At 39.5% G+C, this 57671-nt stretch carries 57 protein-coding genes (1 of these 57 only partly in view); 30 read left to right on the forward strand and 27 right to left on the reverse strand.

Features of this window, described 5'->3' with window-relative positions; all coding sequences use genetic code 11:
• The first annotated feature begins 65 nt into the window (after positions 1-65).
• Together ACXZ1K_RS07670 and ACXZ1K_RS07675 are read left to right on the forward strand one after the other, a co-directional pair.
• Positions 66-506: an SRPBCC family protein gene (locus ACXZ1K_RS07670; protein WP_458972791.1), complete on the forward strand. Its 441-nt coding sequence runs from the start codon at positions 66-68 to the stop codon at positions 504-506.
• Positions 493-819, forward strand: a complete 327-nt coding sequence (locus ACXZ1K_RS07675) for an ArsR/SmtB family transcription factor (protein ID WP_458972792.1) — start codon at positions 493-495, stop codon at positions 817-819. Before ACXZ1K_RS07670 ends, ACXZ1K_RS07675 begins: the two co-directional genes overlap by 14 nt.
• A gap of 10 nt (positions 820-829) precedes the next feature.
• Here ACXZ1K_RS07675 and ACXZ1K_RS07680 read toward each other — a convergent pair whose 3' ends face one another.
• The gene (locus ACXZ1K_RS07680) at positions 830-1483 is read right to left on the reverse strand and encodes an MgtC/SapB family protein (protein ID WP_458972793.1); all 654 of its coding nucleotides are present in this window, start codon (positions 1481-1483) and stop codon (positions 830-832) included.
• Between the two features lie 89 nt (positions 1484-1572).
• On the opposite strand from ACXZ1K_RS07680, the gene ACXZ1K_RS07685 reads away from it, so the two are divergent.
• On the forward strand, positions 1573-2436 hold the full coding sequence (locus ACXZ1K_RS07685) for a polyphosphate kinase 2 family protein (protein ID WP_458972794.1): 864 nt from the start codon (positions 1573-1575) through the stop codon (positions 2434-2436).
• Here ACXZ1K_RS07685 and ACXZ1K_RS07690 read toward each other — a convergent pair.
• Positions 2431-4611 carry a TonB-dependent receptor family protein gene (locus ACXZ1K_RS07690; protein ID WP_458972795.1) on the reverse strand — a complete coding sequence of 727 codons (2181 nt, stop codon included), beginning with the start codon at positions 4609-4611 and terminating at the stop codon, positions 2431-2433. The two genes, ACXZ1K_RS07685 and ACXZ1K_RS07690, sit on opposite strands and share 6 nt — an antisense overlap.
• A gap of 241 nt (positions 4612-4852) precedes the next feature.
• On the opposite strand from ACXZ1K_RS07690, the gene ACXZ1K_RS07695 reads away from it, so the two are divergent.
• The 4 genes from ACXZ1K_RS07695 to ACXZ1K_RS07710 all read left to right on the forward strand — a co-directional run bounded on the left by ACXZ1K_RS07695 (position 4853) and on the right by ACXZ1K_RS07710 (position 8293).
• Complete coding sequence (locus ACXZ1K_RS07695) at positions 4853-5491, forward strand: type IV toxin-antitoxin system AbiEi family antitoxin domain-containing protein (protein ID WP_458972796.1); 639 nt, start codon at positions 4853-4855, stop codon at positions 5489-5491.
• Positions 5488-6351, forward strand: coding sequence for a nucleotidyl transferase AbiEii/AbiGii toxin family protein (locus ACXZ1K_RS07700; protein ID WP_458972797.1), 864 nt, complete (start codon positions 5488-5490; stop codon positions 6349-6351). Before ACXZ1K_RS07695 ends, ACXZ1K_RS07700 begins: the two co-directional genes overlap by 4 nt.
• A gap of 145 nt (positions 6352-6496) precedes the next feature.
• Positions 6497-6622, forward strand: a complete 126-nt coding sequence (locus tag ACXZ1K_RS07705) for a hypothetical protein (protein ID WP_458972798.1) — start codon at positions 6497-6499, stop codon at positions 6620-6622.
• A gap of 126 nt (positions 6623-6748) precedes the next feature.
• The gene (locus ACXZ1K_RS07710; protein ID WP_458972799.1) at positions 6749-8293 is read left to right on the forward strand and encodes a cryptochrome/photolyase family protein; all 1545 of its coding nucleotides are present in this window, start codon (positions 6749-6751) and stop codon (positions 8291-8293) included.
• A 14-nt stretch (positions 8294-8307) separates the two neighbouring features.
• Here the strand turns inward: ACXZ1K_RS07710 and ACXZ1K_RS07715 are convergent, their stop codons facing one another.
• The 7 genes from ACXZ1K_RS07715 to ACXZ1K_RS07745 all read right to left on the reverse strand — a co-directional run bounded on the left by ACXZ1K_RS07715 (position 8308) and on the right by ACXZ1K_RS07745 (position 14659).
• Positions 8308-8904, reverse strand: a complete 597-nt coding sequence (locus ACXZ1K_RS07715) for a dihydrofolate reductase family protein (protein WP_458972800.1) — start codon at positions 8902-8904, stop codon at positions 8308-8310.
• 311 nt (positions 8905-9215) lie between these two features.
• Positions 9216-9713: a hypothetical protein gene (locus tag ACXZ1K_RS07720; RefSeq protein ID WP_458972801.1), complete on the reverse strand. Its 498-nt coding sequence runs from the start codon at positions 9711-9713 to the stop codon at positions 9216-9218.
• A 4-nt stretch (positions 9714-9717) separates the two neighbouring features.
• Entirely contained in the window at positions 9718-10098 is a 381-nt protein-coding gene (locus ACXZ1K_RS07725) for a hypothetical protein (protein ID WP_458972802.1), read from the reverse strand.
• A gap of 499 nt (positions 10099-10597) precedes the next feature.
• Positions 10598-11206, reverse strand: coding sequence for a DUF6266 family protein (locus ACXZ1K_RS07730; RefSeq protein ID WP_458972803.1), 609 nt, complete (start codon positions 11204-11206; stop codon positions 10598-10600).
• A 546-nt stretch (positions 11207-11752) separates the two neighbouring features.
• Positions 11753-12334: an RNA polymerase sigma factor gene (locus tag ACXZ1K_RS07735; protein WP_458972804.1), complete on the reverse strand. Its 582-nt coding sequence runs from the start codon at positions 12332-12334 to the stop codon at positions 11753-11755.
• 24 nt (positions 12335-12358) lie between these two features.
• The gene (locus ACXZ1K_RS07740; protein WP_458972805.1) at positions 12359-12907 is read right to left on the reverse strand and encodes a sigma-70 family RNA polymerase sigma factor; all 549 of its coding nucleotides are present in this window, start codon (positions 12905-12907) and stop codon (positions 12359-12361) included.
• A gap of 207 nt (positions 12908-13114) precedes the next feature.
• Entirely contained in the window at positions 13115-14659 is a 1545-nt protein-coding gene (locus tag ACXZ1K_RS07745; RefSeq protein WP_458972806.1) for an FAD-dependent oxidoreductase, read from the reverse strand.
• Between the two features lie 77 nt (positions 14660-14736).
• Between ACXZ1K_RS07745 and ACXZ1K_RS07750 the strand changes: the two genes are divergently transcribed.
• On the forward strand, positions 14737-15693 hold the full coding sequence (locus ACXZ1K_RS07750) for a glycosyl hydrolase (RefSeq protein WP_458972807.1): 957 nt from the start codon (positions 14737-14739) through the stop codon (positions 15691-15693).
• A 23-nt stretch (positions 15694-15716) separates the two neighbouring features.
• On the opposite strand, the gene ACXZ1K_RS07755 is transcribed toward ACXZ1K_RS07750, so the two are convergent.
• Together ACXZ1K_RS07755 and ACXZ1K_RS07760 are read right to left on the reverse strand one after the other, a co-directional pair.
• Positions 15717-16151: a hypothetical protein gene (locus ACXZ1K_RS07755; RefSeq protein WP_458972808.1), complete on the reverse strand. Its 435-nt coding sequence runs from the start codon at positions 16149-16151 to the stop codon at positions 15717-15719.
• Positions 16152-16177: 26 nt separating this feature from the next.
• On the reverse strand, positions 16178-16414 hold the full coding sequence (locus tag ACXZ1K_RS07760) for a hypothetical protein (protein WP_458972809.1): 237 nt from the start codon (positions 16412-16414) through the stop codon (positions 16178-16180).
• Positions 16415-17005: 591 nt separating this feature from the next.
• Between ACXZ1K_RS07760 and ACXZ1K_RS07765 the strand changes: the two genes are divergently transcribed.
• From ACXZ1K_RS07765 to ACXZ1K_RS07775, 3 genes are all read left to right on the forward strand, one after another.
• The gene (locus tag ACXZ1K_RS07765) at positions 17006-17470 is read left to right on the forward strand and encodes a hypothetical protein (RefSeq protein WP_458972810.1); all 465 of its coding nucleotides are present in this window, start codon (positions 17006-17008) and stop codon (positions 17468-17470) included.
• A 38-nt stretch (positions 17471-17508) separates the two neighbouring features.
• Positions 17509-17901 carry a hypothetical protein gene (locus ACXZ1K_RS07770; protein ID WP_458972811.1) on the forward strand — a complete coding sequence of 131 codons (393 nt, stop codon included), beginning with the start codon at positions 17509-17511 and terminating at the stop codon, positions 17899-17901.
• A gap of 362 nt (positions 17902-18263) precedes the next feature.
• The gene (locus tag ACXZ1K_RS07775) at positions 18264-18833 is read left to right on the forward strand and encodes a hypothetical protein (RefSeq protein ID WP_458972812.1); all 570 of its coding nucleotides are present in this window, start codon (positions 18264-18266) and stop codon (positions 18831-18833) included.
• Between the two features lie 61 nt (positions 18834-18894).
• Here the strand turns inward: ACXZ1K_RS07775 and ACXZ1K_RS07780 are convergent, their stop codons facing one another.
• Genes ACXZ1K_RS07780 through ACXZ1K_RS07790 form a run of 3 tightly spaced genes read right to left on the reverse strand, consistent with a single transcriptional unit; the run spans position 18895 to position 20000 of the window.
• Positions 18895-19014 (reverse strand): DUF4184 family protein, encoded by a 120-nt coding sequence (locus ACXZ1K_RS07780; RefSeq protein WP_458972813.1) that lies wholly within the window; start codon positions 19012-19014, stop codon positions 18895-18897.
• 29 nt (positions 19015-19043) lie between these two features.
• Positions 19044-19562, reverse strand: a complete 519-nt coding sequence (locus ACXZ1K_RS07785; protein ID WP_458972814.1) for a DUF2199 domain-containing protein — start codon at positions 19560-19562, stop codon at positions 19044-19046.
• Positions 19563-19601: 39 nt separating this feature from the next.
• Positions 19602-20000: a hypothetical protein gene (locus tag ACXZ1K_RS07790; protein WP_458972815.1), complete on the reverse strand. Its 399-nt coding sequence runs from the start codon at positions 19998-20000 to the stop codon at positions 19602-19604.
• Positions 20001-21139: 1139 nt separating this feature from the next.
• Here ACXZ1K_RS07790 and ACXZ1K_RS07795 point away from each other — a divergent pair.
• The 11 genes from ACXZ1K_RS07795 to ACXZ1K_RS07845 all read left to right on the forward strand — a co-directional run bounded on the left by ACXZ1K_RS07795 (position 21140) and on the right by ACXZ1K_RS07845 (position 35601).
• Entirely contained in the window at positions 21140-21949 is an 810-nt protein-coding gene (locus tag ACXZ1K_RS07795) for a hypothetical protein (protein ID WP_458972816.1), read from the forward strand.
• 218 nt (positions 21950-22167) lie between these two features.
• Positions 22168-23751, forward strand: coding sequence for a type I restriction-modification system subunit M (locus ACXZ1K_RS07800; RefSeq protein WP_458972817.1), 1584 nt, complete (start codon positions 22168-22170; stop codon positions 23749-23751).
• A 1-nt stretch (position 23752) separates the two neighbouring features.
• Positions 23753-24982: a restriction endonuclease subunit S gene (locus ACXZ1K_RS07805; RefSeq protein WP_458972818.1), complete on the forward strand. Its 1230-nt coding sequence runs from the start codon at positions 23753-23755 to the stop codon at positions 24980-24982.
• Positions 24983-25098: 116 nt separating this feature from the next.
• Entirely contained in the window at positions 25099-25635 is a 537-nt protein-coding gene (locus ACXZ1K_RS07810) for a macro domain-containing protein (RefSeq protein WP_458972819.1), read from the forward strand.
• Positions 25632-28508: a type I restriction endonuclease subunit R gene (locus tag ACXZ1K_RS07815; RefSeq protein WP_458972820.1), complete on the forward strand. Its 2877-nt coding sequence runs from the start codon at positions 25632-25634 to the stop codon at positions 28506-28508. Before ACXZ1K_RS07810 ends, ACXZ1K_RS07815 begins: the two co-directional genes overlap by 4 nt.
• 2 nt (positions 28509-28510) lie before the next feature.
• The gene (locus ACXZ1K_RS07820; RefSeq protein WP_458972821.1) at positions 28511-29437 is read left to right on the forward strand and encodes an endonuclease NucS domain-containing protein; all 927 of its coding nucleotides are present in this window, start codon (positions 28511-28513) and stop codon (positions 29435-29437) included.
• Positions 29438-29440: 3 nt separating this feature from the next.
• Complete coding sequence (locus ACXZ1K_RS07825) at positions 29441-29866, forward strand: hypothetical protein (protein ID WP_458972822.1); 426 nt, start codon at positions 29441-29443, stop codon at positions 29864-29866.
• A 239-nt stretch (positions 29867-30105) separates the two neighbouring features.
• Positions 30106-30870, forward strand: coding sequence for a hypothetical protein (locus ACXZ1K_RS07830; RefSeq protein WP_458972823.1), 765 nt, complete (start codon positions 30106-30108; stop codon positions 30868-30870).
• A gap of 78 nt (positions 30871-30948) precedes the next feature.
• On the forward strand, positions 30949-34236 hold the full coding sequence (locus ACXZ1K_RS07835) for an SNF2-related protein (protein ID WP_458972824.1): 3288 nt from the start codon (positions 30949-30951) through the stop codon (positions 34234-34236).
• Positions 34237-34262: 26 nt separating this feature from the next.
• Positions 34263-34736: a hypothetical protein gene (locus ACXZ1K_RS07840; protein WP_458972825.1), complete on the forward strand. Its 474-nt coding sequence runs from the start codon at positions 34263-34265 to the stop codon at positions 34734-34736.
• Between the two features lie 382 nt (positions 34737-35118).
• Entirely contained in the window at positions 35119-35601 is a 483-nt protein-coding gene (locus ACXZ1K_RS07845) for a hypothetical protein (protein WP_458972826.1), read from the forward strand.
• A 19-nt stretch (positions 35602-35620) separates the two neighbouring features.
• Here ACXZ1K_RS07845 and ACXZ1K_RS07850 read toward each other — a convergent pair whose 3' ends face one another.
• Positions 35621-35926, reverse strand: coding sequence for a hypothetical protein (locus ACXZ1K_RS07850; protein ID WP_458972827.1), 306 nt, complete (start codon positions 35924-35926; stop codon positions 35621-35623).
• A gap of 119 nt (positions 35927-36045) precedes the next feature.
• Between ACXZ1K_RS07850 and ACXZ1K_RS07855 the strand changes: the two genes are divergently transcribed.
• Positions 36046-36741 (forward strand): hypothetical protein, encoded by a 696-nt coding sequence (locus tag ACXZ1K_RS07855; protein WP_458972828.1) that lies wholly within the window; start codon positions 36046-36048, stop codon positions 36739-36741.
• Between the two features lie 474 nt (positions 36742-37215).
• Here ACXZ1K_RS07855 and ACXZ1K_RS07860 read toward each other — a convergent pair whose 3' ends face one another.
• Positions 37216-38313, reverse strand: coding sequence for a DUF695 domain-containing protein (locus ACXZ1K_RS07860; protein ID WP_458972829.1), 1098 nt, complete (start codon positions 38311-38313; stop codon positions 37216-37218).
• Positions 38314-38393: 80 nt separating this feature from the next.
• A complete protein-coding gene (locus ACXZ1K_RS07865; RefSeq protein ID WP_458972830.1) occupies positions 38394-38846 on the reverse strand; it encodes an energy transducer TonB in 453 nt (150 codons plus the stop codon).
• A 56-nt stretch (positions 38847-38902) separates the two neighbouring features.
• Here ACXZ1K_RS07865 and ACXZ1K_RS07870 point away from each other — a divergent pair, with 56 nt between their 5' ends.
• Positions 38903-39748, forward strand: a complete 846-nt coding sequence (locus tag ACXZ1K_RS07870) for a tetratricopeptide repeat protein (RefSeq protein ID WP_458972831.1) — start codon at positions 38903-38905, stop codon at positions 39746-39748.
• Positions 39749-39763: 15 nt separating this feature from the next.
• Here ACXZ1K_RS07870 and ACXZ1K_RS07875 read toward each other — a convergent pair whose 3' ends face one another.
• From ACXZ1K_RS07875 to ACXZ1K_RS07885, 3 genes are all read right to left on the reverse strand, one after another.
• Positions 39764-41305, reverse strand: a complete 1542-nt coding sequence (locus ACXZ1K_RS07875) for a serine hydrolase domain-containing protein (protein WP_458972832.1) — start codon at positions 41303-41305, stop codon at positions 39764-39766.
• Positions 41306-41505: 200 nt separating this feature from the next.
• Positions 41506-42249: a LytR/AlgR family response regulator transcription factor gene (locus ACXZ1K_RS07880; protein ID WP_458972833.1), complete on the reverse strand. Its 744-nt coding sequence runs from the start codon at positions 42247-42249 to the stop codon at positions 41506-41508.
• Positions 42246-43322 (reverse strand): sensor histidine kinase, encoded by a 1077-nt coding sequence (locus tag ACXZ1K_RS07885; RefSeq protein ID WP_458972834.1) that lies wholly within the window; start codon positions 43320-43322, stop codon positions 42246-42248. Before ACXZ1K_RS07885 ends, ACXZ1K_RS07880 begins: the two co-directional genes overlap by 4 nt.
• 199 nt (positions 43323-43521) lie before the next feature.
• Between ACXZ1K_RS07885 and ACXZ1K_RS07890 the strand changes: the two genes are divergently transcribed.
• Positions 43522-46278 carry a TonB-dependent receptor gene (locus ACXZ1K_RS07890; protein ID WP_458972835.1) on the forward strand — a complete coding sequence of 919 codons (2757 nt, stop codon included), beginning with the start codon at positions 43522-43524 and terminating at the stop codon, positions 46276-46278.
• Positions 46279-46314: 36 nt separating this feature from the next.
• Positions 46315-47175, forward strand: a complete 861-nt coding sequence (locus ACXZ1K_RS07895) for a VanZ family protein (protein WP_458972836.1) — start codon at positions 46315-46317, stop codon at positions 47173-47175.
• Between the two features lie 391 nt (positions 47176-47566).
• Here ACXZ1K_RS07895 and ACXZ1K_RS07900 read toward each other — a convergent pair whose 3' ends face one another.
• Entirely contained in the window at positions 47567-48025 is a 459-nt protein-coding gene (locus tag ACXZ1K_RS07900) for a hypothetical protein (protein WP_458972837.1), read from the reverse strand.
• Positions 48026-48176: 151 nt separating this feature from the next.
• Entirely contained in the window at positions 48177-48476 is a 300-nt protein-coding gene (locus tag ACXZ1K_RS07905) for a DUF805 domain-containing protein (protein ID WP_458972838.1), read from the reverse strand.
• Between the two features lie 122 nt (positions 48477-48598).
• Between ACXZ1K_RS07905 and ACXZ1K_RS07910 the strand changes: the two genes are divergently transcribed.
• The gene (locus tag ACXZ1K_RS07910; protein WP_458972839.1) at positions 48599-49432 is read left to right on the forward strand and encodes a hypothetical protein; all 834 of its coding nucleotides are present in this window, start codon (positions 48599-48601) and stop codon (positions 49430-49432) included.
• A 5-nt stretch (positions 49433-49437) separates the two neighbouring features.
• On the opposite strand, the gene ACXZ1K_RS07915 is transcribed toward ACXZ1K_RS07910, so the two are convergent.
• Positions 49438-50535 (reverse strand): DUF695 domain-containing protein, encoded by a 1098-nt coding sequence (locus tag ACXZ1K_RS07915; RefSeq protein ID WP_458972840.1) that lies wholly within the window; start codon positions 50533-50535, stop codon positions 49438-49440.
• A gap of 168 nt (positions 50536-50703) precedes the next feature.
• Between ACXZ1K_RS07915 and ACXZ1K_RS07920 the strand changes: the two genes are divergently transcribed.
• Entirely contained in the window at positions 50704-51912 is a 1209-nt protein-coding gene (locus tag ACXZ1K_RS07920; protein WP_458972841.1) for an FAD-dependent monooxygenase, read from the forward strand.
• Here ACXZ1K_RS07920 and ACXZ1K_RS07925 read toward each other — a convergent pair.
• From ACXZ1K_RS07925 to ACXZ1K_RS07935, 3 genes are all read right to left on the reverse strand, one after another.
• Positions 51909-52679, reverse strand: a complete 771-nt coding sequence (locus ACXZ1K_RS07925) for a hypothetical protein (protein ID WP_458972842.1) — start codon at positions 52677-52679, stop codon at positions 51909-51911. The genes ACXZ1K_RS07920 and ACXZ1K_RS07925 overlap by 4 nt on opposite strands.
• Positions 52680-52751: 72 nt before the next feature.
• Entirely contained in the window at positions 52752-53318 is a 567-nt protein-coding gene (locus ACXZ1K_RS07930; RefSeq protein ID WP_458972843.1) for a DinB family protein, read from the reverse strand.
• Between the two features lie 54 nt (positions 53319-53372).
• Entirely contained in the window at positions 53373-53957 is a 585-nt protein-coding gene (locus tag ACXZ1K_RS07935; protein WP_458972844.1) for a Crp/Fnr family transcriptional regulator, read from the reverse strand.
• 150 nt (positions 53958-54107) lie between these two features.
• On the opposite strand from ACXZ1K_RS07935, the gene ACXZ1K_RS07940 reads away from it, so the two are divergent.
• On the forward strand, positions 54108-55091 hold the full coding sequence (locus tag ACXZ1K_RS07940) for an SDR family oxidoreductase (protein ID WP_458972845.1): 984 nt from the start codon (positions 54108-54110) through the stop codon (positions 55089-55091).
• Here the strand turns inward: ACXZ1K_RS07940 and ACXZ1K_RS07945 are convergent.
• Positions 55088-56965, reverse strand: coding sequence for a glycoside hydrolase family 97 protein (locus ACXZ1K_RS07945; RefSeq protein WP_458972846.1), 1878 nt, complete (start codon positions 56963-56965; stop codon positions 55088-55090). The two genes, ACXZ1K_RS07940 and ACXZ1K_RS07945, sit on opposite strands and share 4 nt — an antisense overlap.
• A gap of 88 nt (positions 56966-57053) precedes the next feature.
• Here ACXZ1K_RS07945 and ACXZ1K_RS07950 point away from each other — a divergent pair, with 88 nt between their 5' ends.
• A protein-coding gene (locus ACXZ1K_RS07950; protein ID WP_458972847.1) for a hypothetical protein crosses the window boundary here: on the forward strand, positions 57054-57671 show its 5' portion. Its footprint extends 84 nt past the window's final position; the window shows 618 of its 702 coding nt (coding positions 1-618); it begins with the start codon at positions 57054-57056; its stop codon lies beyond the right edge, outside the window.

The following is a 57671-nucleotide window of genomic DNA, read 5'->3' on the forward strand; positions in this document are numbered from 1 at the left end:
TTTGAATTTAATTATGTAACCTAAAGGTTACTCTTTATATTTGCGTAACTTCAAAATTACGTATTATGGAAAATCAAATTAAGCATACCTGGTTCTTTACGCAACCACCATCAGTAGTTTGGCAGTACCTTACCGATTCAGACCTTCTTGCCCAATGGTTATTGCCAACTGACTTTAAATTGGAGGTAGGCCATAAATTTGTCTTTGGCGCAAAACCAATTCGTCGCTTTAGTTTTGATGGGCGGATTTACTGTCAGCTTTTGGAATTTGAACCTTTAAAAATGTTAAAATATTCTTGGAGAGGCGGAGATGGGGAAGATGTTAAGCTTGATTCTATCGTAACCTGGACTTTGGTATCGAAGGACAATGGCACCGAGTTAACTTTGGTGCATTCTGGCTTTAAAGGATTGAGAAACTACCTCCCTTACCTGGTTATGGGCAAGGGCTGGTTGAAAATTGCAAAAAGACTGTTAAAGAAAATGGACGAAACAAATGTCACAGCCTAACTTAGATACTTTTCAGGTGATTGCCGATGCAAGTCGCCGACAAATCCTTCATTTGCTTAGTCAGGAAAGTTTAACCATCAATACCATAGCTGGAAATTTTGACATGAGCCGGCCAGCTATTTCAAAACATATCAAGATCCTGGAAACTGCAGGTTTTGTGACTATTGAAGATAGAGGGAGAGAAAGATATTGCCTGCTTAATCCTCATGGTTTTGATGAATTACGAGAATGGTTGACATATTATGATAATTTCTGGAAGGAAAAGCTTGGAGCATTAAACATGTTAATGAATAATACTGAGAAACCTGGGTAATCATTTCAGCTTAACTAAAACTCATAATGTTCGGCATCAGCACCAATGTTTCGTTGAGTTTGAGCAGGTGCTGTTTTTTTCCAGAGATTTCCCAAACCACGGTAAGGGTATCGTTTTCCTTGCTTACCCTGAGCCTTTCAAACTTAAGCTCATCACTTTGAAGCTCGTTTTCCAGCGCCACAACCTGACTGAAATCGGCATCTCGGAAGGTTACACTGATTCGCTTTTGCCGCTGCAGTTTACCAATAAAATGCTCTACGCGACTCATCATAAGTAAGATCGTCAGGGTAATTAGTGTAAACAATAAGGCCAATGAATGGTAGCCAATACCGGTAGTCATACCAATGGCGGCCGAAGTCCAGATAACGGCAGCAGTGGTCAGCCCTCTCACAGAGAAATGATCTTTAAAAATTACCCCAGCACCAATAAAACCAATTCCCGTAATGATGTTGGCCGAGATGCGATCGTCCGCTCCCACGCCGTGGCGAGATACAATGGTAAAGATAGTTGAGCCCAAAGTGATTAGTAAGATCGTGCGGAAACCGGCTGATTTGTTTCGGTATTCGCGCTCAAACCCAATGATCCCACCACAAAGCAAGGCCACTAGCATGCTGACCAGGTCGGCACTGCCAATAGAAAAATCCATAAACGGAATTGTTTTCATAGTTATGAAATAGTCGCGCGGCTTATTTTGTTTCATATCAGACCAAACTTTTTGCAGCAGGTCCGTGTTGGGACTTTATAATCCAGCCCATGAAAATAAACGCCAACGAGTTCCTGGCCAAGCCAGGAGATAAAATTAAGCTTTCCAATTACAGCACAACCTACGAAGGTAAAATAGAAAAGGAGCAGGGCATCACCGCGTTAGAAGAACTGAAAAATAAATTAAACGTTAGTCAGCAGAAACTATACGCCGCTTCCGGCAAAGCATTATTGGTCATCTTCCAGGCAATGGATGCTGCAGGTAAAGACAGTGCGATTGAGCATGTATTTTCAGGCATCAATCCACAGGGATGTGAAGTACACAGCTTTAAAACACCATCGTCAACAGAATACGCCCATGATTTTCTGTGGCGTCATTATGCGGCGCTTCCTGCCCGCGGAAAGATCGGGATACACAACCGTTCGCATTATGAAAACGTGCTGGTAAGTAAAGTGCACCCGGAGTACTTGATCAATGAAAATCCAGAGAACGGCACGCACAAACCAGGTAATTCATTTTGGGAAAACCGATATGAAAGTATCCGCGATTTCGAAAAGCACATTTCCAGAAACGGCATTACCGTGCTGAAGATCTTTTTGCATTTGTCTAAGGAAGAGCAAAAAGAACGGTTCCTGGATAGGATTAACGACGAGACAAAAAACTGGAAGTTTGCTGCGGGCGACTTAAAAGAGCGCGCCTGTTGGGATGACTATCAGAAGGCCTATCAGCAAGCGATTACCGCTACAAGTACGAAGGATTGTCCCTGGTACATCGTTCCGGCAGATAAAAAGTGGTATGCGAGACTGGTTATTGCCAATATTGTACAGCAGAGCCTGGATAGCCTGGGGCTTAAATTCCCTTCCACAGGCAAGAAGGAATCCTCAGCCCTGGAAGAGTACAAGAAAATGCTATAAAGTTAGTGATACTGTAGCCGAGAACGTTCTTCCGTCTGACGGCCAGATGCCAGGACCTGGATAAAACTGCGGACGTTTAGTAAAGTAACTCTTGTCAAATACATTGCCTGCGTTCAATCCAATTCGCAGGTAGTTTGTCAGTCCCATACTTGCATTCACATCAAAAAGGTTGTAGGAAGGTACAATACCTACAGTTCCAGTTGCATTTGGTGTTACTGCATTCAAGGCATCCGCAAATGATTTAGCAGTATAACTATGCAAGAGGCTCAGGCTGTTGTGTTTAATTTTCAGCGTGACACCATTTCTGGATGTCCACTCCGGTACACTTTCCACCTTATTGCCGTCAATAGAAATAGTGGTTTTTGCATTAGCATCCCTGATACTGGCGTTCTCATAACGTGCGTCCATATATGCGGTAGCGGTAAATAAGGAGAAGCTGGACGTTTTTCCCAGCGGAAATTCCGCTTGGCTAAACAACTCGATACCCCGGGTTTTAGCGTTGCCAATATTGGTGCGGTAGATGATCTCCTGGTTACTGGAATTGGTTTGTGAAACTGTTCCCAATCGGTTATTGTATTGCAACTGGAAATAACTTACATCCCAATTTAGAAACCTCCAGTTTCCCCTAAAGCCCCCTTCAAGGTTATAGCCTTTGGCGTCTTTGAGATTTTTATCTGCCAGTTCAAAAGTGGATCCAGGGATGATGTCTTTGAAGATTACCGGGCGGTACGCCTGCGACCAGCCTGCATACAAGTTCATCTTATTATTGATGTCATACTGCGCGCTTGCGCCAAACAAAGGAAATTCATGTTTGATGGTGTTAGGGATATCATTAGCCGGATAGTTAACGATGGTCCCGCTCATATCAGTCTTACCCAGTTCCACCCTAATCCCGGTATTTACAGACAGTTTTGGCAGCAATACCCACCTGTTTTCTGCAAAGAAAGCCACATTGCTGGTTTTTAAGTGCATGTCCCTTCCAAAACCAGGGGTAACTAAGGAAAGGTCAAAATCAGTCCCGGTAGTACCTTTGCCCAATTGCTGACGGTGAAGATCGTTATTCATGTATTGAAGGCCGGCGGCGAGGTTGCTGGTCTGTCCCAAAAAAGAGTAGGACTGTAACACCCGTAGCTCATTGGTAAAACTTTTAAAATGGTCAATATCAACTTGCCTGTTAGCATATTGCAGGCTGACCGGGTCTGTGGCATCAACTACATTGGCCAGCTTATCAAATAGCACACTATTTCGTGTACCTAATACCGCGGAAGAAGTAAATTTGACCTCCGTATTTTCACCTGCTTTCCAGTTCAGGCTTAGCGATGGCACATTGATGTCGGGGTTATAATAATTACGTGATCGCGTGGAAGAACGCGGATCAGTTTTGAACATTTCATCGGTCAGCTGGCCAGATAGGTGGATCAAATAGTTAGATCGCGTCCATTCTGCCTTAAGTTCCAAATTTGGATTAAACTCATAAAATAAGGAGATGTTTTGCGCATCAAATTTAGAATCTCCATTTTTTCGGTAACCACCATTTGCTTTTTTGTTGAACCACGCGTAGTACTTAAATTTTCCCTTGGTGCCGCTTAGGGAATTGAACGTGCTCACCAGGCCATAGGAGCCTACGGTACTGATGCTCTGAAAAGCCAAAGCAGACGAATCCGGTTTCTTGCTTACGTAATTGAGCATTCCACCAAACTGGCCCCCATACTGCAGGGAACCTGTACCTCGTACCAGTTCGATTCGCTCAACAGCTTCCAGTGGGATGTTATAGTGACTGGCCGGATAACCGTACATGTCAGAATTCGTGATTACGCCATCTTTACGGATATTGAATTCCCAGCCCCGGTGCGGATCCAGGCCTCGTGTAGATATATTAGTCTGGTTTCCGGTTCCGTCCATATCATACACAAAAATTCCTGGTATCTTGGAAAAGATTTGCCGGGCATATTTTTCCGTTAGCGGTGCATCTTTTTTTGTCAGCTCGATAACCTCATTCTTTTTTCCGAAAAATATATAGGTTCCCGCAATGGAATCCAGCCTTTTTATGTCGCGCTGCTTACTTAGGCTGTTAATTTTAACTTCGTTCAGTTTCCTGGCCTCTTCTGGGGTGTTTTGCGCCAACACGGGAGTCGTGAGGACTATTGCAATTGCGAGCGTATATATTCGTTTCACTAAGTTTATTTTGGTTGGGTCTAATATAAAAAATTACTTACTATTATGTAGAATCATTCTAGTTTAGAGAATCATTCTTTTTTTACACTTGAGGATGGTCGAACTTCGGTTTGTTTAAATTGCATAAGATAAACGAATATTTACCGTTTATCTTATTGATATTTTGCATTTTAACAGATTTATTGTAATTTTGATTGAAGATAAACGAATATTGACCGTTTATCTTGTTGATATTTTACATATGGATATTCGAGAAGAACTAAGAATCTTATCAAATCAGCCGCTTACACATCAGCTCCTGGCTGGCCTTTTAAAAGACTACAAGCGACCAAATGATAAAATATTATCATTAAAGGCGGATGGCCTAATTGACCCGATCAAAAAGGGACTTTATGTAGCAGGAAGATCTCTGGGTGGAGAACGGCCTGAAAATGCACTGCTTGCCAACCACATCCTAGGGCCAAGCTACCTTTCAATGGAGAGTGCACTCAGCCATTACGGACTAATTCCAGAGAAAGTTTTTGCGGTCACCTCAATGACTATAAAGGCTCCTAGAAATTTTAAGACCAGCATTGGTTTATTTACCTACGCAAAGCTTACATTACCTTATTATGCATTCGGTCTTACTACCATAAGCTTATCTAAAGATCAGCATGCCATTATGGCCATCCCAGAAAAGGCACTGTGCGACAAAATTGTTGCAACAGCGGGCATAAACTTACGAAGCCTATCTTCAGCACGGGATTATGTTTTTGGAAACCTGAGAATGGAAGAAGACGATCTCGCTAAGTTTGATCTAACTGTGATGTCGAGCTGGCTGGAAAATGCACCCAAAAGAGAAAGTCTGGAAATGTTAATCAAAATGATCGGAAAAATATGATTAAGGAATGGCTTGAAAGTTATCATCCCGCAAGCAGGGAGGAAGCTAAAGATGCATTGAGAGAAATCATGCAGGAAATTGCCTTGGCAGGACTTAATCGCGCTGGTTTTTTTGAAAAGGCGGCCTTTTATGGCGGAACTGCGCTCAGGATATTCTACGGGCTTGACCGCTTTTCAGAGGACCTGGATTTTTCTCTGCTCGCAATTGACCCGGAATTTTCACTGGAGAGATACCAGGAAGCCATCATAAACGAGTTCGCTGCTCTTGGTATGCAGGTATCTATTTCAGAAAAACAGAAAACAGCGAAAAGCAACATCAACTCTGCCTTTCTAAAATCGGAAACTATTTGGAAGGAGCTTGTCCTGGAAGGCGTTATTCCACAGAACGGACTAAAGGAAGTGGCCAGCATTAAAATCAAAATAGAGGTGGATAAAAAGCCTCCATTGGGATTTTCTACCGAGGAAAAGCTATTGCTCAAACCATTTTCGTTTTATGTGAAGTGCCTGTCCCTTCCTGATCTATTTGCCGGAAAGATGCATGCGCTACTTTTCCGGAAGTGGGGTACTAACGTAAAGGGGCGGGATTGGTATGATATGGAATGGTACATTAGAAAAGGATACCCCCTCAATCTTAACCATTTCCTGCTAAGGGCAATCGATAGTGGCGACTGGAAACAAGAGCACATCAGCGATGAGGAATTCAGAAAATTATTGAGCGAAAAGATCGAAAGTGTTAAGATGGACTTTGTCAAAGCAGACATCTCCAGATTTATAAAGGACCCAAATTTACTTGAAATATGGTCTCCAAGTTATTTCCATGACCTAATTTCAAACTTGAAGATAATAGATCACGTTAAATGAGCCAGCGCTGAAGGGCGCCGACTGGGAAAATTAGACCATTAGCAAAAATGATCTTAGGAAAATATGGAATGAAAAAAATAAAATTAGTTAAAACATAGTTATTCGATAAGTGGTTATTTATCTACATCTATAAAACAACTAAACTATGGAAAAGAAAGCAACTAAATCACAGGCATCCAAGGAGATGCGTGATCCGAAATCATCAAAACAAGAAAAATCTCAGGCTGCTAAAACGCTTAGCGAATCTGGGAAAAAGTCAACAAAAAAGTAATAAAAGGCGCATTAATTTGCGCCTTTTTAGTAAGATAAATCTTTGAGCTTTCCAATTTGTTTCGTCGATTTTTCCAAGCAAACTTCCTTCAAATATTTTTCTACTTAGATCGAAAAGAACCACAAGTTGATTCAAAAGTACAACAAACTCCGGCTCATTTTAGGCGACCAGTTGAACGGTCAGCATTCTTGGTTTAATGAACCAGATTCTAAAACCCTTTATGTCATTATGGAGCTGCGCAGCGAAACAGATTATGTCTGGCATCACATCCAAAAGGCCTGTGCATTTTTCGCTGCCATGGGGCAATTTGCTGAGCAGATCAGGCAAATGGGGCATAACTGCGTTTACATCAGCCTGGACAATCCTGATAACAAGCAGTCATTTCAGCTCAACTGCCTGGAATTGATTAAAAAACATCAAATACAGCGTTTTGAATACCAATCGCCTGATGAATACCGTCTTAATCAGGAACTTAATGCTTTTTGTGAGCGCCTGAAAATTCCCTCTCAAGCCTACGATACGGAGCACTTTTACACCCGCCGTGAAGACCTCGCCGAATACTTTAGGGATAAGAAAGGGCTTTTGATGGAAAATTTTTACCGGGAAATGCGTAAGAAACATGGTATCCTCATCAACGGAGCTGAACCTGAGCAAGGTAAATGGAATTTTGACGAAGATAACCGTAAAAAGCTGCCTAAAAACCATATCCCTAATCCGCCCAAATTATTTGAGAACAACGTAGCTGCAGAATACAAGCGTATCACTGATGCAGGGGTGAAAACCATAGGTCATATAGATCCGAAAAACTTTTACTGGCCATTGAACCGTGAACAGTCTCTCGAACTGCTTGATTATTTTTTGAGTAATTGCCTCCCACTATTTGGAACTTTCCAAGACGCCATGCATACAGAAGCCTGGTCGCTCTACCATTCCCGACTTTCGTTTAGCCTGAATACAAAAATGCTTTCCCCGAAAGAAGTGATTGATGCAGCGATAGCGACCTGGCAATCTGATAAAAAGGGAATTGCCATCAATCAACTGGAAGGCTTTGTTCGCCAAATTCTGGGCTGGCGGGAATACATGCGGGGTATCTATTGGATGAAAATGCCCGAGTTTGCGGAGATGAATTATTTCAGCCATCAACGTAAGCTCCCAAATTGGTATTGGACGGGTAAAACCAAAATGAATTGCCTAAAGCACAGCATCACCCAATCCCTCGACCATGCTTATGCTCACCATATCCAACGGCTCATGATTACCGGGAATTTTGCCTTGTTAGCCGGGATTGATCCCGACGAAGTGGATTTCTGGTATCTAGGTATCTACATAGACGCCATCCAATGGGTAGAAATTACCAATACCAGGGGCATGAGCCAATATGCCGACGGAGGAATCACCGGTTCAAAACCTTATACTGCCAGTGCAAACTACATCCATAAAATGAGTAATTACTGCGAGGGCTGCCATTACAACAGGGAGAAAAAAACAGGTGAGCAATCTTGTCCATTTAACAGTTTGTACTGGAATTTTCATGACCTGCACAGGGCTAAATTAGAAAAGAACCCAAGGCTTGCGATGGTCTACCGCGCATGGGATAAAATGGATCCGGAGATCAAGGCTGCAACATTACTGAGAGCAAAGGACTGCTTGGATCACCTGTCAGATTTATAATGAATTGCGAATCATTATTTTGGACCTGCGTTACCCGTTTTTACCTCTCCAGCCTTTTTATAGTTTACCATGATCACGCCTGTGGAAGTGATTTTGCTTTCAACGATCTCGAAGGCTGAAGGTACGGCAACATCATTGAACAAGCGTTTGCCTTTACCCAATATGACCGGGTGAATGTTGAGCCAAAACTCATCCACCAGATCATGCTCAAGCAATAGCTGAACAAGTTCGCTACTCCCCCAGATCTTGATGTCCGAGCCATTAGAAGCCTTAATTTCTTTTATCGCTTCAATATCTTTCAGGAACACTACATTAGTCCATTCGGTACTATCTACGGTATTGGTCAGCACATATTTGGTCACTTCGTTAATGCCTGGCCAATATTCGGTATGGGAAGGCCAGTAGTTCTCCCAAATATCAAAAGTCTTGCGTCCCAAAAGCAGATCGGCCCGCTCCAGTTGCTTTTGCATGATGGGTCCGGAGTCTTCATCACCATAAGGCGCCATCCAACCACCAAGTTTAAAATCGTTTGAGGTATCTTCGTCCGGGCCACCCGGACCCTGCATTACGCCATCTAAAGTGATGAATGATAGAACAGTTATCTTTCTCATTTCGCTAAGTATTTATTTAAGTTTTAAACTACTATCACCAAATTTCCACAATTGAGAGCAAAAATAGAAGGTGCATGCGCGACATTTGATAGGGTAAGATACGACAACATCAGCGGCACTCGGTAAAGTGCCGCTTTAACTTGTAGCCCATCATTAATCTAATGGATTGTATTTACTTTTACGGTTTTTTCATAGTTTATGATGTTAAGTTGAGATTGCTTTGGTGCTGCGCACTGCGCAACGACGTGCGGTTAAAGAAAAGAGGATGCCACTAAATAAAAGTCAGCTCAGGCAATTTTGCTCATTCAGAACTAAAGACACTCTGCCAAAAGCCTTTTAGAAATTTCCTCTTTTTTGAGATAGTCTATTGAGTCGCTAAGTTGCAGATATCGATAGACAATATCCTTATTATCTATACACATCTTAATCAATCTACCAGTTGGTAGCGACGTAATTCCTTCATTTTCGATATTGGATATAGTATTCTTGCTAAAACCTAAAACTATACTAAATAAAGAAGCCGAAATATGATATTTATTTCTAAAAGTTTTAATTTCAATTGGTGAAGCTGCCCCCTTTGCTATGTAATAGGCATTCTTTAGTGACTTAATATTTCTCTCCATTTGATTCTTGGTATAATGCTTAACCATTTTAGTTTTGTCAATCATACCAGTGTCCTCGTCTACTTCGAAATCTAAATAATAAACCTCTTCATATTCAAGCCTTAAACCTTTGTGAGTTTTATAAACAATTTCATGTAACTCATTAGAAGGTTCATTGTTTCTAGTCAATACTTTCTTAGTTTCCATAATATTAGTTTTTAAATGGCTGTGTCATTGGATAGGCTGGTATATGATTTGAAAATAGTAGAATTTGCAATCCTGCTGCTTCAAGCCCATATTTTAAATAGATCTGTAAATTATCATCTCCGATATAGGTACAAAAAGCACAAACGTTAAAATCTCCTTTTGGAGAGGGATCAATACCAGTATAATAGTGCTCTGTGGTAAGATTTGTTATAGCTTTCTCAATGTCACTTACTTCAATATCAAATTCAATAGCTAATGTTTGCAATTCGGAGCTAGCTTTGTTTGTAAAAGTAATTTCAACGCCCTCAGCTATCCGTTTTCTAGTTTCATCTATAAATTCTTGTACTAAGATTAAACTGTCAGTAGTATAGGGTAGTTCGGTCATCTTTGGTATAAAATTATATGTAAGCAAATATACTAAACATATCTGTATTTCCCAATCATTGGGAAATGCTAACAACAATGTATCTGAAAATTTTATGTGATGCACTGTCTTGTCCTGCTAATACCTATAATATATATTGATAGTCAAAGTGATAATTCCCTATTTTTTCTATAGAGCATTTGCAGCCAAAACTATAGATCTTAAATGAGTCAACAACTTAAATCTAATGACATTTTATTTTGCAGCACTCCTAAGAGTGAAGTAAAATTGTTTCTTAATGATAGAAATGATCATTATGCACCAACCTACGATTATATTTACATACCAGGTTTGCATATTGAGACATCAACTCTGGAGGATTATTAAATCACAACGACAGGGGTATTTTCATAGTTAAGATTCTAAATTGGGATTGCTTCTTCGTTATTCATCGCAATGATATTAGACGTCGCAAGGAAAGCGGCACTCTACCGAGTGCCGCTGATGCAATACGCTTTCATCAGGGTGGACTTATCTGACCTAGATACTGGGTGTTTGAAATTTTTTTGCGGTCGACGGAAAACGTGGCGAGATAGACATCTAGTGTTTTACCTACAGAATCTGGATTGAGCTTGAATGTGTGGTATTCCGTAGCTCGGTTGGCGCCACCAATAAAGCCATCACAAAACTGCTCCTCGCGATCATAAAGTGCTACCAGCATTTGATCGATGTACTGCGTTCCTTTCACCGCATTTTTATCCCAGGTAAAATGCACCTGATCGCTACTGATAAAGCTTGCCGCCGGATTCTTAACCATTGGCAGCGTTCCTGAACTGATGACCATCTGGTCATAAGCGATTTCTATATTAGGGAAGTTCCCGGTGAATACTGATTTGTAAACGGCGGATAAAGCTGCGGCTATTTCCGTTTTTTGAATAGCGAGTACCGAAAATCCAACGGTGATGAAAGGATGGAAAGGAACTAGCCAGTCGTTAACAAACTTGAACTTATCCAAGTTAGCCTGCTGTGCAGGAGATAAAGTACGTGGTGCAGGATTAGGATTTGCTTCCTTCACGTAAGGGACGCCTTTCCATACGCCTCCAATAACAGGTCCGATTTTTCCGGACACCGGGCCAAGAATGCCTGATTTTAATTTTGCCATGATTTTTTAGTGTTAAGAGTTAGAAAATTGAGAGTCTTGCATACGCCTGGTATAGAAAGAACACCGTTTTTTGACAATAATCGGCCTTTAAGGGCTGTGTTCTGGGTGAATACACCGAGCCGACACCCAGCAAAGAGCCAGCAAACAGCCAGAAAGGACAGGTTTTTCTTGGGGCCATATCGAAGGCTCCTGAAGTGCTCCCCGAGGGGATTTGATGGAATTTTACATGTTTTCATGATTTGTATATTATGTTGTTAAGCCATATTGGCTCAGCAAACATAAGGTGCTAAATCGTTGATTACAAGCTGATAAGGTTCAGATTGCACAAGTTTACAGATAAACACGCAAGTGTACAGACACGCACACAAGTGTACACTTGTGCAATTCGATAAATTATTTACTGTTAATTAATCTGCGAGACCTGCCCGGCGCTGCAGCGACGGCGGCAGCGAATTTTTAAGATGGAATAAATACGATTAGTGAGCGTAAGAACTGGTAAATTTTAGTTCAATACTAGAATAAGCCTCTGAGTGTTTGTATGGCAATACGTAATCTTGTTTTTACAGTTCCAATAGGAATGTTTAATTCCTTGGCCGCTTCAGACTGGCTATAGCCCTCGAAATAGATCAAATCTAATATTAATTTTTGTGAACCTTTTATTTGTTGAGTCAATTTGCGAACACCAATCACATCCGGGTTATAAGAGACGTAGCTTAATTTTTCAGCTTCGTCCATAGCATCTTCAAGACTGTTATTTCTGCTACTCTTGGATTGTTCACGACTTCTAAGTTGATCGATTGCGCAATTCTTCGCCAGTCTTGCCATCCATGTAAACAGTCTTCCTTTATCTTCATCATAACTGTCAATATTTTTCCAAATCTTAATGAAGGTTTCCTGCAGAATGTCCTCGGCCACATCGCGGTCTTTGATCATCTTTGAAATTATCCCCAGTAGTGTACCAGAGTACATGCTGTAAAGTTTGTTTTGCGACCTTCGGTCACCCGTGCGCATTGCACTTACCAATTCCATTTCTGTAGTATTAATGTGGAGAATTAGACCAGGGGAAACGGCAGGTAATTTTAGTGCTGGACTCATGAGCGTTAGGAGGTTGAAGATGAATTAAGCTGAAGCTGCTGCGGTATAAGTGCGAGCGTTAGAAAGCGAATCATTATACATTTTAAGGGAAGCTTTAAGCATCTGTCTTGCCATATGGATGCGCGTTTTAACCGTACCGATAGGAACGTTCAATTCGTCGGCAATTTCATGGTATTTATAGCCTTCAAAATACCTTAAAAATGGTACCGAACAATTTTCAGGAAGGTTTTTAATTGCCTTGTTGATATCCTCCAAGGCAAATTTATTTTCGCCCAGATTACTACTCGCTGACGTGCTTAGCTGTACAGAAGACAGGTCTTCACAAACATCCATTACACCTTGCTTTCTAACCAGTTTCCTATAGCTGTTGATAAATGTATTTTTCATGATGATGAACAGCCAAGCCTTCAAGTTAGTGCCCTCTTTAAACAATGCAGCATATCGAATGGCTTTTATCAGAGTATCTTGCACCAGGTCATTGGCATCTTCAACATCTCGTGTTAATTTCATAGCGAATGCATCCAGCATTGGTCTTTCCTGGCAAATGCGAGCGTTTAAAGTAGAATCGGTCATTTTTGGGATATTTAGGTTATAAAATTTAAGACAATCCTTATACCAATATCAAATACTAGCCAATTTACACAACTGGGTTGTGAAAACAATCAAAAACCGTATGCTAATCAGGTCATTTATAAATGCTGTGTTGAATAATATGTTGGGAAATCGTATTAAATACCTGGTTAAAATAAATTTCCTCAGTCTTGAAACTTCCTCAATCACTTATTTATAAGTTGGAAGCACTGCTTTTTTTAATGCCGTTCTGGGTGGACCAGTGATCACATTGCCTTCAATGTCAAATCTGCCGCCGTGAAAAGGGCAGTCCCAGCTTTTTTCTACATCATTAAATACAACTGTACATCCTGCATGGGTGCATGTTGGATTTAGTGCCGTCACTTTACCATTTTCGTCTTTGTAGGCCGCTACCTTTTTGCCATTAATTTCGGCGACTGTTCCCTGCCCGGGTGCTAAATCTGCGAAGGAATCCAGGTCCTCAGCATTGAAACGGTCGGCCACAAAATGCCATGCCACATCAGCATTTTCCTTCACAAACTCTGTAAAACCCGCGACTGGTTTTAGTCGCGATGGACTATACAAATCAGCATATGGATTTTCAATTCCCAAGATCAGGTCACTGATGATTTTGCCAGACAAGGTTCCAAACATCATTCCATTTCCATTAAAACCCGTTGCGCAGTAGGTATTTTTTGCACCTGGCAATTCGCCGATGTAAGGTAGGCCATCTACCGGAACATAATATTGAGAGGACCATTGATAATCAATCGATGCTACCCTGTAATATTTGCGCACATAGGCTTCCAGGTTTTTCATGGCCTCCACAGGATCACCATGTCCGGTTTTATGATCTTCACCGCCTATCAGGAGGTATTTTTCACCTTTAATTTCGTGTGTCCTGAAATAATGATAAGGTTCCTGCATGTCGTACGCCAGGCCAATAGGGTAAGCATCGTGTGACAACTTAGCTGCTAAAACATAACTTCTATACGGTGCACAGCGAAAACTGAAAGGAGTAATGCCCGGAGGCATGTGCGTTGCGTAAATTAAGTTTATGCCAGTGAAAGTAGACTGCCCGGCAGATACCGTATGCAATTCATTTTCGTATTGATCATCAGTAACAAAGGTGTTTTCAAGCAAGGCGCCGCCCAATCTTGCAAACTCTTCTGCGAGCGCATTAATATATTTTAGCGGGTGAAACTGGCCCTGCTCTATAAAATGTATTGCCAGTTGGAAGGGGACAGGTACACCATTGTCCTGATATTCAGTTACGGCGATTCCGGCTTTCCTGGATGCTGCCAATATTTCTTTGAGGTGCCTGGTTTCCTTATCAGTTTCAGAAAACAGGTAAGCACCTTTGTATTCAAAATCGCAGTCGATTTGATATTCGTCGACATTGCCTTTGATGGTGCTCATGGCTTCTTTTCCAGATGCGGCCACAAGTTTAGCGGCGTCTGCTCCAAAATCTTTCTCGATTTCCGGATAGGTGGCATCAAAGAAAGTATTGAGGTGCGCACTAGTGCCTCCAGTGGTTCCAAAACCTAAGGTGCCTGCCTCAATAACAAGGCATTGTTGCCCTGCTTTTTGAAGGTTCAACGCCGTAGTGATGCCGGTAATACCTGCGCCAATAATGATCGTATCAAAAACACGATTTAGGTGCTCTGGAATAACCTGTTGCGGCTTGGCTAGGCCAGCATTCCATAGACTTTCGGTATTGCCGTCCCTTGGGACAAAGTGATTTGTATTTTCCATAATTGCAGATAGATACTGCTTAACACCTGCTTTTTTAAAAGGTTTTTGCTAGATTGAGGGAGCAATGTTTTAAACCTATGAAAAGAAAATTACTGTTGATCTCGCTGTTATTGATAACGCAGTTGTGCAATGCACAATTTAAAACGCTGACCGGCTCCTCAGGAAAAAGCATCGAAGCGTACGGAATACAGCAGGACGTATTCGGTACCTGGATGGGCCGGAGTTCGTGGAAAGACATTGCGGACGGGAACTGGATGTGGGTGGAGCAGAGCGGATTGCCTAAATGGAAAAAGGAACATTACGACAGGGCGGTTGACGTAGGTACACCATTAATCCCTACGGACGTAAATGGCAAGTTTAACCAATTTTTACAGGAAGCGATAGCCGGACAGCAAGATAGCACATACCTCTCGCTGGGAATGAAATTGGCGAAATACGGCACTAAAACAGTCTTTTCCAGGATATGGTGGGAGTTCAACATGTATCCCGTGGAGCAGGATGCAGGGTTGTTTGTAAAGGCCTGGCGAAGAGCGATCCCGCTAATCAGGAAAGGGTTTACAATGAGCGCGAAGCCAGGACAAACGCTTGAAATTGTGTGGTGCACCAATGCAGGGGCGCCAAATCCTGAACCGTTTTACCCGGGAGATGAATATGTTGATATTATAGGTTCTGATACTTATGGGATGACTTGGGGTAAAACAAACCCGACAAAAGAACAGATCATTAACCGGATTTTAAATGATCCGTATATGCTGAAATGGCAATCTGGCTTTGCTGCGGCGCACCACAAACCTGTATGTATAGGAGAGTGGGGGAATGTAGCTGTAAAGGAGGAAGGAGTTGATGATAGCAGGGGAATTGGCGATTTCCCGGAGTACATTGATGCCATTTACGATTGGGCCAAGACCAATAAATACGGATGCCGGTATGTCAGTTATTTCAATCTGGAAGATGGTGGGATACTGACTACGCTAGACAAGACCCCGCTATCGCTTGCCCGATTAAAAATCAGGGCAGCACAAGCCAGGAAGTAGTTATTATTGACGAGCCTGACTTATTATTTCTTGAAGCTGGTTGCAACAAGCGCGGTAACCAGGGCACCGAACACGTAGTATCCTACAGTCATTGCTTTGATCTGATCATTTTTAGCAACAGGTTTTGGGTTTAACCCCAATGGCTTCGGCAGTTTAACAGCGCCCACACCAGCCAATAAACCCATGGCTATAGCTTTAGGCCAGATGTACCGACTTTTGCTGGATGCAATTAGGCTATAATACATGGTGTTAGAAATGATGTCGCCAGCCAAGGTTGCCGCATACAATTCGTCGTCGTCCCTAATGTTACCACCAAAATAGCGAACCGTTTTTTGCAAAGCCTGTTCTCCTAACAAATCGATCCTGGGTGTTGTACGTTTGTTTTTGATGCTTTCGTGCAGCACATTGAGTGCAACTGCTCCAGCAAAGCCGGCTATCAGATTTTTGATCTTTCCCATAATTATGGTTTATATATTACTATCGTTTACTTATTATTTCCTTTTGAGCGGGTAGCCCTTTGGCGGTTCATATCTGTGGTGTCTGCCCCAGCGCCATTGTCGCCAGAAGTTGCACCTGTTGCTGTTATTGTGGTATCAGATGGTTGGCCAGTACTGTCGCCAATTACCCTTGACTCGCTACCTTTTTCTGGAGTTGAGGAAGAGCCGCATGATGCTAAAATCATAGTCGCCGCGGTTAGGAATAGAAAGATTTTAGTTTTCATAATAGTTTCGTTTTTTAAGCAACACTGTTGAAATGGAATTGTTCAATGAAAATGATAAAAGCAGGTTTTTACGGACTGTCTCGAAATTGAGGCGCAAAAATACCTGAAAAGCAAAACAATATTTGGCAGAACATCTCGTATGTTGGAATCTTTTCCGTTTCGCGGTTTTACTTGGATTGGGTGATGAGGATTGTATACATTTGTTGTGAGAGCGTTAATTTAAGTGCTGGGGGTGAATGGCTGGTACTGTTGCCCCCGGTTTTTTAAAATCTCTAAATAATTCATTAGTAAACTAAAAATTAAGATATAGATAGATAGCGAAATAATACATTTGCAAAATCTCTAAATATTAGAGCATTTAGCACTAAGAATCTTGTACTAGAAACGTGGAAATTTCAAAGGAAACAAGAGGATAAGTGATAAGTGCCCGTGTGTAAAAAGCATGGGCCCTGCTTATTCGTTTCCGGGCTTCCACGGCCTCTAGTACGGTAAGTTTGGGTTCCATGCTTTTTGCATTTAACCACTTCTTAGTTTCGATTCTGGAACAGCCTCAACTAACCAATACCGACTAACAATTTATAAAAAACTGAAATGAAAAAAACGAGATTAACCTTCGTACTGGCCACGCTTTGCTTAAATTTTGCCTACGGCCAGGAGAAACAAAAGTGTAAAATCGACAATACCTTTAGCGTCTTTAAGTTTGGTTTCTGCGGATACAAGACGGGCTATAAACCGGGCATCAAGATATCTCCTGATACTTTCGGGAAGGGGAAGACCATTACGGTCAGGAATTTACCAATTACCCAACTTTATGCGATTGCCTTAAACTGCGGTAAGCAGTTATGCGATGACAACATTATCCTGGATGTACGTGAACCTAAGAAATTGCAAGAGCTTCGCTGCTACCAACTTATCGTTCCCTACAATCAACTAGACAACTTTTATGTCATTATGCATCAAAATTTGAATTTAGAATTTCCAGAATATGCGGCAAAAATGGAACTTCGCAACAATTTAAATTACCTGGTCATTACGGAGAAGGAAGATAAATTATAAAGAGGCATAAACATTACACATACCAAATATAAACACCTATGGTGAAGAAGAAATACGTTTATTTAGTTGGAGAGCAACACGAGGATCCGAAAGAATATATCGATGCGGCATTTGATTCGCTACAGAAGGCGCAGGCTTATCGCGACCGTTATAAGGACAGCGATGCAGAGATTTTCGTTTGTGAGGTAAACCCGGAATACCACAGCGACAAAACCAGCAATTGCTATTATGTAGAACTCACCAGGGATAGTGATGAGCCGCAAGATGTGATGATCTCCAATAAAATGGCCAGTGCGAAGATGGCAGTTAATGATCAAATAGAAGTGAGCCGGATAAATGGTGGTGGAGAGGTTTTCGGAATTTACCTTTTCGCCACATCAGAAGAAGAGGCTGTAGAACGCGCGATTATCAGGCGAGATAGGGAAGGTTAAGACTAGAGTATTTCAGGATAAAACAAAGCTTATTTCCGTATAGGATATATCGGTGTTTTTTCGCTTTGCGTTTTGGGTTGGTTAGTGGTTGGTTCGTCCTTGGTTGGTCCTTGATTAAACCTTGAGTCGATTCAGGACTTGTCAACCATGGCGCAAGGATGAGTCAATATTATCACATACCTAAACGCAAGTCAAAGGGAGAAGGGATAGAGACTTAGGAGTATATGGTTCTATAGAATTGGCTTACGCTATAACAATCCCGTCATTCGTTAAATTATTGTATATTTCAACTGAAAAGACAATATAGGAGCGCTTAACATTAACCAGGATAGCCGGTTGTTTACTCGCGTCAACAGAAGAACATGGCCAAACAGACATTTTTTACGCTCATACTGCTGTCAGCAAGCTTGCTGGTTAAATCGCAAACGAAGCAAGAAGTTGTTTCAGCCACTGAAGCAAATTCGAAAATAGATATTCGACCTGAAAAGGCTGTTTTTATTAAAAAGTATGACATCAGAGAAGTAATCTTCAAATCAGTTAGAACAAATCGATTCACGGATTCAATAGCTGTGTTGCCAATTAACGAGGCACATCTATTTTCAATAGCAGTTTCATTTGACAGCCGGGGCGACGTGGATACCAGTTATTTCTCTGCGAAGATGACACCCCGTCTTACCGAACTGTTCATGCCTAGCAAGGAGTTAAAAACAGCGATATCAAGGAGCATTCACAGATCGAAAGTGTACAAAGATGTGGTGGTCTTATTCCCTGTTATATTTCATTATCGAGACCATAAGATGATAGACAAGAGTATCTTCATGCAAGATTGGAGTAATCTGTGGCCAAGCTTTAGTCCTAAAGACAGCCTGAAAAAGCTGATATTGTTAGAGCCTTATAATTGCTGGATCTGGAGTTCTCATCGACAAAACTAAGCCATATTGCTTGTATCTGACTCCGAAAGTGGAATGACTAACATCACTTTGCACTTTCATACTAATGATACTCAAAATCGGGTGTTAGACTTCCTATTACTAAGCCAGTGAGTGAGTACCACTTTTTAGGAAGGAGTGTTAACGGTAAAACTATGGCTGGATGTGAGATGGTAAAGGGCATTTAGTTCGATTGTGCATTAAATAAATATTTCATGATTCATTAAAATCCCACTGCTTACAAAACTGTGCAATCCTATTTTCTGCTTCTTCTTTTGAAATTCCATTAAAGTACTCTCTTACTAATGGATGATCATGATCTCGATGTGGGACAAGTAATGGCCTGGAATTACCAATTTGAGTGATTACATTCATTGGAATTCCAACTGTGTTTTCATAGCCTATTAACGAACTAGATAACCAGCCGAAATAAGAAACTTGGTGATCCTCATTAAAAAAGTTGTCGGAATAATTATTAAAACTGCTCTCGATTAAGGATACCCAAACTCCATAATCCAATTCATCGCAATGATCTGTCACGTTTAATTTTAGTGTACATCTAATGAAAAAATCAACTCGATCACTAAAATCCATAATGCAAAAGTCATCATTTAATTCAAAGTTGCCTTCATATTGAGAAGACACGTCATCATAGTTGATTGGTGCAAAATATGCTAAAGCAGGCCAATCGTCATGTTGGCCGCCACAGTGACTGCAAGTATACTTTTCCATTTCTAATTATTATAAAAGTATGGAAAGGTTTTAAATTCATCATTTTTCTTGGTAGAGAATTTTGACACCGTTGATTTCCTGTAGTTTTTTAAATATTCTCAATTTGGAATCGTATGTAATATTTAACGTATCGTTCCCCTTCCATGCCAACCGTATGGTCATCGAATCTAGTTTCGTAGAGGCGTGATCGTAGTCTGCAATAAATACATTCCTCAGTTTGCTATTGGATAATTCAAATTCTTGGTCTTCGATTGAAACATGTAATGAATTATCCACTGTAGCGTTGCCGGCGTTCTCAAACACAATTGCCTTTTTAGTACTGTCGATACTGGAGAACTGGTTAATGAGTGTAGAAGAACCTTCCTCGAAGATTTCAGTGCAAGAGGAAATGGAAGTTATTAATACTAGAAGAAAATAAGATTTCAAATGCTTATTCATTTTTTTGCCTTAAAAGTTCTTTTACTGTCCAATCAAGCTCGTCTTGATTACACCAATATTCGCTGATTTCTTGAAACTACCCAAAAGCCGCCATCTTCATCACCATATTCCTTTTCTTTCCATTTCTCAGGTTTGATTTTAATAAGATTCCAAAAGTTTAGGATTCACCCTCAGGTTTTGATTCACCTCGGGAAATCCATTGTTCTAGCTCTTCCATTGTAATTGGCGTCCACATCTTTCAGTCATAAGTTACAATACTAGATTAAGAATTTCAAGCGGTTCAATATTTTGAGCTTTTTATCTTCATTCTCAATAAGGAGTATGATGTGCAGGCAAGTTTTACAAACATCGGCGTCGACACCAATTATCGCTTTGAATTGTCTTGTACGCACGATTTTTAATTATCTAAAAATAAATATTCTGTTATATATTAGGTAATTCAAATATTTTAATAATATTTGAATTAACCGATACAGACTTTGCCTCAGTGTTTAGGGATACTGGGAGATTACTTTAACGCTACTTTCAATTTGGGGATTGCAAATATATTGTGTTTGCAATTGTTGTCTCATTAATTTACTTTATACATTATTACTAAATAAGAGGGATGAAATATCTATATAAGCTTTTTTTAGCCTTTAATTCGACCTACTTGATAATCGTTGTATTTCTAATTAATGAGAAATACAAGTTTCCAATACTGAGTCATCTTCCTTACTACACTCACCTTTCCCGACTGATATTTATCTTGACTCCAATATTTTTAACATGGTTAAGTTTCTTTCTTCTGAAATTTCTTGGACAAGATAGTATTACCAAATCCGATGTTGTAGAAATCGAACTAGCTAACAATTCGTTCTTGCCCACATATCTCGGTTATTTCTTTGTGTCTCTTGGCATATCCGACCTTGAAACTATGGTCTTTGTATTTGTTATTATTTATGTCTTCACAGCGCTATCACAAACCCTTTATTTCAATCCGATATTTCTAATATTCGGATATCACTTTTATTTTTTAAAGCTGACAAGCAACGTCAAAATATTTTTAATTACAAAAAAGAGGCTTAAAAAACCTGGAGATACAGACTTCCTGCATTTGAGAAGAATAAACGATTACACATTTATAGATACTGAATAAAATGGATTATTTATTAGCAAAAGTTAAAAGAAAATCAAATCTCTTTAAAATCTTGACAGATCAAAATATTTTTGAAATACCCATTACTTTAGAAGATAGCATTGTTTATGACCCCGCAACATTAATTGAAGAAGAAGAATGGTATAAAATAGATAATTTTTCACAATCACCTTTTGCGTTGGATTTTCTTAAAAATGCTTTCATTTCCGCTAACCATGACCAAATAGCTAGGGATCATTATGTCAAGATACAATATTTATGTTCTGTACAAACACAATATTATTGTTTTCAAGTGATAAATTCTCATAGCCTTCTTAAAAGATCTTGGGTTTCGATAAGCGATAATCCAGAAATTATTAAGGATAAGCCGGTCGTGATGATTAATAAAGTTCCAGATTCAATTTATAATAAGAATACGGATATATTACACTTTAAAAAAATCAGTGTAGCAAAGATGATTTTTAATGGATTGGACACTCTATACCGAGAGGCAACAGATGTTGAAACTCAAAACTTTTTAGCTAATGATTTCATCTCACTACAAAATGGATTTGATTTGAATTCTGTGAAGATTCCTAATCGAAAGAGGATAGCTCTTGTTATGGATACCTTGAACAATTTTACGCAAGTAGATAAAGATTATATTTATCAGTATATCCAAACATATTGTCAAGTTCCGTTTAACAACAATAGTTTCGAAATTTCCACTGAGGATGATTTGAAGAATATTTTGTTTGGAATAGAACAGAGGTTTTATACAACTCAGTTGGGTAATGAAAGAAGAATCGCAAATTCAATAATATCCTTGTAATTGGTATTCTGTATTGAATTTGATAATACAGTCAAATCCTAGGTCTAATGTGCATACATATATTAATGGCACATTCTGTGGTAAGTCGCGTACGCATCTCCTAAACTAAAGAATTATGTAGAATTGCTTTCATTCTTCCCTAGCATTTTCACTCTTCTCAATTTCCTAAAAATAACCCATATTGCATATACTGAAAAAACTGATCGATTAATAAGTATATGTCTGAGGACCAAAAGAAACAGCTAGAGCAGCAGCTTTGGAATATTGCCAATACCTTGCGCGGTAAGATGGATGCAGATGAATTTAGGGATTATATCCTGGGATTTATCTTCTACAAATACCTAAGTGAAAAGATGCTGATTTATGCGAACAGCATACTTAAGGAGGATAAGATAAAGTACCAGAATTTAAAGGAGGGGTCCGAAAAAGACCAGCCATATCTAGAGGCGGTAAGAGATGAAGCCATTCACGAATTAGGATATTTCTTAAAGCCATCAGAATTATTTAGCGAAATAGCTAGAAGGGGAAATGCGAAGCTTGCGGATGAAGCAGGTGAAAGTCAAAGCAATTTTATACTTGAAGATTTAACTAAAATACTTCAGAACATTGAGCAAAGTACCATGGGTACTGATAGTGAGGATGATTTTGATAATTTATTTGAAGATTTAGATTTGACTTCAACTAAGCTGGGACGCACTGAAGCAGCTAAGAATGAGTTAATTTCAAAAGTGCTTTCACATTTAGATAAGATAGATTTCAAATTGGAAGATGCTAATTCTGACGTTTTAGGTGACGCTTACGAATATTTAATTGGCCAATTTGCTAGTGGTGCCGGAAAAAAGGCGGGAGAATTTTATACACCACAGCAGGTATCAACCGTGTTGGCTAAAATAGTGACAACTGGTAAAACTAAACTGAAATCTGTTTATGACCCTACATGTGGCTCTGGTTCACTACTGTTAAGGGTAGCAAAAGAAGCCCAGGTTTCTGATTTTTATGGACAGGAACTCAATAGAACAACATATAACCTGGCAAGAATGAACATGATCTTGCATGATGTTCATTACAGTAGATTTGATATTAAACAGGAGGACACACTTACACATCCGCAACATTTAGATAAGAAATTTGAAGCAATAGTTGCTAATCCGCCATTTTCTGCACAATGGAGTGCCAGTACTTTGTTTATGAGCGATGACCGGTTTAGTCAATACGGTAAACTGGCACCTAGTAGTAAGGCTGATTTTGCTTTTGTACAACACATGATCCATCACTTGGCTGATAATGGAATTATGGCTGTAGTGTTACCTCATGGTGTTTTATTTAGAGGTGGTGCCGAGGGGCATATTCGAAAATACCTAATTCAAGATCGTAATTATCTGGATGCAGTAATTGGATTGCCGGCCAATATTTTTTATGGTACTGGAATTCCAACTTCGATATTAGTGTTTAAAAAGTGCCGCAAAGTGGATGATAGCGTTTTATTTGTTGACGCCAGTAAGCATTTTGGTAAGAATGGCAATCAAAATCAATTACGTCAAGAAGACATTGATCAGATTGTAAATGTCTATCGTGAGCGTGCTGTTATTGAAAAATATAGTTATAGTTCAAGCCTCACTGAAATCACAGAAAATGATTACAATTTAAACATCGCGCGTTATGTTGAAACTTTTGAAACTGAGGAAGTAATTAATCTTAACGCATTAGCCGATAGGCTAACAGTTATTGACAAGCAAATGGTCGTTATAGATTCTACGATTTTGAAATTCTGTGATGAGTTGGGAATCAAGTCTCCTTTTTAACATGGATAATCAAAAAATACCGGTATTAAGATTTTCAGAATTTAAAGATCATTGGACATCATGCTGCTTAAAACAAATCATAATAACCTTGCAGTCCGGAGTGAGTGTTAAATCGGAGGACATAAGGATTACTTCAAAGGATGAATTCGGAATTCTAAAAACCAGCTCTGTTAGTTTTGGAAAGTTTAGGAGTTCTGAAAATAAAAAAATTCTTGATGAAGAATTGGTAAATGCGAGGCTGAATCCTCTTCGAGATACTATTCTTATTAGCAGAATGAATACTCCGCAATTAGTTGGGGAAAGTGGTTATGTTGATAAAGATTATCCGAGCCTTTTTATTCCGGATAGACTATGGATGGCAACCTTAGACAAAAATAAAGTTAATGTAAAGTGGCTAAGTATCTTGTTGGCTACAACGAAAATTAAAGATCAGATAAGTAACATTGCTTCGGGTACTAGTGGCACCATGAAGAACATTTCAAAACCGAATTTTTTAAACATTGAGATATCGATACCTTCCTTGATCGAACAAAGTAAAATTGCAAGTTTTCTAACTTTTGTTGATGATAAGATCCAACTTCTCAATAAAAAGAAAAAGCTGGTGGATAAATACAAAAAAGGTGTAATGCAAAAAATATTTAACCAAGAGGTTAGATTTAAAGATGACCAAGGTTCCCCCTATTCCGACTGGGTAACTAAAAAAGCCAAAGACATTTTTATAAATCACACGAATAAGAAACATAATGGAGACCTGCAAATATTAGCAATAACTCAAGATCAAGGGGCTGTTCTTAGGAGTTCTATTGGCAAAGACATTTATTCTTCTGAGGATAGTGTTAAGTCTTACAAAATTGTTGAAGTTGGCGACTTTATAATCAGCCTAAGATCTTTTCAAGGTGGTATAGAATATTCTAATGTAATGGGTATCTGCAGTCCGGCGTACACAGTATTAAAGCCTAAAATTGAATTATCAGCAATTTTCTTTAGATATTATCTGAAAAAAGAAAGCTTTATTCAAGAGCTGAGCAATTCAGTGATTGGTATAAGGGACGGGAAGCAAATTAGCTTCGACGTATTTTCAGGAATGAAATTGCCTTTCCCTTGTTTTGAAGAACAAACCAAAATAGCTAATTTTCTTTCCGCAATTGACGATAAAATCAACCTTATCTCCCAGCAAATAGAAAACGCTAAAGAATTCAAAAAAGGGCTGTTACAGCAAATGTTTGTTTAGACGTCCAAAGGTGCTATATTAGTTAAATAGAATGAATAATGTAAAAACATGTATTTACCGGATGAGACTTTACAGTAACTTGGAAGTCGCTTTGCTAACCCAGAATACTATTACTAATGATCGATTTTAAGACTAATAATTTATTACAAGCGGATGTGGAGGCACTAGTCAATGCTGTGAACACGGTAGGTATAATGGGTGAAGGGATTGCCCTCCAGTTTAAGGAGAAATTTGATCTCAATTATAAGATTTATAAAAAAGCATGTGCTGCAGGAGAAGTGGTGCCAGGTGAAATGTTTGTCACTAACACCAATCATGCAATCGGTCCAAAATACATCATCAACTTTCCTACAAAAACAGACTGGCATACTTCTACCAAGCTGGAATATATTGAATCTGGTCTTGATGACCTCATTAAAGTAATTGAAGAAAAAAATATCAAATCCATTGCGATTCCTGCTTTGGGTTGTGGTAATGGTGGGCTAAATTGGGGTGTTGTAAAGCCATTAATTTTAAATAAGCTTAAACTAATGGAAGATCATCTGAATATTCAGATTTTTGAACCTGCTGGCGATTTTCAAGCGGATAGTAAGTCGTCGGGTCGATATGACTTATTTCAGAAGAATACACATCAAAGGGGACAGGGAAGATGACCCATCAACCCGAACAAATATTAGAGGAAATCTTAGTTAAGCAGTTAATCTCTCTAGGTCATGAGTCCGTTGTCATCAAAGACGAAACTGCGCTCCTAACTAATCTTAAAGTTCAACTGGAAAAGCACAACCGCACCCAGTTTTCTGATAAGGAGTTTAGTAAAATACTCAATCAACTCAATAAGCAAAGCAGTGTTTTTGAAAGGGCCAAAATACTTCGTGATAAATTTGCACTGCAAAAGGATGATGGCACTGTTGCCTATATCGAATTTATCAATCAGGATCACTGGTGTAAGAATGAGTTTCAGGTAGCCAATCAGGTTACCATGGAAGGCAGTTATAAAAATCGTTATGATGTGACAATCTTAATCAATGGCTTGCCATTGGCTCAGATTGAGTTGAAGAGAAGAGGCCTGGAGTTAAAAGAGGCTTTCAACCAAGTAAACCGATACCAAAGGCATTCCTATTGCTCATCAAACGGCTTGTACCTATATGTACAATTATTTGTGATCAGCAATGGCGTAAATACTAAGTATTATGCCAATAATCGGCTGGCTGCACTTACATTTAAGCAGACTTTTTTCTGGGCTGATGTGCGTAATCAAAACATTACCCAGCTTTCTAAATTTGCAGAGGTGTTTTTGGAGCCTTGCCACTTGGCAAAAATGGTTACCAAATATATTGTACTCAATGAAACTGATAAATTGCTGATGGTGCTGCGGCCATATCAGTATTATGCGGTGGAGGCTTTAATTGACAGGGTAAAGAATACAAATAAAAATGGTTACATCTGGCATACTACTGGCTCTGGTAAAACCTTAACTTCATTTAAGGCCAGTCAAATTTTAACCAATCTGCCCTTGGTGGACAAAGTGGTTTTTGTGGTGGACAGGAGAGACCTGGATTATCAGACCAATAAAGAGTTCAATAGCTTTAGTAAGGGTAGTGTAGATGAAACAGAGGATACGCATAGTCTGGTTACCAAATTAACTGATGATACAAAGTTAATCATCACTACCATCCAGAAGCTGAATAATGCGGTATTCAATGCGCGCTACCTCAGCAGAATGGAAAAGCTGAAGGAGCAGCGCATCGTGTTTATTTTTGATGAATGCCATAGAAGTCAGTTTGGCGATACGCATAAGCGGATACGGGCTTTCTTTAATAATTACCAGATGTTCGGTTTCACAGGTACACCGATTTTTGCAGAAAATGCGATTAGTAATTCTTATGGCAAGCGTACAACTAAAGAATTATTTGACGACTGCTTGCATAAATATGTGATTACCGATGCTATCAAGGATGAAAATGTATTAAAATTCTCGATTGAGTACGTGGGCAGGTATAAAGATAAAATTGACAAGCCAACTTTTGTCGATATCCCTGTGGAGGATATTGACACGCAAGAGTTATTGGAGAGCCCGAAGCGTTTAGATAAAATCGCCGATTACATTATTGACAATCACGGACGTAAAACGCATTCCAAAGATTTTACAGCCATGTTTTGTGTGAGCAGCATTGACGCGCTTACGAAGTATTATGATCTTTTCAAAAGTAAAAAGGAAGATGGCCGGCATAATCTTCGTATTGCGACGATATTCTCTTATGGTGTTAACGAAGACGATAAGGATGCAAATGGGTTGATCGAAGAGGAAGACACTTTTAGCATGGCTGCGGACCCAATCGCTGCTTACAAAACACTACACAGTAGGGATGTGTTGGAAGAATACATTGGAGACTATAATGAGCTTTTCAATACAAGCTTTACTACTAAAGACAGTCATTCTTTTTACTTGTATTATAATGACATTGCTAAACGGGTGAAGGAAAGGCAAATTGATTTGTTGTTGGTGGTGAATATGTTTTTAACTGGTTTCGACAGTAAAACACTCAACACGCTGTATGTTGACAAGAACCTGAAATACCATGGCTTGATTCAGGCTTTTTCCCGTACAAACAGAATATTGAATGAGTTGAAATCTCAGGGGAATATTGTTTGTTTCAGAAACTTGAAGCAAGCTACAGATGATGCGATTACACTTTTCTCCAATAAGGATGCAATCGACGTGATTGTAATGGAACCGTACGAAGATTATGTGGCTAAGTTTAACGAAGCCTATGCTGCATTATTGGAGATTGTCCCTACAGTTGACAGTGTAAATGATTTGAATAGTGAAAACGACAAGCTGCGTTTTGTGCAAGCGTTTAGAGCGTTAATGCGGATTAAAAATATCTTAACTAGTTTCGCAGATTTCGATCCTGTGCAGATCGATATGGATGACCAGAGTTTTGAGGATTACAAAAGCAAGTACCTGGATTTATATGAGAGTTCGAAAGGACCGGAAAAGGAGAAAGTGTCTATTCTGGATGATGTAGATTTTGAACTGGAGCTAATTCACAGGGATGAGATTAATGTGGATTATATCCTAATGTTACTGGCAAAGTTTGTGGCGGTACCCAAAAGTGATGAAAAAGGAAAGCAACAGCAAGCCAAACAGATTACTGATCTGATAGACGGAACGGTGCAGTTAAGGAGCAAGAAGGAACTGATTGAAAAGTTTATTGCAGAGAATGTTCCACAGCTAACTAAGAATGGAGACATCAAAGCAGAATTTAGCAAGTTTTGGTCTAAAGAGCAAGAGGCTGCATTTTATAATCTGGTTACCGAAGAGAAGTTAAAGCCAGTGGAACTGCAAGCTGTGATCGAAAATTATTTGTATAGCGAACGTGTGCCACTACGGGATGAAATAGTAAGTGTGCTGGAGTCAGCACCGAAGGTATTGGAGCGTAAAACGAAAGTAGAAAGGGTAATGACCAAGATTATAGATTTTGTGAATACGTTTTTTGATGGGGTTGAAAAGGTAGACAACTAGCAATGAAGAACTACTACAGAATTATGCTCGGAAAGGGCAGCTTGTATGCAAACGAATGCTTTAAAGAGAGTTTTATAGGAGCAGATTTTGGATTTGAGATAGACTTGACAGGCCATCTGCCAGAGAATTGGAGAGAATTCAATAAAAAGTTCATTCCATATTTTCTTACCCAGCATCCTGAAAAAACAAAAGTTGCAGCTGGTTTAGCCTGCGGTGCATTGCATACTGTTGCCAAAGGTATTCATGTAGGAGATATAATATTGTCTCCCAATGGTGCTGGGACATATTTTATTGGTGAGGTAATCGGTGATTACTTTTATCAGCCAGGGAAGTTATTGCCTCATCGTAGACCGGTTAAATGGTTGGCAGAGACAATTGACAGATCGGAAATGAGCACCGAGTTAAAGAACTCAGCCGGTTCGATAGGAACGGTTTCTTTAATCAGTAAGTACGCTTCTGAAATTGAAAGCTTACTGATTGCTCCAGATGTACCTTCGATTGTTGCCACCGATTCTTCTATTGAGGATCCAACGGTATTTGCATTAGAAAAGCACTTAGAGGATTTTTTGGTGCATAATTGGAAATACACAGAACTTGGCAAGTCGTATGACATCTTCGAAGATGAAGGTGAGATAGTTGGTCGACAATTTCCCAGTGATACCGGCCCCATTGATATTCTTGCAGTGAGCAAAGACAAAAAGGAGCTTTTAATCGTGGAGTTAAAAAGAGGGAGAGCAAGTGATCAGGTAGTTGGGCAGATTCAACGGTATATGGGTTATGTTTTACAGGAACTTGCTGAGCCAGGACAATTAGTCAAAGGGGTTATTATTGCTCTGGATGATGACCTTAAAATACGAAGGGCGCTGGCGGTGACTAGTAAAATTTCTTTTTACAGGTATAAAGTGAGTTTTAGCTTATTTAAAAATTGATTTATGTTTGATGAACTAAAGAAATATAAAGAAAATGGTCATTTCTTTTTCAAGCCGCAGGATAGACTATCAGCGGTTTGCAATGCGCCCATAAGATGTAGTGGGATTTATTTAATTTATGCGTTAGAACAGGGAAGGGTAAATTTGATTTATATCGGAATTTCTGGTCGAAAAGGTGAAGACGGAAACATTATTCATCGCAAGGATGGCTTACGGGGAAGATTTTTAACAGGCAAAACTGATGGGATTTTACGCAAAACATATTGGCCACAAAAAATGAAACTAGAAAATATTGAAGCGTTAGATATTTACTGGTATGTGACCCATGGGGACTTAAGCCAAGATTTTCCTAGGGAACTGGAGATTGAATTACTTACCAAATTTCGATCAGTCTATGGAAGACTACCGCGTTGGAATAAGTGTATTTAATTTATTAGAAAACATGCCCATTAGTGGAGATTATCACTTGTTTTATCTTGCTCCAGAATCAAAAGTTTTGTTGGAACAAAGTATAAGTATATACCGGCTCAAGGAACATCAAGAGAATTTGTTTATGAAGTTTAGTTCAACGCTTTAGCAAGAGCAAATATTTCTTTAAAAAGTTGATGTAGCAAGTAAACAATTTATCGCTATTTTAAATGGTTGATAGTTATTTAAAATTTATATCAATGAAAGGCACTAGAATAAATTATAAAGGATTAGAATATAACAAAGATGGCGATCGTCCTGTTGACCTAAGTTCTATACCAAAAGTTACATCAGAAAAGCAATTAAGAAAAGCCCTTAAGAATAAAGAATTTATGTTCATGACAATTGGAGGCGACAAACTGTACGGCATAAATAAGTTAAAGTACAAGAGAAGCCATTTTTTATTAATGGAGCCGAACCCGGTAACTTTCTATTTCTCTCTAGCCTTTGATTCAATCGAACAGCTGGAGAAAGGTAGAAATCTGCTATCAAGTGCTATATTAGACCCGTCATTGACAGAGAAAGCGATGCCATTCAGTTTTGTATTTAGAGTGGCTTCGGTCGGGGTAATTTTTTCATTTTTTGCTATCGAAGCGTTTATGAATCAGATGCTTCCTGACTACGCTTTGATAAACTTTAATGGGAAGTTAGTTGAGAAGGAATACATTCAAAGGTATGTGCCCTTTGATGACAAGATTAAGCGCATTATTCCAGATTTATGTAAAAAGGATTTCGCTGCCAAATTTCCTAAGAAGTTCGATACAATATTTAGGTTGAAGAAGTTGCGTGATGAACTTACGCATTTGAAAGAGAAAAAAACAAACGGCTTTACATCTTATGATAATGTTTATCAGGATATTTTAGATATCAATCTTAAATCAATTGTATCCACTGTTAAATCCTTTATCAACTTTTATTATCCTGGACTGATACAGAATTATAGAAATATAACAATAATTAAATAATTTATAATGAATGATTTAATTTATTTGCCTGAAATTTATTAACTTGTTTAGTGAGTTCAGAATTTATGGATTAATAAATTGGGTAAAGTTAAAAAGCAATCTTCTAGCCAAAGTTTAATAGATTTTGATAATCCTATCTCGCCGCTTCTCTCGTGGCCTGATAACTCAATCTTTCCGCTAAACATAAAAGACTTTACCTCTAAAAGGACAGTCCTCTCAGAGATATGGAGGGATATAAATAATAGCTCAGAGTATTTAATTGTCACAGGATTTACCTCATTGTCTCACTTAATCGAGCTTTTTGGGAGAAAGGCAGATTTTGAGAAACTTAAACATGTTAGAATTGTCCTTGGATTCGTGCCAGAAATAAGAACTCGGAAACTCTGGAAAAGCGTAGAGCTTGAACGTGAAGTAAAAGATTATTGGGCAGAACAAAGTTATTCATTAGCTAATGGTAGTGAAGTCATTAATTTAATAGAACTAATAAAAAATGGGAAAATAGCCTTCAAATTTTCAGATAGGCTACATGCTAAACTTTATATTGGTGAATCACATGCAATTTTGGGCTCAGCAAACTTCAGCAAGAATGGTACTACAATACAAGATGAAGCGAATATTAGAATTGAAAATAATAAAAAGCGAAGATTTGAACAAGACCAGTACCACGACGTCAAACGTATAGGCGAGAATTTTTACACCTTGGGTAGGAATTTCAATGATCAGATAATAGAAATGTTGCACCAGTTGTTGAAGATTACAACTTGGAAAGAGGCACTGGCTCGAGCGATATCTGAACTGATTGATAAACCATGGCTAAAAGATATCCCAGAATTACAGACTAAACTTAATAGTCTGAAGTTATGGCCTTCTCAACGTTTAGGACTCGGGCAAGCATTATATATTTTACAAACTCAAGGCTGTGTATTAATAGCTGATCCAACTGGTTCCGGCAAAACAAAAATGATAAGTAGCTTGCAGCTTGTCCTATATCACTGGCTTTGGGAAACTGGTCGGAAAAATAGATCTTATGCAATAACCATTTGTCCGCCACTTGTGAAAGAGAGTTGGAGTCGAGAATTTGTAGATGTTGAATTCTCTCAAAGCAGTCAAATTTCTTTGGGAGCTTTAAGCTATCCTAAAGGTAGAAATTATAGTTCTTTATTGAAAGAAATTCGCATCGCTAACATTTTGGTGGTTGACGAGGCACACAATTTTTTAAACTCCCAATCAAATAGGAGTGCTAACGTTGGATTACATACTTCGGATAATATCATTCTAGCCACCGCCACGCCAATAAATAAAAAGCCTAAGGATTTAATTCGATTAATTGAGCTTTTGGGCGTCGACAATTTAAATGATGATGAATTGAGTAAGTTTCGTGATTTGAAGCGCCAAAGAAGCTTAAAACGGAACACTCCCGCATTCAATTCTTTGAGGACATATATTGAGAAATTTCTCGTTCGAAGGACCAAATTACAACTCAATGAATTAATAGATCAATCGCCAGAGGAATACGTTAATCGGTCGGGTAACCGTTGTCGCTATCCCAAAAACATCCCTGAGAAATATGAAACTGGCGAAACTGGTTCTGATATTCAAATTGCTGCGGATATAAATTTAGCAATTGAAAATTTAAGAGGGATCCTTTATTTACAGGACTTAAGAAGGCCAAAAGACGGATTAGATTACGAACCGAGTATCTATATTGAAAAAAGGTTAAAGGCTGCAAAAGGCCTCAGTAAATATAATGTGCAAGCAAAAATGCGTTCATCAAAAGCAGCACTTTTGGAACACATAGAAGGTACAGCGGCAGCTCGCAATTATTATAACTTCAGAACTAATAAAGCGGAAACAGGAAATATAATTGGCTCCATTCGCAAGCACAGCCGTAAGTTGCCAGTAAATAGTTTTAAAGACTTTTCTCCAGAATGGTTGGTTGATTTGGATGCGTATCAGAATGCTTGTATTGAAGAAATTGCTGTTTATGCCAGAATTGCTTCTCTGTCAAAGAAAATGAGTGTGTCTAGAGAATTAGCGAAGGCCAGCATTCTTATGGATCTTTTTAAAGAAAATAGGTTGGTAATTGGATTTGACAGTACTGTTATTACACTGGATTACTTTGCAAAAAGAATTTTGCCGGATAGGTATCCTAAAAGTGATATTCAAACATATGTAGTAACTGGAACATCAAGTAAAACTGATATTCATACAATTTTAAAAAGTTTCGATTTAGGTTCAGATAGTAAAAATATTTTGGCTTTGTGTGGTGATGCCATGTCGGAAGGAGTAAACTTGCAACAGGCGTCCTCGCTTGTATTCTTAGACATGCCTAGCGTATTAAGAATGGCCGAACAGCGAATTGGTAGGATTGATAGGTTAGATAGTCCTCACAAACAAATAAAAATATGGTGGCCTGACGATTCTGTAAATTTTGCCTTGAAATCAGACAAAAGATTAATTACAACGATGTTGGATACAGAAAGCCTGATTGGTGGGAATGTTTCTATGCCAGAAGAATTGTTAGAAGACTTTCATGATGAAGTAATTACTGCACAGACGATGATTGAGACCCTTCATGATGATGAAAAAGAAGATCGTTCTTGGGGAGGTATTCAGGATGCTTTTGCAAGTGTGAGAAATTTATACGAAGGATCTAACCCTTTAATTTCGAAGGCGTATTATGATCTTTATAAAGATGTTGATGCTGCCGTTAAAGTCAAACTCAGTATTGGCTATTCTGAGCAACCCTGGGTTTTTCTGGCGATCAAGGGAACAAAAACAATAACCCCTCGATGGTACTTTATTGACTCAAAGGAGATTATTTACACTGAATTAGGCCAAGTGTGCGAGCAGCTTCGGACCCACATTATAGGCACCGAAAATTGGGAAGAAAGGTGGTCGAATAGTGTGCAGACGTATATAAATAAATATGTTAAACTTCTATTGGATAATGAGATTAGCATCTTACCCTGTAAAAGAAAAAGAACACTAGAACTCGCCAAATACATACTTCTAAAAAAAATGGACGAAAGCAAGCGTGACATCTTAAGAACTAAATTGTTAACAGAGACATTGGATATGCTTAATCCAAAAATAATTGAGGGGCAATATAACGTTGATTACTACCACCTTTCTCAACAGTGGCTGGACATTTTTATGCCGTATCTGGCGGAGTTAAAGCAGAAACAAAAACGGAATAACAAAGCGGTTATTACTCTACATAATTTGAAGAAGATGCATCATGAAATTGAATTAACTAACGCAATTTTACAGCGGATACTAGACGAGACGCCGCTAATTACATCCCTTTGGAATCGCGTGGCATCTTGCATGATAGGAGTTCCTGAAACATATCGACAATCGTGATACGAATTATTCTAATTATATCATTCATGAGTGCTTTTGGCTCTATGCTTCTTTTTAACGGTTGCTTTGAGACTCTTGACAAACATAATCAGGTCCTTAAAATTAAAGACATGATTGCTTTGTCATATATGACCCATCAACAGGCAATCGATTATTTGGCAAGAGATAAGAAAAGTGTTTTGGTTTCGAATCGTACCAATCATAAACAGCAAATAACCGAATTCAGTTGGCTGAAAGGTGATTCATCAGTAGATATTATCAAAAGCCAATGGCAAGATGGCAATCAATTATTTCACAGCATACATTGTGATTTTTTTCCGGTTTCTCATGTTAAACAAATTATTGCGCAGTTAAAGTATGAGGGGTTTCACCTTGAGAAAAAGTTTGAAAACAACGAGCTGACCTCTCTGGAATATAGGAAAGGCTTATTTACTATTTCGGTATATCAATATGAAAATAAATCCATGCCGCTAGCTGTTGAACTTCATAAATTGTTTTGACTTCGTTATTGGCAACTTGAAAAGAAATCGTTGGCTCTTTGTGTTTCGTTTCTTAGTTAATGGTTTTGGCGGCAATGGGAAAAGCAATCTGTAACCCTTTGCTATATGATTGATAATGCTTTCAAACAATAGCTCGAATAAGAAGCGGAATAAAAGTTCAAAAATGAATTCCCCTATTAAATGCATCGTGGTTTGTACTTCAATTTGCAGACTCTTCAATCATTTTTTTCAGAAGAATCTTTTCAATGATTAGACATTGAGTTGGGTTAACAGTTACAAATTTTTGATCTGTCAATTGCTTGCATTAAAATTTGATTTATTTATTTAGTTTAGTAATGTAGGTTAGTGCCGATTGGATGTATAAGTTAAATAATATAAAAGCATGATGATACCAGTTAGTTTTCGTGGAATATTCTTCGTTTCAATCCTGATCCTTGGAATGGGCATATTTGTGGTTGTTAATAATTCCAAAGAGAAGAAGGAATATGACAAGTCTACCGGAACCATTGAATACTTCTCCAAAGAATTTCAGGATCTACCAGTACGAGATAAAGGAGACTATCGGTATCTAAAAATTGATGCCTATCCATATGTCTTTGAAATCTATGAACCCAATAGCGAACCAACTCAAAAGTCAATAGATGATTTAAAGGTTGGCGATATGATTGACATCTATTATTACGAAACTGATAACACCAGAGAAGAGGGACTGAATCGCTATGCGCAATTTATAGACCAGAAGGGGCAATCTTACTTCGCTCGTGGTGGTTTTCAAAAGCAACTAGGATTTGTCGTTATCGGGCTAGCCATATTATTGAATGTTATGAGCTTTGCTTTTTATAAAAAAGGTAAGATCAAATGGTAGTAGGTGGAGGTCTACAAACTCAATTTATTTTCTCATACTTATACACCTGCATTTTTCCGCTGGCTTTATAGATGCTATCTTGTTGTTTATCCTTGCGGTACTCGGTCAATACAACTACATCTGAACTTACAAAGATTGCAGGTTGAGCTGATGCGGTTTTTCCCTCCCTGTTAATAAACACAGCAGGTTTCTCCTTCTCGACTGTTGCTGTATACAAATCTCTTTTCCACTTGTAGAGGTTAGTGTCGTCATCACTATAGGCAATGTCTTTTTTACAGCCTAGTGTGGCAATCAGTAGCAATGCTAAGAGTATGTTCTTTGTCATATGAGTTCGTTTTGTTAAAGTAAGTAAATAAAAATGCCATATCCAATCTTCCAGAGTCTGGGAACGTAAATGTTAATTTAGATGAGTAATTTGCAGAGGAGAATTAAAGAAAAATAATTATGGATGCCCTAAAACTCTTAAAAATCCCGCAAGTGGCCTTTCAATATTTTTTTCTATCGACTATAATATCACTGCTTACATTTCAAGCAGCGAACGGCCAAAAGATTACTGGTAAATTTAGTGAAGTAACTTCTTATGGAAAGCAAGTTTTTAATTTCGTTAATGGAAGGTTTGATCATACAATTAGCGGGGATATTGGGGGAGATTTTGGTCGTGGAACATACATGATAAAAAATAGAGTATTGACGTTAAAGTACGAAGCGATAGTCAACGGCCGTGATTCTTCTAATTATACTTTAGAATATCGTGCTGGCGCTTTACCTATGACAGTTGTGTCATTTAAAATATTCGATGATGCTAAAGATCCCATGAGTGGAAGATTATTCTTTAGAGACAAATTTTGGAATATAATTGCGGTTTCAGAATCCTCTATAGATGGCCAGGGAACTGTCTGGTTAAGTCATGATAGCGCCATACGCTATATAGTATTAGAAAGTAGTGGGTATAATCCAGTAATACTTAATATTGATCGATTGAGAAAAGCACATTATGATTTGATTGCAGATATGGTTCCAAGTGTAAAATACTATATAGAACCTAAAGTAGTGAAATACAAAGTGCTGGAATTTACCCCAGGTAAACTGAAATTAATGGAAGAGGGTAGAGCCAGTATGACGCTTTTTAGGGAAAATTGAGTTGGTAAATTTAAGTGGCTTTCCGACATACTTATTACTGTTTGCAGATTGAACTCAGTTTATGATGATGTAATAGCGACTTCAATAGAGGCGAAATACTTCCAATCTTCACTATAACCAGACCACGTAAGGTATTCATTCAATTAAGACTTTCTTTTGCGTTCTATCATCCAGTCTATGAGTTCTTCAAAAAGTTTGCTAAATAAAAAAAGAAGTTCTCCAATTAATTGTATCATGGTCTAGTTTTAACTTCCGGATTCTTCATTAATTCCTTCAACAGGAATTTTATTGTTAAACGTTGTTTCTATATAAAGTTACAAGTTTCAATTTGAAACGCTACGCTTTTAAATTGACATATAGTTTATTAGGATTACATTCTTCAACTATCCGAAATAAGCGCTAATAAACGTCCTCCAGTTATTAATATCACCGGTGAGATATAGCACAAGATAAAAATAGACGTCTCATCTGAACCTACTCAAAAGCCCTAAAATGTGCTAACGACTGCCAGTATTTATCCTTAAAGATCTCATAGACAATTTCTATGTTAGATCTATGCTTCTTTACAATTTGATGGGCAATTTTAGAAGAATCTCTGAATTCATTACAAGCGAAATACACTGTTCGCACACCGTCTGAAGTTTCTTTTCCTACATTCAAATACCCCTCGAAGTCTTTTAATTGCAAAAGTATATCTTCTTCAATAGCGTAAAGCAATTGCAGGGTTTGTGGATCTGGTAAACCGTCGTTGCTGGAACCATCATATGGAAGTTCAAATTTTAACATCCACGGATGTGATGCCTTATTATCCCAGTTTAGTAGTTCGGTATTTATGGTTGCAAATAGCGGATTGCCGTTATTAAGTTTGGTTTCCATAACTGAATGCTCATGCTCGGAAGTATCAATAGTTACATCCTCATATTTTTCTTTAAATTCTTTCTCCCGCCAGATCAAGTAAGATTTTAGTTTTTCTATTGGGATAAGTTTTTCCGTCACTTCATCTTTTGGAATAAATCCAATGTTGTCAATAGTTGTGACCACCCGAACTTCACCAAGGTAGTTGTCAAGAAAAACGTAGAAACCCGTGGCCATATCTTTATAGTTTTCATGGGTTAAGTCGTTATGGGTTATCACAAGCGAAATTTCATCTGGGTATGCAGGCAGTTCTTCAGGATAAAAACTAATGTTGTCTTTATTGAACTTGTATCCGTTCATGTTTACACCAAAACTCTCAATATCGGTTTCGGGCTTGTGTGCGGTAAATTTCCAGCCTGGTATTTCTGGTGCCGCCGCAACAAGTTCTTCAACAAAGACCAGATTCTTTACAATGCCGTCTGCTGTTAAAACCAGCTCAGCGGTGCCCTCCTTAAGCATTCCTGTCAGGAAAAAATATCCTTCCTTGAGTTCATTCAATTTTGGAGAAAGCTTGTTAAAGAAGTCTTCTTCTATGTTTTTATGTTTTTTTACAACGGCATGAAAGGTTTTGGCGTTATCTGCAAACCAATTCCAGAAACCTTCATTTGAATTGATTACGGATTCCTTTTTACCGAATATACTTTTTAAAATGCCCATGTGTAAGCGATAATTTTAAGCAATATAATTAATTCGATTACAATAGATAAATTAGAATATATTGGTTTGGTTAAGGTATTTTACTGCAACCAATTAATGTGCACCGGTATTGTAAAGCGAACTGGGACATTTTTTTTGTTGCATATGCCGGGTATCCATTTCGTCATCCTAATTGTTTTAAGTCCGGCAATCTCCATAGCATTATACTCAGAAGCCTTTTTTTTAGGAATCTCTTCCCCAATAATGCTGCCATCAGCATCCACGACAAATGAATAGATGAACGTGCCTTGTAAGATTTCTGGTGGGGCGATACTCTGAGTCCCTTTTTTTAATAACGCATAAAATTTCTCCATGCCGCCGGGGTACTGAGGTTGGACATCTAAACTGGAATATTCGTAAATATATCTTTTCAGCTTGGCATCATAGCTTTTAGTGCAGGTATCTTGAAAATCTTGCTGCGCCTTTGAGCTTATAAAGCCCCCTGGAAGGAATATTAGAAGCAGTGTTTTTTTAATTTTCGAGCGCAGGTTCATAGTCCAATTTAATTAATTATTTTACATTGCAGTAGAAACTTAATTAACGCCCTAATATGAGATATTTAATTATCGTTGCATTCCTTTTTTCTCTTAACGCCCAAGCTCAAACCCTTCTAAAATTTGATAAAAGGAATGCGCAGTGTGAAGACCAATGGGTGGCGTACCAGAAGACTGAAAAAGACACTGCCTATTTATTTGGTTACATTTACATTGATTCACAGGCAGGTTTAACATTTAATTACGAGGGCACATTTAAGATAGATGCAGCCGGTAGGTATATTCCTGCACGCGTTTTAGACAATTCAACGATGAAGGTTAGACTTGAGCCCCACAAAGGAGTCATTGCGATCATTCCAGAAGAGAAATTTGCCGAATTGGGTGTTAAAGCCGTACCGGAATGGCTTGCTATTTATAAAACTGGTGAAAATACGATCGAACGTCTACAGCGATGGGGTTATTTTTACAACGCCTATGACATGAGTGGCAAAGCGCTAACTTATCTAGAAAAAGCTTATCAATTGAATCCGAAATTTGCTGGTGTTGAATTTGAACTCGGTTATGCTTATAATGCTTTAGGTCAATTTAATAAAGCTGTCGAAGTCCTAACCGACGCTATAGCAACCTCACCGAAAGAATGTTATCTGTACAAAGAACTATCCTATGCAAACATTCATTTACAGAAGATAGATGAGGCATCAAAAATAGCTCTTAAAGGGATTGAAGTTTGCGACGAAAAGCCAATCAAAGCGGAAATAGCATTTAACATCGCTGGGGATTATTTCAATAAAAAAGACTTAACAAACTTTACTGCCTGGGCAAAGGAAACCAGAAAATGGACAACCAAAGACGATCAATTTTCAAAGTATCTGGATGACATGGAGTCTAAATTAAAGAAGTAAACTAATAGCCGGCTATCATAAAACTCTTTTTCCCGTGTAAACCACTTCCCTTCCTTTGTCAACAGTGTTGCTCTGTTGAACGGTGATGTTGTCTCCATTAAACTCACATACAAATTTTTCTGTATGAGGACTTTCAATATACCTCAGGGTTAGCGCTAAGTGATGATCATCGGTCCAGGAGTAACTGCCCGCTACTTTTGCCGGAAACAGCATGGTACGGATCTCTTTTGCACGGGCAGTTAGTGAAGGGCCTGGCTTATTAGTTGAGCTTGAAACCCAGCTACCCGCACCAAACGTTAAGCTATAGTTTGCTGTATCACCTTTCAAGCTTACCTGGCATTTGCCATCTCCGCTAAATTTAAATGCGATGTTGCTAATTTTAGATTGGTCATTCTTTAGCGTGTAAGACTTTCCATTGATTTCGGCAACAAGTCCGCTGTTGTTTTTTTGATTTGGCGGCAATGCCAGTTCCTTCAATGCTTTTTGCAATTCCGCCACAGCAACTTTGTTTTCCGGTAGTTTATTGGCTTTCATTGCTGGTAGTAGGTACCTCCACACCAGGTCTATCTCTCCCTGCATGTCGGAAGTTTCAGCCGTGATGGCGATTACCGCATCTTGATCTGGCATCACAATCATGTATTGGCCAAAAGCACCATCACCGCGGTAAGCATTGTTTTTGCATCTCCACATTTGGTAGCAGTATCCTTGTTCCCAGTCGCTCGCGTCACGATTCGCCTTTGGCATATCTGGATGCTGAATTATTTTTACGGAACTGGCTTCTTCTGCCCATCCCAATGGCAAAATTTGTTTACCGTTCCATTTACCCTTCTGCAGAAACAGCTGTGCAAACTTGGCCATATCTTCGGTTTTGACGCGTAATCCCCAACCCCCGGTATTGACTCCTTTTAAATCAGTTTCCCAATCTATATTTTTAATGCCGAGTGGCTCAAACAATCTTGGCGTGAGGTATTGTAGTAAAGTCTGACCGGTTACTTTCTGCACAATGGCCGAAAGCATATAGGTTCCCAACGAGTTGTACAAAAACTTAGTGCCGGGTTTATGGACGATAGGTGCTGCTAAAAAGCTTCTTACCCAATTGGTATCAGCAGATACGTAACTAGGTTCGGGATCTTGCCCGTCTGACATGATCAGGGCATCTCTTACGGTCAATTGAGCGAGGTTTTCACTAATCGTTGCTGGTGTTTGATCTGGAAAGAAAGAGATGATTTTGCTGTCGAGTTTTATTTTACCTTCATTGATGGCAAAACCAACCGCCGTTGCGGTAAAACTTTTGCTGCAGGAGTACAGCGTATGCCTCAGCTCCGGACCATATGGGTTCCACCAGCCATCTGCAATCACCTTACCGTGGCGCAGCAGCATAAAACTATGGAACTCTGTTTTGCTGCTACGGGTTGCATTCACAAAATCCTGAATGCCTTTGGAATCAACTCCTTCTTGCTCTGGAGTACTATGTGGTAAGTGTTGAGCGCTTACTGGAACATAAATAACGATCTGCAACAGCAGAAGAAAGGAGAGGGTACGAAGTTTAAAATGCATATTTGGTTAAATTAGGCTGCAAGGTTTTATAGAAATTGAAGATAGTGAATTGTTTGCGAAGGTTATCACAGAAAAGCCAATGGTGTTTTAAATTCGCGGTATTTATTCTTTCAAAAATTTTAGGTGTATACAATAGATCGCAGAGTGAAAACTTGGTAAAGTCAAGCTAGGACAGATCAATGCCGTGGTGAAAATTGTTTTCATGCCCATTTTTCGATAAAGTTTAAGAAGGCCTCTTTGTACTGATCGCCAACATTGATCTGCATTTTGCCAATATGTAATGAGTTTCTTGTCATCGAAGTAACCTTATCTAGCGAGACGATGAAAGACCTATGCACACGCATGAATTGTTTGGATGGTAGTTTCTCTTCCAACGCTTTTAGGCTGGTTAAGGACAAAACGGGTTTTTCTGCATTTTTTAGCTCAACTCTTACGTAGTCTTTGAGCCCCTCAAAATACAGGATATCATTAAGTGCGATACGCACCAATTGGTATTCAACTTTCAAAAAAATGTAGTCAGCTTCCGGTTGTTCCCCTCCGTTAACATTGGGTTCTATTCTTGCAGGCTTGGTCATCAGTTCAGCATACCGTAATGCTTTTTGCGATGCACCTAGAAATTCTTCATAGTTAAATGGCTTTAGCAGGTAATCCAGTGCGTCAACCTTAAAGCCTTCTAAGGCAAACTGGTTGTATGCGGTTGTGAAGATGATGCGGGGTTTGCCCGCCCCTTTATCAAGTACGCGTGCCAGCTCAATGCCATTAAGGTCTGGCATTTGAATATCGAGAAATATCAGGTCTATTTGTTGGGAATGTATTGAACCTAGTGCATGCATTGCATTGGCATATTTGCCTGCCAGTCTTAAAAACGGGGTTTGCTCCACGAACTTACTTACCTGGGCGAGGGCCAGCGGTTCATCATCAATCGCAATGCAATTTAAGGTCATGAGAGATCAAGCATTAAGTGAACAATATACTTATTTTCAGCGGTACGTTCATCAATAGACAATGTATATTTACCAGGATAAAGAAGTGCTAATCGCCTGCGGGTATTGACTAGCCCTATGCCTGAATTAAGCTCCAATCTCTGACTGTTATCCTCCAAGACGAAATTCTTTAAGATAAAGAACAGCTTGCTGCCTTCTTGGATCATCCTTAAATCTATCTGGCTCTCTTGTGTTGTGCTTACACCGTATTTAAATGCATTTTCAAGGAAGGGAAGGAGCAGCATTGGTGCCATAGGCATATCGATTATTCTATCTTGAATTTCGATGTTGAGCCTCACCCGATCTGTGAGTCGCAGCTGCATTAGACCGATATAGTCATTTACAAATGCTATTTCTTTTGATAATTGCGTATGCCCCTGCTGAGTTTCGTACAGCAAGTATCGCATCATACGGGATAACTGGTGAACGGCGTGCCCTGCCACATTTGCATCCACCTGTGTAAGGATGTAAATGTTATTTAGTGTGTTGAAAAAGAAGTGTGGATTGATCTGTGCTTTGAGTAAGGATAACTCTGAAGTGACTTGTTCTTTTTCCAACTGTTCTGCCCTTTGTTTATCTTTTTGCCATTTCCAAATGGTGGCCATACTTGTACTGATGACAAGAACCAAAACGGAGATTACCAGTGTAAAGATTTGCAAGATATTTTCTCCGCGATGCGCCAGCACCTGTTTCATTACGCGTTTAAGAAAAGCTTCATCTAAAAAACGGTTAAGGTTAAGTAAATGATCATTCCACCCGTCGAGGATAACTATAGCGATAATTAGTCCGATGATTATTGCACCGTAATGTGCGGGCTTATCTTTTAAAAGGAATTTTGGTACCAATACCAGTGCGTTGATATAAAATGCTACTACTAACAATGCAAAAGTGATAATTTGCCTGATCCATAATCCGTAATGAATATCTAGTCCGGAAAATATGGGCAGGTAGAAAAAAACACCAAAGCCAAATAAGCCCCAGGCTAGCACATGGATTAATATGGTGATATATTTGCTTTTCGACAATTGTTGCATGTAACCTAAAAGTAAGCAATATCACCGATTGGACAGTGAATTGCAAATGCAACCGACGGCAGGTTGTTTTCTATAGATGAACAGCCAATTGTTATCTCTATCGGTTTAGAGGTATCCTTCGTCTATGACTGTTAGCTCATGGTCTATTTCATTTTATTGCAGGATTTTTTAAAGTTGTTTTGTGTGAATAATTTGATTTATGACACTGAAATATTTGTTGTTATTTGCTGCTTTAATATTTACTGCACAGGGGTTTGCCCAAACGGGGAGACAAGTAACAGGTGTGGTTAAAGACTCAACCGGCACATTGCTTGCAGGTGCAACAGTTAGATTAACTTCGGCACGGGACAGTCTAATGGTGGTTTCCACTGATAATGGCAGGTTTACCTTCGATTCTATACATGAAAATCAGTTCAGTCTGGTGATAACTTCTTTAGGTTATGAAGGTGTAAGACGCACCTATAAACTCGCAAGTGGCAGTGGCACAGCCGAATTGGCACCTATTGTTTTAAAAGCCGACCTTATAATGCTACGTGGCATTACAATTAGCGGAGATATGGCGGTCAGGATAAAAAATGACACATTAGAATATAATGCTGCGGCTTATAGCGTACGTGAAGGGGCGGTTTTAGAAGATGCTATTAAAAAAATGCCCGGACTTGATGTAAGTAAAGACGGCAGCATCACTGCCCAGGGAAAAGAAGTAAATAAAGTGCGTTTGAACGGCAAAGATTACATGGCGGGTGACGTAAAAAGCCTTACCCGCACTTTGCCGGCCGATTTGGTGCAGAATGTACAAGTGATAGATGATTATGGAGATAAGGCAAGTATTACTGGCATTAAAGCCGGCGCTTCTCAAAAGGTGCTCAATATTAACATTAAGAAAGACAAGAACCACGGGTACTCAGGACAAGGCTCTGTAGGCGGAGGCTCTCGTTATGTGGCATCTGCAAATATATTTGGTTTCCGGGATAAGCGTCAAATCACCCTGTCAGGAGATTTTAATAATACCAACACAAGCTTGTTCGATTTTAGCGGTGAGGGAAGAAAGGGGCCTGACCTTTCTGCCGAAAAGCAAGCCGGGATTACCACTGCCCGGGCAGTAGGTGTCAATTATCGTGATGAATGGGGTAAGAAAATAAGTATTTATGGAAGTTATAGCTTTGCCAATAACTCGGTACATACGAGAACACAATCGATACGAGATAACTTATCTGTTAAGGCTCCCTCAAAACAGTATAGTTCGAGCAGCCGAAATGACCGAAACCTTTATCACCGGGCGAATTTTAATGCGGAGTACAAGCCGGATACTTTAAACTACTTCAGGTTTAGCCAAAAGGTTTATTGCGGTAGTCTAACAAGCAATGAATATTTCATTAGCACATTGCGATCTGCAGGTTTGGGCCAAGAGCTGATTTCGGACTATACGAGAGATTTAGAAGAACGGTCGCACACTCCAAATTACAACCTCACTTTACTCTATAATCATAAGTTTCAGAAACGTGGGCGAAATATAAATCTGTTGTTGACCGGCGGCAGGGGAACTGGCGAAAAGTACTACAATCCGATTTACAATTATAGGTCTGGTGCAGCAAATGTACCTGTTAACCAATTGATAAATGCCGATAACCATACTGATAGCACTGGAATAACCCTTTCTTTAACTGAACCTCTGGGACGAATCTCCTACCTGGAGTTTAATTTGGATTACCACAAATCCCGCACGGAGGTTGCTAGAGTAACGGACACTTTAGCCGCTCCTGGTATTGTAAATCGTGATTTTGACTTGAGCAATGCATACACGTTCAATTTTAAAACCAGTCAGCTTAGTTTGAATTACCAGTTAATAGATAAAAAGTACAATTTCACTGTTGGCTTAGCTGTTCAGCCTAGCGCGCTGGAAGGAGCATCATTGACCAATTTTCCTGTTTCACAACGAAGGGTGAATGTCTCGCCCATTTTTAGGTATGTATATAATTTTTCAGACCTGCAGGCGGTTTCAATTAATTACCGGGGAGCTAGTAGTTCGCCTTTGTATTATCAATTGCAGCCCGTTACCGATTTTACTAACGCAAGTTATCCCATTCAGGGTAACCCTCAACTGGCACCAGAGTACAATAACAATGTGCAGATTGGCTATAACAAATTTATAAACGGCACTGGCAATATGTTTTTTGCCAATTTGAGTGTGACGCAGACAGACCAGAAAATTGTGGCTAACACAATCACGTATCCGCAAAACTATACTGCCGATCCAAAGCTGGCAGGTGCTATTCTAACAAAATATCAGAATGCATCAGGGTTTTATAGCGCGTCTGCGTATTATGTGTTTTTAAGGCCTTGGGCGAAAAGGAAGTATAATTTCTTTTATAATGGGAATATCGCCTTCAATAACAATATTTCCTACCTTACTGATGTGCTGGATGCTGATGGGAATAATCAGGCTACGCGACAGAACACTGGAAAGAATTTGGTGCTTACTCAGGGGACACGTTTCAGCATAGATTTCGCTAACGTTGTAGAAGCTGATATTAGTGTGAACTATACGTTCAACAAATCAGAAAATTCAAACGCTCAAGCTATTCTTGATAATATGTTCAAAATAACTACGCTATCTACAAACGGTAGGTTCTATTTCTTAAAGGACTGGTCGCTAAGTTACAGTTACAGTAAAGTGATTTATACAGGCTTTAGTAATGCAACAAATCCAAACTTATTGAATACTTACTTTGAGTGGCGTGTTTTAAGAAAAAATCCGGGCACGTTGCGTTTTTCCGTGTATGATGTATTTAATGAAAATACTGGGTTTAGCTCTAGTCAGAATGCCTATGCCAGTACGCAAAGTAATGTAAACAGGTTAGGAAGATATTATCTGCTATCTTTTACGATCAGATTGCAAAGATTTGCAGGTAAGCCGAGCGAAGGCAGGATGAACGGTGAGCGCAGTGGCGGTTAGTGTGACTATAATTGATGAAAAAATAAATAATAAAATATGAAACAGCGAATAATATTGGCATTCCTTCTCCTTGCGTATTGTGCATTTCTTTTTAAAGTAATGGTGCTTAAAGATGTTCCTATGATAAGGGTTGGTACAATGATGTTTAGCTTCGGAGGATCGCAAACTGGTCCGCCAAATTTAATTCCATTTAAAACTATTTTGGTTTACCTGTCTGGGGAAAAGGGTTGGCTGATAGGGGGCATTAATATTATTGGCAACATCATTTTGCTTATGCCAGTTGGATTGCTTATTCCAATGGTGTTTGGTTATAAGTCATGGAAAAAGGTAATTCCATTTGCCGTTGCTGCTGGCATTTTAATAGAGGGCACTCAGGTAGTTTTGAGATTGGGAATATTCGATATTGATGATGTGATATTGAATGGGTTGGGTGTGATGATTGGTTATTGGATATTTATAGCGCTGGCTAAAAAAATACACTCTGTGAAGGCGAGAAATGTGATTATTGCAACAATGGTAACTGGTGTTGTTACTATGGGTGCTGTTGTATACGGTTTCGGTTTTTACCAGGGAGGTTCAATGCCGGTACGGTTAGATTCCAGGCCGGAGCAAAGGAGCGTGGGTGGAGGTTCTTCGGGTCAAGGTGCTGACCCATGTGGTGGAACCGGGGGACTTGGGAGGATTGTAAACATAAAGAATCATATGATAACGATTGAGCGATCTGACAAGGCTAAAGAAGTTCTTAAAATTACTGCAGAAACAGTTATTGAAGATTCGACTGGCAAAATTTTAGAAGCAAATTTGAAAGTAGGTGACCGGGCAACTATTGTTACTATGGAGACTGACAGGAATGGGATTAATATTGCGGCTGCAGTGTTGGTATGTAATACTAAATAGTTATTATCACATTATTAGCTTTGGTAAGTTGGGAAGAACTTTTTTTGGTTAAGTATCTTCTGATCTGGGAATTTATTCCATAAAGTTGAGCCTAGTATAAGGAGGCTGGTAAACTTTATTTGTTCGCCGTTCTTGAAGTGATTATAAATACTTCAAATTCGCCCCAAAGACTTCTTCTGTAATGCAGCCCATAGGAAATAATGGTAGAGATATCTTATAAAGTGTTCACCAGTTTCTTCAGATTTTCAATCGTTTTTAAGGTATTGTACTAAAATAGTTTTACCAGATTTAAAGTATACTTTAAAAATAGTAATGAATTTTTATAATCATGATAAAGGAAAACTAGTTTTATAAAGTGTTAGGGATGGGATACACTTAACTTGCATCGCGATTACTTAATCTTTTTAAGGTACATTCTTCGCATGACTTGGCGTGGTTCTCCGAGGAAAAGAAATTTATGTCTTGTCAAAGCACTACCTTTTTTGACGACGTTTCCGTGTATATCGTATGACCACAACTTTTTTCTGCCGATTCTGAATTTATAACTCCTATGTGAGGTATCTGAAAGTTCCAGCGGGTTTTCCTGGTATAATTTCAGGTTCACCGGATAGTAGCTGAGTAGTAAATCACGACCTTTTACACTGTAGTGTCCGCTGTCATCAAAATTGATCAGATCACCACCAAAATGGTATTTAAATGTGGAGTCATTTCTCAATATTAGCCTGCTCCCAAAAAATCCATATAATGCGCTATTGGTGCGATATTTACCTTCAATGTTTCGGGTTGAACAGCTTACCAATGCAAGCAATAGTGCATATATAAGACATTTCAATTTGCGATTTGTGAGCATTAGGAGCATAGGATTAATTTACCTTGCTCAATTTAACAAATAACTCTGGAATACCTAAATTGGCGCTGCTTTCCTGGATCTTCCACGTGGATGCCTTAATAGCAAGAGCTGTTTCATATCACGTTTCCGTGTCAGTATAAACTAAAGTTTATTAAAATTGCTGCTTGTCCGATTGGAAAGAGTTGTCATAATTTGTATTATCGTATGGCAGCTTTTTAGGACTCGCTTCATACTCATTCCTTCCAATGTCGCCATCAGCAAACAGCATCCAAAAACCGTATAATGGAATAAATTGCCACCAACCCTCATTTCCTCTGTCATGACATCTTTTTGCGCCCTGAGCGAAGATAAACCAAAATAGAGGTATCGTTAATAGAAAGAACAAAATTATTGATGTCGCAGTCGGCAGCGATAGTAAGGTGAACGTACTTCGGTTACCGATCACCGGCATAGTTGAAGTTAGTATTTTTTAATAAATGGCAAGCCAGGTAGATACTTGTTGTCTCTCTTGCTGGAAGGGATTAATTCATTATTTGAGAAGAATTATTATATTAGAGAAACCAAATATTTAATATGAAAGCTAAATTTATCGCTCTGACAATTGCCCTGTCTACTTTTTTTATGCTCCATACTTTTGCTCAAAATATCAACATAGTTGGCACATGGAAGCTGGTAGGTCAAAAAGTTATAAATCCGGATGGCAGTGTGCTTACCACTGATAGTGCTCATCTAAATCAGATCAAAATGTACACACCAACAATGTATGTTGTTGTTGGAGAAGTAAAAGTGCCTCAGTTGGACAATAAGAAAATGGTTAATAATTGTGCAGGTGGTCATTACACCATAAATGGCGATGTTTATCAAGAGTTTACAGAATTTGCATCTTGGAAAGGCTACAAGGATATGAAGGTAAAATTTAAGCTGACGATGGAGAAGGGCAAAATGCATACTGTCGGTTCTTTGTCTGGTAGTGATGGTGCTGTAACCATTTACGATGAATGGTACACAAAAGTGGAGGTTCCTGCTCAAAGTAAAGAGCTGGTAGGCACTTGGAAAGCGACATCGCAAAAAGTAACAAGGCCTGATGGCGGGGTGCTAACTACCGATAGCTCCTCGCTGAATATGCGTAAAATTTTTACCCCTGGGATGGTTGTTGTTGTACAAGAACGGGTTATACCTCAACAAGATAACCAGAAGCTTGTAGTGTCTTGTGCAGGTGGTTTATATACCTTAAATAGTGGTGTTTATAGTGAAATGATCAGTTTTGGTTCATACAAAGATTTTGATAGTGGAACGGTAAAATTCAATTTGAAAATTGAAAACGGTAAACTGCATACCTTCGGTACGATAACTCATGTAAGTGGTCAGGTTGCCATTTATGATGAGTGGTATGTAAAGCAAGATTAGGCTGACTACTCAACTGCCTCATACTGCCTGAAGGTTTGCCAGTACTTGTCTTTAAATATCTCGTAGATAATATCTACTTTGTGCTTGTGCCTTTGTACAATTTGATGGGCAATCTTGGAGCATTCCCTAAATTCATTACAGGCGAAATAGTTTGTTCGTAAACCACCAACTGTTTCTCTGCCAATATAAAGCTGCCCGTTTACATCTGCGAAATGCTCGAGCATATCATCTTCAATATCGTTTAGAAGTAGCAGTGTTTGTTCGTCTGGCAGTCCACTGTTTCCTGAGCCATCAAACACGGTTTCAAATCTTAATATCCAGGGGTGTGAGCTTTTATTGTCCCACTTCAATAATTCCAGGTTTATGGTCGCAAAGAGCGGGTTCCCGTTTTCCAGTGTCGTCTGCATCAGGGTTTGTTGTTGTACAGAAGTTACGATGGTTACCGAATCGTATTTTTCCAGGAATTCTTTTTCTCTCCAGATCAGGTAGGATTTAAGTTTCTCAATCGGTATCAGTTCTCCCTTGGCTTCGGATGTTGGGAGTAAATCCAGGCTATCTATCGCTGTGGCTGCCCTGAGTTCGCCAAGGTAGTTGTCCAGGAAAACGTAAACGCCTGTGCTGATCGTCTTAACATTTTCTTCGGTAACGTCATCATGCGTAATGACCAGGGAGATTTCATCCGGATATGCTGGGTTTTCTTCCGGATAAAAGAACATATTGTCTTTATGGAAGGTATAGTCATCCACATTGATTTTGTTTTTTGAAATAGCCGCCTCTTCTTTGTGTGCAGTAAATTTCCATCCCGGAATTTGCGGTGCCGCTGCCACCAATTCTTCTGTAAATACCAGGTTCTTGACAATGCCATCCGCAGTAAAAATCAATTCGGCCGTATGTTCATCCAGCATACCGGTCACATAATTGATCCCTTCTTTTAACTCATTCAGTTTAGGGGCTAACTTGTCAAAAAAATCTTCTTCAACGCTAGTGTGCTGTTTAACAACCTTGTGGAAGGTTTTGGCGTGGTTTGCAAACCATTTCCAGAAGTCTTCATTTGAATTGATTGCGCTTTCTTTTTTATTGGCTATGTTTTTCAAGTTGCCCATCCACACGTAATTTTTTAAGCAATATAATAGCTTAGGCTGATTTTATAACTGTTTTTTTACTATTTTCAACAATGCCGGCCAAATCTATCTTCAATCCTATAACCCCAACATTAAGACGAGTTGTTTGTTACCCCCATTGTAAAGCTGATTGAAAACTCCAGCTGCCTCATGATGAAGAACAAAAAGATTCTGATATCCGGTGCAAGTATCGCCGGTCCCACACTAGCTTACTGGCTTATTAAATACGGATTTGCGGTTACCGTGGTAGAAAAAGCACCGGCGCTTAGACTGGGCGGCCAAAATATAGACGTGAAAGGTCCGGCGAGGGAAATAGCAGTCATGATGGGGATTGAGGAGGAGATCCGTCAAAAAAATACGACAGAGATAGGTACCCGCTTTGTTGACACTGCAAATAAAACGATAGCAGAATTTAGAACTGGAGAATCTATCGGGTTGACACAAGAGCTGGAAATCCTGCGTGGCGACCTGGTGAAAATTCTATACGAACACTCAAAGGATGACGTTGACTACCGTTTTGGCGATCACATTACCAGTATCAGCCAAAGGGATGATTCGGTAAGCATAGGCTTTGCCAGTGGCAAGGAAGAAGCGTTCGACATCCTGATTTCCGCTGAGGGCATCGGTTCAAAAACCGCTGAATTGGCATTTGGCGGTCAGCCAGAGTTTAAATACCTGGGTTTGCATTCTGCATACCTAACGATTCCTAAAACAGATACCGATAGTAAATGGGCACGTTGGTGTAATGCAGCTACAGGCATCGTATATTTAATGCGGCCTGACAACTACGGAGAAACCAGGGCTTCCGTTACTTTTTTAGCCAGGGAGGGTGCCTACAAAGGGCTGTCGCCAGAAGCGCAGAAAGAAGCTTTGATTGCCAGGATTAAAGGTACAGGTTTTGAGTCTGACCGGATTATTAAGGGGATTAAGCAGACCGATGATTTGTATTTCGACAGGGTGAGTCAGGTCAAGGCGGCTAAATGGAGCATCGGCAATGTTGCCATTACGGGTGATGCAGCCTGGTGCGCAACTCCGATTGCCGGAAAAGGTACAGACCTGGCCATGGCAGGAGCTTACATACTGGCTGGTGAGTTGTTTAAAGCCGAAACTGTAAAACAGGCCTTCCAGGCATATGAAATTAAAATGCGGCCCTACGTAGAAAAGTGTCAGAAATTGCCGCCGGGAATTCCGTGGGCGGTTTACCCGACAACGAAATTCGGCCTCTTTATTTTAAAGCAACTTGTTGCAACGGTAGGAAGTAAGCCTGTGAAGTGGCTCATCGGTAAGTTAAGCGGCGGAAACAAGACGCCTGAAAAGGAAATACAGCTGCCCAATTACCTGGGCAGCGTAAAAGACTAATAATAGAAATTGGTTATTAGCTTGCGTTGTGCAGTTACCGCATACATCGCAGTCGGTTGGTCAGCCTTATTGTAATCGTACGTATAGTTTGCCGTGGTAGTGGTATTGGTACGATGATCTGTTTGCACAGATTTAATAACGTTTGCACGGCTGTAACCAACGGCAGACTGTAATTTGCTATATTGACCAAAATATGGGTTAATTTTTTGATCGTATTCGTACCTGCAAGAATTGATTAAAGTTCCGTTAGCGGAATAAGTTTTAGTTTCGGTTACATTGCCCCCAGAAAAGATGAAAACAGTATATTCTCCGGTAACACCATTGATGTCAGACGTGCTTATTTTGTAAATTTGACCATCCTTGTATTCCAAATTACGCTCAAAAAGAAATTCCGTGTTTAAGTATTGGTCATATTCGTAATACCGCATTTTGGTCAATTTATTTTCTGAATAACTGTAATTGATCCTGCTTAATTTTCTGTCGTCGTTGAATGTGTCAGAGGCATACAGAACTCCGTCTTTATGACGGAAATCTTCATACATTTCTTGTCCGGTGATTTCATCTTTACTGATTTCCTGGTAGATTTTTCCAATTGCGTTGTAGTTGTACGTAGTTAAAATGCTATGTCCATTGCTGTTGGTGCTTCTGGTTGAAACCAAAGGTTTGGCCGGATCAGGGTTTGTAGGTTCGGGTATAATTTCAGGTGATTGTTTTTTACAGCCCAGAAAAATAAGGGGAAGAAGGTAAATTAAGATTTTTTTATTCATGTCAAATGTGTGTTTGGGTAGCTTAGACGTGGTATTTGGCCAAAATGTTACAGGTAATTGAAAAACGACTGGTTACTCTTGAATTTTGAGATTTCGATTCGCTTGTTGAATATGCCTTTCGTTGTGCACAATCAGGAACGCCAATGCATCTCCTAGTCGTAGCCTAAGCATTCCGCTGATTGACGTTGGAATTCTTACATTATTTAAATCGGAAGTGCCGGCTCTCCTCAATAATTTTAGCAGCTGTTCTTGCTGTTCGATAAAATTTGCGACGATTTGATGGGCGCTAATACCTGTTTGAGGAAGGTGCTTTTTCATCGCTTGATATCGAGCGGCTTTTCGATTTGGATCCATCATTTTTATGAAATAATCACCCAGCCAACCACGCTTTACCAAGGGTACGGGCTTACTGGAAGGATTTGCAAGGGCGATCTCCAACTGCGGTAAATAAAATTCTCCATAGCTGTTTAGGTGTGCCAGGCATTGTGCAACGCTCCAGCCGCCCTGGTCAGCCTGTTTGTTGAGTTTGGAAGCTGAAGTATTCTGGTAAATGGAAATGGCTTGCTGCAAGTGCAGTTCCACCATTTCATTTAATTCTGCTAAGAATTGTGAGGTATCTGATATTTTTCTATGATTCATGGAGCGCAAATTGCAAATACCTCTGGTTTTTAGTCTTGGTATTTACCATCATTTTCAAATAGGGAGCTTGTTTATAAATTTGCTAAAATTTGTGGGGTCTATACCCAAATAGCTAGCTAAGTATTTGTGGGGAACATGTTGTAAAATATGAGGACTCCTCGAAAGTAAAGCGCGAAACTTTTCTTCTGAACTGAAACATTGCAATTCTGCCATCCTCATCAACAAGCCGCTTATCGTTGCACTTAGAGACTGGTAAATGAATGTATCTATTGCTTTGCTCGACTGTTTAAGCTTCAGTATATCCGCATACGATGCGCGTAGAAAACTCGACTGACTGAGCGTTTCATAAAAATAACGTGATTTCCGTTGTTCCAGCATGGCATCAAGTACGCCTCCAAAAGACGGTGCATAGGTGAATACCAGTGTTGCTTCTTTTCCCTGCTCATTCTGATAAAATACACGCTGCACGCCTTCAAGAATAAAATACAAGTACGGCTCTGATTCGCCTGCTGCGGTAATTATTTCCTTACGTTTTGCAAAGACCGGCTTCCATAATGCAGAAAACTGTATCCAATCTGGCTCAGGCATTGGCCCGGCAAGGTTTATAAAGTTTTTAAGCTGTTGCAGTGCAGAATCCATAATGTTGAGGCAATATTCACAATGAGTTGAGAAGATAAAAAAATCAGCATCGAAATCCAAATCATTTGGTGATGCAAAAGCGCATCTTTTATAGTGTAAAACATTAGCCCCTGATGGCTTGTTGAGAATGTAGCAATCAACTCTAACGACATGAAGACTAGTCAAAACATACCTAATCTGAAAGATAAAACTGTAGTGATCACCGGCGCCTCCAGTGGGGTGGGACTGGCAACTGCAGAAGCATTTGCAAAAGCAGGCTGCAATTTGGTGCTGGCATCCAGAGGCATACCTGCACTGGAAAAAGCAGCTCACTACTGCGAAAGCTTAGGGGCAAAGGTAATCGCAGTGCCTAGCGATGTATCTGATTATGCTCAGGTGGAAAGGCTTGCGGAAATGGCATTGACATTTACCGGGAAAATAGATTTTTGGGTAAACAATGCCGGAGTAATGGCTAGCGGGAAATTTGAGGAAGTTCCCATTTCGATTAGTCATCAAGTAGTGAAAACCAATTTGTTGGGTTACCTCAACGGCGCTCATGTTGCATTGCCAATTTTTAAATATCAACGTCATGGCATACTCATTAATAACGTTTCCATAGGTGGGTACATGCCAGCGCCATATAGCGCTGTTTACTCGGCGACAAAATTTGGTATAAAGGGGATGATGGAATGCTTGCAAGGGGAGCTCTCCGATGAAAAGGATATTCATATTTGTAATCTTTATCCGCAAATTCAACGGTCGACTGGCAATATGCATTCCGCAAAATATTCTGGACTAGATTTTAAGATTCCACCATTTGCGGCCGATCCCCGCGATACCGCTGCACAATTGCTAAGTCTGGCTACTCGACCAAGAAAGGATAAGTTTCCTGACTTTTCTTCTTATGCCTTGAAAACGCTGCATAGTATTTTCCCGAGGCTGCTGGTCAATACCGCATCAGGCGGTATGCGTTTGCTGATGAAAGTTACAGGAGCAGAACCTGATTCGGGTAATGTGCTGGAGCCTTCCAAAGCTCCGCATCAAATCTATGGTGAGACTTTGATTCCGGTGCCATCCACAAAGACGAAGACAGCATTGGGCATAGGCTTGGCTGTAGGTCTGGGAATCTTACTGCTGGCGACAAAGAAAAATTAATTTTCCTCCTTGATCAGAATACAGGCACCACCACCTGGGGCAAGTTTAACATGGATAATGTCGGTAGGGTTTACGACTTTCTGTGAAGTTTTGTTAGTCTCATTTCGGGTACGATAATCAGCATCATCACCATCCTGTATGATCAATGCCTTGTATTTACCATTCTTTAAAAAAGATAGTGGGATAGCCAGTTCCCTTGCATTTTCATTTGTTGCTGCGCCGATGAGCCATGTTTTATCGCTGGCCTGCCGCGCCATCACGATGTATTCGCCAATTTCTCCTTTGATTGTTTTGCTTTCAACCCAAGGCATTTTTTGTGCGGCGATGAATTGAAGTATTTCCGGATGTTTTTGATAATTCTCCGGAATGTCTGGTATTACCGTTACCCCTGAAAATGTAATTAAGGTACGTGCAGCTTCCGCAGCAAGTGTGGTGTTGGTGGTGTAAGCGGGACTGTGAGTCCTTCCCTCTTGACTAAGGTCAGCCAGCCCATTGTTCATATCAAGCGGTCCGGCAATCATGTTTACAAATACTGAAGTCACAAATGTTTTGGGTTCCAGAACAGTAGCGCCATCCAGCTGAGCCTGACAGTATTCGCGTGTAACTGCATTTGGAAAGGTGCGCATTTGTCCGTATGGATGTACCGGGCCATCATGAAAATCGCATAGGAGATGGTTTTTTGCACACAATTCTGTGATCATGCGTGTACGCTCATTCTTTTCAGCCGGGCTGCCCGACATAAAGCCGTACTTGATGCCGGCCGCACCCCAATCGCCATACTGTTTTAAGGTGAGATCAATGGGGAACTTCCGCCCGCCAACATCATTTAGATATAGCCAGATGCCCACATTCTTTGTTTTGCCGTATCGGATAATTTCGTGTACCTGGGCTACTTTACCGCCTTTAAGCGGATCTGATTCTTTGCCAAATTCGGGGCCGTACCAATCGGCATCAAGTGCCAGGTAGCGCATGTTATTTGCAGAAGCAAAATCCACCATTTTTTTCCAGGAGGGAAGTGACATGTCGTAGGTAAAGGCGTTTACCTGCGCACCTGCGATACGCCAGTCCCATACAGCAACCCCGGGTTTTACCCAGGAGAAATCCTGATCATTTGCTGGCGGAGGGTTTAATAATTCTATGAGGTGCGAATCAACCAATTCGCCGGGTTGGGTACCATACATGACCACCTTCCAGGCGTCACTTGGTTTGGATGCTATCGTGAACAAGTTCTCGCCTTTTTTTGACTGCAATATCAGCGGTTCTCCCCAGGATAGGCTGGCCTCGTGAATAGCCAGGTAATTGTGATCATCTACTTTAATGGTCATCACCGGCAAACGTTTATCATTACAGTCCGTTAATTGCTCCGGACCTATATTAGCGCTTTCACCGTTGTAATACCATGCGGTGTAATTGCCTGCGAAATTAAACTGTGTGAGGTCGCTAACTGCGTTTTCTTTAAGTAACTGATACCTGAAAGCTACTCCGTCATTATATGCCCTCGCTATAATTTTGTAGGTTTTCAGGTCCAATGTAAGCTCATGGTATTGCTCCGGCACGACCGCTCTCTTCCCCCAAATCGGTTTCCAAACGGACTTTATGTTACGACGGGAGGAACTGATGAATACTGGCTTTTCAATACCGCTTAAGCCCAGTTTTGAATTGCTGATTAATATTTTTGAATTGGCCGTAAATGAATATGTAACATCACCCTGCTGATTTTGGCTGAATCTTAAAATTAATTTGCCGTTCGGTGAAGTCAACACTATCGGGGATACAGCAAATCCCGGATTACTTTTACGTACTTGATCTGCTCGATTAGCCCTTACAATAAATGATGTCAATAAGATAGTAACAGTGAGGAGTTTAGTTTTCATATCTGCAATATAGCAAGACTTTAATTTGATTTCGCTTCATTTAAGTCGTGCTTTTATATAGTTTTGTGCACACACAAAAGAAACAAATATGAAATTAGTAAACCTGTCTGGGCTTTTTATAGTCCTGGTCATGCTATCTGCATGCAAAAAGGAAAGTGACCTGCCTGCTGCTGAAACTGTAGTTAGCGATTCCGCAAGTTATACCGTGAATGGCAAAAACTATGTATCCAGTCAGGTCGAAAAAGACATGACACTAACTACTCAGTCGAACACTAAAATTACTTCGGGGGTTAACTTTAATTATTTAATTCAAGGTGATGCAGATTCGCTTTTGTTTGTTCGGAACTTTACCATAAAGGCAAACAAGTCGTTCATGATCTTGTCGTTTTTAAAAGTTTATAATAAGGCAGAAACCGAATTTGCGACAGAGAATAATGGCGGCTGGCTGAACTACCCGAAGGACCGGACCGTTATTTTTGCCCCTGGATCTTATAAATATGCCACAGATTACTGGAGAAACAATTCGATATCTGGAATTGCAGTCAGGCTGATCAACGAGAATGGCGAATTTAAGTCTTACACGCAATCAGATTTGGGTAAACCGGCATCGGTTACACAAAATGATCAGCGGGATTCTAAATTCGAAATCATCAGTATAAAGAAGAGGAAATCTGATTATTTATTGGAGGCCAGGTTTAACGTAACG

The sequence above is a fragment of the Pedobacter jaeyakensis genome (assembly GCF_054461315.1).

Excerpts from the sequence above, each read along its gene's own strand:
- ACXZ1K_RS07670 (WP_458972791.1), top strand. The coding sequence starts at position 66 with ATGGAAAATCAAATTAAGCATACCTGGTTCTTTACGCAACCACCATCA.
- ACXZ1K_RS07675 (WP_458972792.1), top strand. The coding sequence starts at position 493 with ATGTCACAGCCTAACTTAGATACTTTTCAGGTGATTGCCGATGCAAGT.
- ACXZ1K_RS07680 (WP_458972793.1), bottom strand. The coding sequence starts at position 1,483 with ATGAAAACAATTCCGTTTATGGATTTTTCTATTGGCAGTGCCGACCTG.
- ACXZ1K_RS07685 (WP_458972794.1), top strand. The coding sequence starts at position 1,573 with ATGAAAATAAACGCCAACGAGTTCCTGGCCAAGCCAGGAGATAAAATT.
- ACXZ1K_RS07695 (WP_458972796.1), top strand. The coding sequence starts at position 4,853 with ATGGATATTCGAGAAGAACTAAGAATCTTATCAAATCAGCCGCTTACA.
- ACXZ1K_RS07700 (WP_458972797.1), top strand. The coding sequence starts at position 5,488 with ATGATTAAGGAATGGCTTGAAAGTTATCATCCCGCAAGCAGGGAGGAA.
- ACXZ1K_RS07705 (WP_458972798.1), top strand. The coding sequence starts at position 6,497 with ATGGAAAAGAAAGCAACTAAATCACAGGCATCCAAGGAGATGCGTGAT.
- ACXZ1K_RS07715 (WP_458972800.1), bottom strand. The coding sequence starts at position 8,904 with ATGAGAAAGATAACTGTTCTATCATTCATCACTTTAGATGGCGTAATG.
- ACXZ1K_RS07720 (WP_458972801.1), bottom strand. The coding sequence starts at position 9,713 with ATGGAAACTAAGAAAGTATTGACTAGAAACAATGAACCTTCTAATGAG.
- ACXZ1K_RS07725 (WP_458972802.1), bottom strand. The coding sequence starts at position 10,098 with ATGACCGAACTACCCTATACTACTGACAGTTTAATCTTAGTACAAGAA.
- ACXZ1K_RS07735 (WP_458972804.1), bottom strand. The coding sequence starts at position 12,334 with ATGAGTCCAGCACTAAAATTACCTGCCGTTTCCCCTGGTCTAATTCTC.
- ACXZ1K_RS07740 (WP_458972805.1), bottom strand. The coding sequence starts at position 12,907 with ATGACCGATTCTACTTTAAACGCTCGCATTTGCCAGGAAAGACCAATG.
- ACXZ1K_RS07745 (WP_458972806.1), bottom strand. The coding sequence starts at position 14,659 with ATGGAAAATACAAATCACTTTGTCCCAAGGGACGGCAATACCGAAAGT.
- ACXZ1K_RS07750 (WP_458972807.1), top strand. The coding sequence starts at position 14,737 with ATGAAAAGAAAATTACTGTTGATCTCGCTGTTATTGATAACGCAGTTG.
- ACXZ1K_RS07755 (WP_458972808.1), bottom strand. The coding sequence starts at position 16,151 with ATGGGAAAGATCAAAAATCTGATAGCCGGCTTTGCTGGAGCAGTTGCA.
- ACXZ1K_RS07760 (WP_458972809.1), bottom strand. The coding sequence starts at position 16,414 with ATGAAAACTAAAATCTTTCTATTCCTAACCGCGGCGACTATGATTTTA.
- ACXZ1K_RS07765 (WP_458972810.1), top strand. The coding sequence starts at position 17,006 with ATGAAAAAAACGAGATTAACCTTCGTACTGGCCACGCTTTGCTTAAAT.
- ACXZ1K_RS07770 (WP_458972811.1), top strand. The coding sequence starts at position 17,509 with ATGGTGAAGAAGAAATACGTTTATTTAGTTGGAGAGCAACACGAGGAT.
- ACXZ1K_RS07775 (WP_458972812.1), top strand. The coding sequence starts at position 18,264 with ATGGCCAAACAGACATTTTTTACGCTCATACTGCTGTCAGCAAGCTTG.
- ACXZ1K_RS07780 (WP_458972813.1), bottom strand. The coding sequence starts at position 19,014 with ATGCCCTTTACCATCTCACATCCAGCCATAGTTTTACCGTTAACACTC.
- ACXZ1K_RS07785 (WP_458972814.1), bottom strand. The coding sequence starts at position 19,562 with ATGGAAAAGTATACTTGCAGTCACTGTGGCGGCCAACATGACGATTGG.
- ACXZ1K_RS07790 (WP_458972815.1), bottom strand. The coding sequence starts at position 20,000 with ATGAATAAGCATTTGAAATCTTATTTTCTTCTAGTATTAATAACTTCC.
- ACXZ1K_RS07795 (WP_458972816.1), top strand. The coding sequence starts at position 21,140 with ATGGATTATTTATTAGCAAAAGTTAAAAGAAAATCAAATCTCTTTAAA.
- ACXZ1K_RS07800 (WP_458972817.1), top strand. The coding sequence starts at position 22,168 with ATGTCTGAGGACCAAAAGAAACAGCTAGAGCAGCAGCTTTGGAATATT.
- ACXZ1K_RS07805 (WP_458972818.1), top strand. The coding sequence starts at position 23,753 with ATGGATAATCAAAAAATACCGGTATTAAGATTTTCAGAATTTAAAGAT.
- ACXZ1K_RS07810 (WP_458972819.1), top strand. The coding sequence starts at position 25,099 with ATGATCGATTTTAAGACTAATAATTTATTACAAGCGGATGTGGAGGCA.
- ACXZ1K_RS07815 (WP_458972820.1), top strand. The coding sequence starts at position 25,632 with ATGACCCATCAACCCGAACAAATATTAGAGGAAATCTTAGTTAAGCAG.
- ACXZ1K_RS07820 (WP_458972821.1), top strand. The coding sequence starts at position 28,511 with ATGAAGAACTACTACAGAATTATGCTCGGAAAGGGCAGCTTGTATGCA.
- ACXZ1K_RS07825 (WP_458972822.1), top strand. The coding sequence starts at position 29,441 with ATGTTTGATGAACTAAAGAAATATAAAGAAAATGGTCATTTCTTTTTC.
- ACXZ1K_RS07830 (WP_458972823.1), top strand. The coding sequence starts at position 30,106 with ATGAAAGGCACTAGAATAAATTATAAAGGATTAGAATATAACAAAGAT.
- ACXZ1K_RS07840 (WP_458972825.1), top strand. The coding sequence starts at position 34,263 with ATGAGTGCTTTTGGCTCTATGCTTCTTTTTAACGGTTGCTTTGAGACT.
- ACXZ1K_RS07845 (WP_458972826.1), top strand. The coding sequence starts at position 35,119 with ATGATGATACCAGTTAGTTTTCGTGGAATATTCTTCGTTTCAATCCTG.
- ACXZ1K_RS07850 (WP_458972827.1), bottom strand. The coding sequence starts at position 35,926 with ATGACAAAGAACATACTCTTAGCATTGCTACTGATTGCCACACTAGGC.
- ACXZ1K_RS07855 (WP_458972828.1), top strand. The coding sequence starts at position 36,046 with ATGGATGCCCTAAAACTCTTAAAAATCCCGCAAGTGGCCTTTCAATAT.
- ACXZ1K_RS07860 (WP_458972829.1), bottom strand. The coding sequence starts at position 38,313 with ATGGGCATTTTAAAAAGTATATTCGGTAAAAAGGAATCCGTAATCAAT.
- ACXZ1K_RS07865 (WP_458972830.1), bottom strand. The coding sequence starts at position 38,846 with ATGAACCTGCGCTCGAAAATTAAAAAAACACTGCTTCTAATATTCCTT.
- ACXZ1K_RS07870 (WP_458972831.1), top strand. The coding sequence starts at position 38,903 with ATGAGATATTTAATTATCGTTGCATTCCTTTTTTCTCTTAACGCCCAA.
- ACXZ1K_RS07875 (WP_458972832.1), bottom strand. The coding sequence starts at position 41,305 with ATGCATTTTAAACTTCGTACCCTCTCCTTTCTTCTGCTGTTGCAGATC.
- ACXZ1K_RS07880 (WP_458972833.1), bottom strand. The coding sequence starts at position 42,249 with ATGACCTTAAATTGCATTGCGATTGATGATGAACCGCTGGCCCTCGCC.
- ACXZ1K_RS07885 (WP_458972834.1), bottom strand. The coding sequence starts at position 43,322 with ATGCAACAATTGTCGAAAAGCAAATATATCACCATATTAATCCATGTG.
- ACXZ1K_RS07890 (WP_458972835.1), top strand. The coding sequence starts at position 43,522 with ATGACACTGAAATATTTGTTGTTATTTGCTGCTTTAATATTTACTGCA.
- ACXZ1K_RS07895 (WP_458972836.1), top strand. The coding sequence starts at position 46,315 with ATGAAACAGCGAATAATATTGGCATTCCTTCTCCTTGCGTATTGTGCA.
- ACXZ1K_RS07900 (WP_458972837.1), bottom strand. The coding sequence starts at position 48,025 with ATGCTCACAAATCGCAAATTGAAATGTCTTATATATGCACTATTGCTT.
- ACXZ1K_RS07905 (WP_458972838.1), bottom strand. The coding sequence starts at position 48,476 with ATGCCGGTGATCGGTAACCGAAGTACGTTCACCTTACTATCGCTGCCG.
- ACXZ1K_RS07910 (WP_458972839.1), top strand. The coding sequence starts at position 48,599 with ATGAAAGCTAAATTTATCGCTCTGACAATTGCCCTGTCTACTTTTTTT.
- ACXZ1K_RS07915 (WP_458972840.1), bottom strand. The coding sequence starts at position 50,535 with ATGGGCAACTTGAAAAACATAGCCAATAAAAAAGAAAGCGCAATCAAT.
- ACXZ1K_RS07920 (WP_458972841.1), top strand. The coding sequence starts at position 50,704 with ATGATGAAGAACAAAAAGATTCTGATATCCGGTGCAAGTATCGCCGGT.
- ACXZ1K_RS07925 (WP_458972842.1), bottom strand. The coding sequence starts at position 52,679 with ATGAATAAAAAAATCTTAATTTACCTTCTTCCCCTTATTTTTCTGGGC.
- ACXZ1K_RS07930 (WP_458972843.1), bottom strand. The coding sequence starts at position 53,318 with ATGAATCATAGAAAAATATCAGATACCTCACAATTCTTAGCAGAATTA.
- ACXZ1K_RS07935 (WP_458972844.1), bottom strand. The coding sequence starts at position 53,957 with ATGGATTCTGCACTGCAACAGCTTAAAAACTTTATAAACCTTGCCGGG.
- ACXZ1K_RS07940 (WP_458972845.1), top strand. The coding sequence starts at position 54,108 with ATGAAGACTAGTCAAAACATACCTAATCTGAAAGATAAAACTGTAGTG.
- ACXZ1K_RS07945 (WP_458972846.1), bottom strand. The coding sequence starts at position 56,965 with ATGAAAACTAAACTCCTCACTGTTACTATCTTATTGACATCATTTATT.